Here is a 57671-nt window from a genome sequence, read left to right as displayed (position 1 = left end):
CGCTCATTGGCGCATCGGTTTCGGCAATGGCGGGGTTCCGCTGGGTATTTGCCGCGACGGCGGTCGTGGTGCTTCTGAATATTATACAGCTGGCCTTCGCCTTGCGCCGTCGCAGGCAAATCGCCGCGGCAAAATCAGCCCGGTAAGCGCGATAAAATATTATTAATTCTTATGAAGGCCGCATTTTTATATAACGAAATGCGGCCCTTTTTTTAAAGAAAAACGTTTCGCTGTCAGGGCTGAATATCATTTTTGGCAGCGACGTCACTTTTGCATAAGATAAAACTAATCCATGCTTTTCATTATTCAGGGAGAGTGCTAATTTCAGGGAAAATCACATAAGGAAATAGCGCCATGAAAAATCTCATTGCTGAGTTGTTGGTTAAGCTTGCCCAAAAGGAAGAAGAGTCGAAAGAGCTGGTCGCCCAGGTTGAGGCGCTTGAAATTGTCGTCACGGCGCTGCTGCGACAGATGGCGCAGCCGGAACAACAGGCGCTGATCGACAACGTTGAAGGCGCGCTGGACAAGGCTCGCCCCGATTCACAGGTGCCCACTGAAGATGCGGAGCTGCTTCAGCAATACGTAAAAAAGCTATTAAGGCATCCTCGCACCTAGCCTGCTGAAAGCGAATAGGGCATGTCATAGAATTGTCATGCAGGATGCCTGTAGTCGCTCTGTTTTTATTTCAGGTAGTAATATTAACTGAAGCAGAGCGCGCTTTTACACCGCGTTATGTCCTCTGTTAAATATCTCTCTTCTGGCGAGTCCCGGTAATGATAACCACGCCGCGTGCGGGCTGAAATAACCGAGAAACCCGACGAAAAACATGGTTGCAGGGTGGTTTTTTTCCCGCAACGAACCAGACTTAACGTGGAACTTCACATAAAGGATGGTGCAATGAAAACAACATTACTGGTTACCCTGTTATCCGGCCTGTGTCTGATCGCCTCAGCGCACGCGGAAGAGAAAACCCTGACCCCGCAGCAGCAGCGCATGACAACCTGTAATCAACAGGCAACGTCGCAAAGCCTGAAAGGTGACGCCCGCAAAACCTATATGAGCGACTGTCTTAAAAACGGCGCGACTAAACCGGGCGAAAAAAGCCTGACTCCGCAGCAGCAAAAAATGCGCGAATGTAACGCCCAGGCAACGCAGCAGATGCTGAAAGGGGACGATCGCAGCAAGTTTATGAGCGCGTGTCTTAAGAAACAGGCGTAGTGCTAACGGGTGAGCCGCGGCGCTGGCTCACCCGAAATTTCATACTTTCCCCGACATGCCCCTCTCTATAATTTGGGAAAATGTTTCAGAATATTCCCAAAAATGATGAATGATGAAATTTATAACCATGACCAGAGCATTCGGGAAGCGTGGCACCAGCAGCTTTCTCAGGATGACGCCTGCCGTTCCGGCCTGCAGTTTGCCCGGCGTATACGGCTGGCCCGCATCGCTGGCCTGGGAGCCCTGTTTTTCCCGCTTGCCAGCGTTCTGGTCAGCCAGTTTTTCTCCGGCGGCTGGTGGTTATTTCTGCTTGGCTGGGCCTTCGTCTGGCCACACCTCGCCTGGCAGCTTGCCTTTCGTGCGGCGGATCCTTTCAGCAGCGAGATCGTTAATCTGAAAATCGACGCCATTATTGCCGGCGTGTGGGTTGGGCTGACAGGGCTCAACGCGCTGCCGGCGGCGGCGCTGATCGTGACGATCGGGATGAACATGATGGGATCGGGCGGCTGCCGGTTATTTTTGACGGGACTCGTGCTGCTTGCCCTGTCTGCACTGCTTACCGTGCACGTAGCGGCCATTCCGGTGAGATTAAGCGCTGAGCCGCTGGTGCTGTGGCTGACGCTGCCCGTGCTGGTGGTCTACCCCGTGCTGTTTGCCTGGCTCAGCCACCGCACGGCGATCCGGCTTGCAGAGCATAAGCGCCGGCTTGAGCTGATGAGTACCCGCGACGGTATGACCGGCGTGTTCAATCGCCGCCACTGGGAAACGCTGTTGCGTAACGAGTTTGAGGCCTGCCGTCGCGGCCATCGACAGGCGACGATACTGCTCATCGATATCGATCACTTTAAAAATATCAACGACACCTGGGGTCATGACGTGGGGGATGAAGCGATAGTGGCGATCACGCGGCAGCTTCAGCTGGCGCTGCGCGCCGGTGATTTTATTGGCCGCTTCGGGGGAGATGAATTTGCGGTGATCATGTCCGGCACGCCTGCCGACAGCGCGATTGCTGCCATGTCGCGCGTGCACGAGCGGCTGGTTAACATGCCGCTGCACGGTGCGCCAGCGGCGAGGCTGTGCATCAGCGTTGGGGTTGCCCCGTGGGGCGCGCAGTTCACGCACTATCGTGAATGGCTGAAGGCGGCGGACGTGGCCCTCTATAAAGCCAAGAATGCCGGACGTGGCCGCACCGAAGTGGCCGCCTGACGCCCGGCGCTGCTCGTCAGGACTTGCTCAGCTTCTCTGATTTTTCCATGCATTTTTGCATCGCCTCGATCACGGCGGAGCGGAACCCGCGATCTTCCAGCACGCGCACGGCTTCAATAGTTGTGCCGCCCGGTGAGCACACCATATCCTTCAGTTCGCCCGGATGTTTGCCCGTCTCCAGCACCATTTTGGCCGAGCCCATCACCGCCTGCGCGGCAAATTTATAGGCCTGCGCGCGCGGCATACCGCCGAGCACGGCAGCATCGGCCATGGCTTCGATAAACATAAACACGTAGGCTGGTGCAGAGCCGCTTACGCCGACAACCGGGTGGATCATCGGTTCGGCAATCACTTCCGCTTCGCCGAAGCAGCGGAAAATGTTCAGTACATCCGCCACGTCTTCAGAAGTGACCAGCGCGTTCGGGGTGACGGAGGTCATGCCGGCATTCACCAGCGACGGCGTGTTCGGCATGGCGCGGACGATCTTCCGATCGTGGCCCAGCGCACGGGCGAGCTGGTCGAGGGTGACGCCTGCGGCAATCGACACCACCAGGGTCTCTTTATTCAGGCTGGAGGTAATTTCGCTCAGGACTTTTATCATGATGTTTGGCTTAACGGCGCCAAAGACAATATCCGCAACCTGGGCCACTTCCTGCGCGCTTTCAGCAGCGTTAACGCCGTACTCATCGCGCAGCGCCGCGACCTTATCCGGTGATGGGGTATAAACCCAAATCTGCCCCGGCAAAACCTGACCGCTGGCGATCAGCCCGCCGAGGATTGCTTTGCCCATGTTCCCGCAGCCGATAAACCCGATTTTCTTATCCATCACGTCTCTCCGTTATTATGCGTTGTTATCTCTGACTGATAGCTTAACAACGAAATGCAGGCGACAATAGTCGCCAGCAACATAATGGGGAGAGACTATGGCTATCTGGGTTGATGCGGACGCGTGTCCGAATGTGATTAAAGAGATTTTATTCCGCGCCGCCGAGCGGGTGCAGATACCGATGACGCTGGTGGCGAACCAGAATATCCGCGTGCCGCCCTCCAGGTTCATTCGTTCTCTGCGCGTGCCGGCCGGGTTCGACGTGGCGGATAACGAGATTGTGCGCCTGTGCAGCGCCGGAGATTTGGTGATCACGGCGGATATCCCGCTGGCTGCCGACGTGCTGGCGAAGGGGGCCGCGGCGCTTAACCCGCGCGGCGAGCGCTACTCTCCGGCAACGATTCGGGAAAAGCTCACCATGCGAGATTTTATGGATACCCTGCGTTCCAGTGGCGTCCAGACCGGCGGGCCGGACAGCCTGTCTCAGCGCGACCGCCAGCAGTTTGCCGCCGAGCTGGATAAATGGCTGCTGGAAGTGAAGCGCCGCCCGGCGTAATCCTCAGCCGGGCTGTTTTATGGTACAGTGTGGCCTCCACAGGCTTGTCATTCCGTACCGCTTTGCAGTAAAGTTAGCGCAACATCTTCTGCAATCATTTCTTTACAGCCTTCAGTTATCCGGCATCAAGGGGAACACCTGGTTATGAACCCACCCATCTTTTTAGTTGGCCCTCGCGGCTGTGGGAAAACCACCGTTGGTCTGGAGCTGGCGCGTCTGTGCCAGAGTCAGTTTGTCGATACTGACCACTGGCTGCAGGAGAAGGCTGGTCGCACCATCGCCGATATCGTGGAAAAAGAGGGCTGGGAGAGCTTTCGTGCGCGTGAAACGGCAACGCTTGAGGCCGTCACCGCGCCATCTACCGTGATTGCGACCGGCGGAGGCATTATTCTGGCGCCGTACAACCGCCAGTTTATGCGTGAAAATGGGGAGGTCATCTATCTCTGCGCGCCGGTCTCTACGCTGGTGGGGCGGCTGGAAGCGTTTCCGGAAGAGGGGCAGCGTCCGGCACTAACCGCGAAACCGCTGAGCGAAGAGGTCAGCGAGGTGCTTGCCGAACGCGATGCGCTATACCGCGAGGCCGCGCACCACGTGGTGGATGCGTCTGCGTCACCCGAGAAAGTTGCGATTCAGATTATTACCGCCCTGCGTTTGGCTTGCGCCAGCTAACAGCCGTCTATACTCATAGCTCAGACATAAAAAAAGGATGAGCTATGCCAACCAGACCTCCCTATCCACGTGAAGCCCGCATTGTTACCGTTGAAAAAGGTAATGGCGATCGGACTGTAACCTGGTATCAGCTGCGTGCCGATCACCCAAAACCCGATTCGCTCATCAGCGAACATGATACCGAACAGGAAGCGCTGGATGCGAAACGGCGGTACGAAGATCCTGATAAGACCTGACAGGGTTCCGAATTCGCTACAACCGTGCCTGAATCACATTTTTAACTTATCGCTAATGTTAAGTAGCAGTTAATATTTAGTTATTACAGGTAGATTCGTTAAGGCCAGCCGATCTTTACATTACGGTGTAGAGATCCGCTGCTACGCTTGGTGCTGTTTTGTTCAAAAAACGAACCGTGCAGCGTAGTGAGCCTGTACCTGTGTTGTAGTTATGGCAGTAACGAAAGGCGATCAAAATGAAGGCGACGTTGGCGATCCTCACGATTGGTGTGGTCCCTGTAAGCGAAGTATTACCGCTCTTAACGGAGCATATCTCTGAACAACAGATTACGCATCTTAGCCTGTTAGGGAAGTTGAGTCGGGAAGAGGTCATGGAAGACTACGCTGTCGAGGCGGGGGACGATCCCCTGGCGACGTTATTAAGCGACGGTAAACTGGCGCACGTGTCGCGTCAGAAAATTGAGCGCGCGCTTCAGGGCGTGATCGAAGTGCTCGATAATCAGGATTATGACGTTATTTTGCTGATGAGCACGGCCCCGGTTAAGGGACTCAGCGCGCGTAATGCGATTCTGCTGGAGCCGATGCGGATCATTCCACCGCTGGTGGCCTCCATTGTCGACGGTCATCAGGTTGGGGTCATTGTTCCCGTTGAGGAGCTGCTGGATAACCAGGCGGTGAAGTGGTCCGCGCTGGAGCACCCGCCGCTGTATGCGCTGGCAAATCCGTTCTGGGACAGCGAAGCGAAGCTGATTGCCGCGGGGCAAGAGCTGATCGACAGAGGGGCGGACGTGCTGATGCTGGACTGCCTGGGCTTCCACCAGCGGCATCGTGATTTACTGCAAAAAGCGCTGGACGTTCCGGTGCTGCTCTCTAACGTGCTGATGGCGCGTCTGGCGTCAGAATTACTGGTGTAATGATTTTGCGTGACAGGTCATGAGCATGGCCCCTATAGTGGATTTTTCTCTATAAATATAAGGGCCAGTTCATGCTTCAGAGTAACGAATACTTTTCCGGTAAAGTGAAATCCATCGGTTTTACCAGCAGCAGCACTGGCCGCGCCAGTGTTGGCGTGATGGCGGAAGGAGAATACACCTTTGGCACCGCAGAAGCGGAAGAGATGACGGTGGTCAGCGGCGCGCTGAACGTCCTGCTGCCGGGTGAAACAGAGTGGAAAGTATATAGCGCCGGGCAGGTATTCAACGTGCCGGGCCACAGCGAGTTCCATTTACAGGTGGCAGAGCCAACCTCTTACCTGTGCCGCTATCTGAAATAATCTTCTTTCTTCCCCCTCAGCCCTGACTGGCGAGGGGGAAGGACATTACCTCTGCGCTTCGCCGCCGAGGCCTTCCACCAGATTCTGGATCAACGCCGCCAGCTCTCCGGTCATCAGGATAAAGTCCGCATCAAAGCGCTGCGCGTAATCTTCGCGGTCGATATCTTCGTTCTGATCGCGCAGTTCATCGCAGAATTTAAGACGCTTCACGGAGCCGTCATCACACATGACAAACTGAATACGCTGCTGCCAGTCGAGCGCCAGCTTGGTTACGACTTTGCCCGCTTCAATGTGCACGGCTATTTCGTCGCTCACCAGATCCTGTTTTTTCGCGCGGATCACGCCGCCATCTTCCAGCAGCGCTTTCAGCTCTGCCTCATCGAGGATCTGGAAGCCCTGAGCGGCGGTGCCGCTGCGCACCCACTCCGTCAGGGTCAGCTCAATCGGCGTTTCCAGCGCCAGGGGAACGACCGGCAACGAGCCGAGGCTCTTACGCAGCAGCGCCAGCGTATCTTCCGCTTTTTTGGCGCTGGCGCAGTCCACCATGATCAGCCCGTTAACGGTGTCGATCCACATCATGGTCTGGCTAAAGCGGCTAAAGGCGCGAGGCAGCAGCGAGTGCAGCACTTCATCCTTCAGCGAATCTTTTTCGGTTTTTTTAAGCTTACGGCCCTGTTCTGCTTCCAGCTTGAAGATCTTCGCTTCGAGCGCCTGTTTAACCACCGGCGTTGGCAGGATCTTCTCTTCTTTACGGGCGCAAACGATGATTTGCCCCGTGCTGTTGGCGTGGGTCAGCGCATCGCTTTGAGAACCCATTGGCGGAACCCAGCCGGTTTTCGCCATGTCCTGGCTACCGCAAGGGGTAAAGGAGTAAGCGGCTAACTGTTTTTCCATCTCTTCTGCACGCAGCGAAATGTCGCGGCTGAGACGGTAAACCATCAAATTTTTGAACCACAGCATGATAATTTCCACGGCCTTGTCGTTAAATCAGCGGGCATGATAGCGAATTGTCGCATCGCTTGCATTGCTAATCGGGAAGCAGGCTTCTACTCTGTTGATAATCAAAATAATGAGGAGTGTCTTGTGCGTATTGGGATTGATTTGGGCGGCACCAAAACGGAAGTTATTGCGCTGAGCGAGCAGGGGCAGCAGCTGTTTCGCCACCGTCTGCCTACGCCGCGTGATGACTATCACCAGACCATCGAGACGATTGCCAGGCTGATCGATATGGCCGAGGAGGCCACGGGCGAGACGGGGACGGTGGGAATAGGTATCCCCGGCTCTATTTCGCCGTATACCGGCGTGGTGAAAAATGCTAACTCCACCTGGCTTAACGGCCAGCCGTTCGATAAAGACTTAAGCCAGCGCCTGAACCGGGAGGTGCGTCTGGCGAATGACGCTAACTGCCTGGCGGTGTCTGAGGCCGTCGATGGCGCAGCGGCAGGCGCGCAGACCGTGTTTGCGGTGATTATCGGTACCGGCTGCGGTGCCGGGTTGGCCTTCGGTGGACGTTCGCATATTGGCGGCAACGGCACCGCGGGCGAGTGGGGGCATAACCCGCTGCCGTGGATGGATGAAGATGAGCTTAAGTACCGCGTCGACGTGCCGTGCTACTGCGGCAAGCAGGGCTGTATCGAGACGTTTATCTCCGGCACCGGTTTTGCGACGGACTACCACCGCCTGAGCGGGCAACCGCTGAAGGGGAACGAGATTATGCGCCTGGTTGAGGAGCAGGATCCGGTGGCCGAACTGGCGCTCAGCCGCTACGAAATGCGGCTGGCAAAATCGCTGGCGCACGTGATCAATATCCTCGATCCCGACGTTATTGTGCTGGGTGGCGGCATGAGCAACGTCGACCGGCTGTACGCGACGGTGCCGACGCTGGTGAAGCAGTGGGTATTTGGCGGCGAGTGTGAAACCCCGATCCGCAAAGCCGTTCACGGGGATTCCAGCGGCGTGCGCGGTGCGGCATGGCTATGGCCGGAATAAAAAACGCACGCTACGGTTTTTAGCGTTTGTTCCCTCTCCCCGTGGGAGAGGGCCAGGGTGAGGCAAGGCGAAGGCAAAACGGCAACGAACGCTACGGTTTTTAGTGTTTGTTCCCTCTCCCCGTGGGAGAGGGCCAGGGTGAGGGCACCAGACCGCACCGACCCCACCATTTACCGCACCGCAAACTCTCGATCCAGCCTGCTATACCCCAGTCCGTTGATCTTCTTCACCTTAATCTGTACCGGAATGCGCTCTTTCATCGCCTCAACGTGGCTAATCACGCCGATGGTTTTCCCGGTGGCGTTCAGCGCGTCGAGCGCGTCCAGCGCGGTGTCCAGCGTTTCGCTATCAAGCGTGCCGAACCCTTCGTCCAGAAACAGCGAATCAATCCGCGTTTTGTGGCTGACCAGATCGGAAAGCGCCAGGGCCAGCGCCAGGCTGACGAGGAAACTCTCGCCGCCGGACAGGGTACGGGTATCGCGTACCGCGTCCGCCTGCCAGGTATCGACCACCTCCAGCTCCAGCGCGTCGCTCGCTTTACGCTGCAGCAGATAGCGGCCATGCAGGCGGTTGAGCTGCTGGTTGGCAAGCCACACCAGGTTATCCAGCGTCAGCCCCTGGGCGAACTTACGGAATTTGTCGCCGGTGCTGGAGCCTATCAGCGAGTTAAGGTAGCCCCAGTCGTCGGCCAGACGCGCCGCCTCTTCAATCTGCTGCATGAGCGCCTGCTGGTGCAGACGGTTATCTGCGTCCTGCTTGAGCTGCTGGCGGAGCTCCCCCTGATGGGTGGTATTGTCCCGAAGCTGCTGCCCCAGCTGCTGTAGCTGCGTCTGAAGGCTTGCGGCATCCGTGTCCAGCCCTTCCGGGCGCAGCGCCTGATGCGCCTGAAGCTGCTGACCTGCCTGCCCGGAAAGCGCCGTAGCCTGCTGGAGCTGATTTTCCAGCGTCTGCTTTTGCTGCTCAAGCCGGCGGATCGTCGCCTCATCCAGCAGGGCGGAGAGAAACGCCTCCCGATCGGCGAAGCAGCTCGCGGCCAGCGCGGCGCTGAACTGTTCCTGCGAATGCTGTAGCCGCTCGCGCTCGAGCGTCTCCTGCTGCTGTAAGGTGGCGAGCTGGCTTTGCAGCGACAGGCATTCGTCGTGGATCCCGCGCCAGTTCTCAGGAATGGCCGCCTCGGCTTCCGCGCCCTCGGAGACCGGCAGCGTATCCAGCAGCGGCGTCAGGGCGTTAATACGTTCCTGAATCGCGCCGTGCTGGGTCTGCTTTTCCTGCCACCGGGTATATTCGGCTTCGCGCGCGCTGAGCCAGGCGCTTTCCTCACCTTCATCGGGCATGCTGAGCGACAGCGGCCGTAGCGAGGACGCCAGCGCCTCACGCGTCGCCGCCAGCTGCTGCTGGTACTGGCGCGCCTGACCTTCCTGTTCATTGAGCTGGTTTTGCAGCGTCAGGCGCTGGCTGAGCTGATAAAGCTGGCGCTCGTACTGCTCCTGCTCGCTCATCCAGGGGGCGATATCATCCTGTATATTCAGCGCTACGTTCAGGGAAGTGCAAACCTCAAACCACTCTTTAGTGAGCGCTTGCTCTTCCTGAGAGAGCGTCGTGGCTTCCTCTGTTTCTCGCTGGATCTGTTGGGCCAGCGCATTCACCTGCCCAAGCACCAGCAATCCTTCGTCCTTAAGCGCGGCAACCTCTTTTTCCAGCGCGTCACGGCGGCGCTGATTGTCGGTCAGCTCAAGCGCCTGATACTCCACCACGGCCGGATGTTCGCTTGAACCGCAGAGTGGACAAGGCTTACCCGCTTCCAGCCGTTCCCGATAGTGCTCAAGATCTTTGATTGTCGCTTCACGCTCGCAGAGCGTTTTAAGGTCGGCGAAGTGCTGGTTTTTCTCTTTATACTGCTGGCGGCGCAGGGTCAGCGTTTCGTTGAGTTTACCCTGCTCAGCCAGCGCCTTTTGCACGCTTTCCCCATTCTGGCGCAGCCGCTTTTGCAGCGGCTGGTAGCGAGCGTGAAGCGCGGTCAGGCGCTGACGGAGCGCCCGGGATTGCGCCTGTTGCTCCATGGCCGTCGCGAGCGCCTCAGCCGTCAGCGTAAGCGCGCTTTCCGGCATGGCAGCCAGCTTCTGGCGGAGGTCTGCAATGCGCGCCGACTGGGACGCGAGCTGATTTTTATCGCGGCTCAGCTGCGTAAAATTCGCCCGCCAGCCGGCCATCTCCTGGCCCCACAGACGAAAGCGATCGTGTTCGGTCAGCCACTGCGCCAGCGACGCGTGCTCTGCCTGCAGGCGTTCGCGTATACCCAGCGCGCCGTTGCGGATACGCGAGCGCAGCGCAGCTCTGTCGAGTAAGCGAGTATTTACTTCGACAATCCGCTGCGTCGTTTGCGCCAGGCGGGTGGTCTGCTCCTGCTGGCGCTCCCACAGCGGCCGCAGCTGGGCGGCGGGCTGAGCCAGCTGGAGCTTCGCCAGTTCAGGCGCGGCATCGGCCAAAGCCCTTTGCGTCTGCTGCTGCGAAGCGGTCGCGCGCTGCTGTTCACGAACCAGCTCGTCGTTGCGCGTCAGCCACTGAAAATCTTTCTGTTGGCTCTGCTGTTGAGCCAGCAGGGTTTTCTCTTCGTCAGTAAGCGCCTGCAAACTTTGCTGCAACTGCTGCTGCTGTTCTTCGCTCAGAAGCACCACGCCAGCGGCCTGGGCTTCGCACCTCTCCAGCGCGCCGCGTGCCGCCTTGTGTCTTTCAAAGACCGTGGCGGAAATCTGGCCGTAAATTTCCGTGCCGGTCAGCTCTTCCAGCAGCTCGGCGCGATCCCCCGGCTTAGCGTTCAGGAAGGCGGCAAACTGTCCCTGAGAGAGCAGCATTGAGCGGGTAAAGCGGCCGTAGTCCAGCCCGGTCAGTGCGGCGGTTTGTTCCAGCTTATCCGTGACTTTATCCGCCAGGATTTTGCCGTCTTCGCAGCGGGCCAGCTCAACGCGCGGTGCCTGCAGGTTTCCGTCCGGCTGGTTGCGGGCGCGGTTCTGGCTCCAGAAAGCGCGGTAGGCGACGCCTTTAACCTCAAACTCCACCTCCGCCAGGCATTCGGCGGTATCGCGCGTCATCAGGTCGTTTTGCGCCTGGGAGACCTTATTCAGACGCGGCGTTTCGTGGTAAAGCGCCAGGCAGATGGCGTCCAGCAGCGTGGTTTTCCCCGCGCCCGTGGCACCGGTAATGGCAAACAGCCCGTTGCTGGCAAACGGCTCAGCGGTAAAGTCAATTTTCCACTCGCCCTTCAGCGAGTTCAGGTTTTTCAGACGCAGGCTCAGAATTTTCATGCGTTTTCTTCCTCGTCATGAAGGGTGTGCAGAGTCTGCGCAAACAGCTCGTTAAGCCTGGTGCGCCTGGCGTCGTCCATCTCTTCATGCGCCAGCCGCCGCTCGAAGACCTCCTCAACCCGAAGTTCGCTAAGCGTTTCGCGCCGGGCGCTTAGCAGCGTTTTCTCGCGCTGCTCGCGGCTTCGGCGCACCAGCAACACTTCTACGGGCAGCGCTTCCGTCAGCGCCTGGATTTTGCGCTGCATATCGTGCAGATACTCGTCGGTGGTAATCTCGATATCGAGCCAGACGGGCGGGTTATGTTCGGCGCCGCGAAACTGCTCAAGCTGAGCGGTAATGGCGGCAAGATCGCCCTTCAGCACCGCCAGCGGCTGGGTGACGGGAACCTCAAGGCTCTCCACGGCGCTGAGTTTGCCCTCGGTAAAGCTCACCAGATGCACGCATTTTGCTTTGCCCGTTTCGTCGAAGCTGAGCGAAATGGGCGACCCGCAGTAGCGAATGTGCTCGCAGCCGCCGATGACCTGCGCCCGGTGAATATGCCCGAGGGCTATATAGTCGGCGGGCGGGAAGTTCTGGGCCGGGAACGCGTCCAGCGTACCGATGTAGATCTCACGCACCGCGTCACTTTTGCTGGCACCGACGGTCGTGAGGTGCCCGGTGGCGATGACCGGAATGGCCTGTTCACCGCGCAGGGCGCAGGCCTCCGCGTGCTGGCGATGGTAATAGTCGGTGATGGCCTGCAATAGGTGCTGCTGCTTTTCGCTGCCGGAAAGACCAGCCTGGCTCTGCACGATATCGCGCGGGCGTAAAAAGGGGATCGGACACAGCACCGCGCCCGGCGTGCCGTCGCGTTTTTTCAGGATCTGCGGCGCATGCCCGGCGCTGGCTACCACGGTGGTATTGAGAAACGCCAGAATATCGCGGGATTCATTCAGCGTCGCCACGGAGTCATGGTTACCGGCGACGATCACAAGGTGGCAGCCGGTTTGCTGGAGGTTAACCACGAAACGGTTGTACAGCTCGCGCGCATAGCTCGGCGGCGACCCGGTATCAAAGATGTCGCCCGCCACAATAATCGCGTCCACCTCATGGCTCCGGGCCGTCTCCAGCAGCCAGTTCAGGAACGCTTCATGTTCAGCGGCGCGGCTTTTGCTGTAAAAATTTTGACCCAGGTGCCAGTCTGAGGTGTGAAGTATGCGCATAAGTGATCCGTGGCAAAAATAAGAAAGCAGGATTATAAACTTTCAGGGAACGGAAAATAACCGCTGTAATAAAACAACAGTTTGCTATTTACCATGGTAATGTTTTTCATAAATCTGTCATAAATCTGACGCATAATGACGCCGCATTACAGACTTGTAACTTAAATACGATAAGACAGGGCAAAGTATGGCGAGACGTATTCTGGTCGTAGAAGATGAAGCTCCGATCCGTGAAATGGTGTGCTTCGTGCTTGAACAAAATGGCTTCCAGCCGGTTGAAGCGGAAGATTATGACAGCGCGGTGAACCAGCTGAATGAACCCTGGCCCGATCTCATCCTGCTGGACTGGATGTTGCCTGGCGGTTCCGGGTTGCAGTTTATCAAGCATATCAAACGCGAAGCGCTGACCCGCGATATCCCGGTGGTTATGCTGACGGCGCGCGGTGAAGAAGAGGATCGCGTGCGCGGTCTGGAAACCGGTGCGGACGATTACATTACCAAACCGTTTTCCCCGAAGGAGCTGGTCGCTCGCATTAAGGCCGTGATGCGCCGTATTTCACCGATGGCGGTGGAAGAGGTGATTGAGATGCAGGGGCTAAGCCTGGATCCTACCTCGCACCGCGTGATGACCGGCGAAAATCCCCTCGATATGGGGCCAACCGAATTTAAACTCCTGCACTTCTTTATGACACACCCGGAACGCGTTTACAGCCGCGAACAGTTGCTGAATAACGTCTGGGGAACTAACGTCTATGTCGAAGACCGAACGGTTGACGTCCATATTCGCCGCCTGCGCAAAGCACTGGAGCTGAGCGGCCACGATCGCATGGTGCAGACGGTCCGCGGCACGGGTTATCGTTTCTCGACCCGTTTCTGAACAATGACAGGAGTGTGACGCGTGCTGGAACGTCTGTCATGGAAAAGGCTCGTCTTTGAACTGATCTTATGCTGTATTCCGGCCTTCATTCTGGGGGCTATTTTTGGCTATCTGCCGTGGTTTTTACTGGTGGCCGTGACGGGACTGCTCGTCTGGCATTTCTGGAATTTACTGCGCCTCTCCTGGTGGCTGTGGGTCGACAGAAGTATGACGCCGCCGCCGGGAAGCGGAAGCTGGGAGCCGCTGCTCTACGGCCTGCACCAGATGCAGATGCGTAATAAAAAGCGCCGACGGGAGCTGGGAAGCCTGATCAAACGCTTTCGCAGCGGCGCGGAGTCGCTGCCGGACGCGGTGATCCTGACGACGGAAGAAGGGACGATCTTCTGGTGTAATGGCCTCGCACAGCAGCTGCTTGGCCTGCGCTGGCCGGATGATAACGGCCAGAACATCCTCAACCTTCTGCGCTATCCCGAGTTCACGCTGTATCTGAAAGCGCGTGATTTTAGTCGTCCGCACAATCTGAAGCTCAATAACGGCCGCCATCTTGAAATTCGCGTGATGCCCTACAGCGATCGGCAGTGGCTGATGGTGGCGCGAGATGTAACCCAGATGCACCAGCTGGAAGGGGCGCGTCGCAACTTCTTTGCAAACGTCAGCCACGAGCTGCGCACGCCGCTGACGGTGTTACAGGGCTATCTGGAGATGATGCAGGAGCAAACGCTTGAAGGTGCGCCGCGTGAGAAAGCGCTGCACACCATGCGCGAGCAGACGTACCGCATGGAAGGGCTGGTCAAACAGCTGCTGACGCTCTCGAAGATTGAGGCCGCGCCGTCGCTGGCGCTCAACGAGGTCATCGACGTGCCGATGATGCTGCGCGTAGTGGAGCGCGAGGCGCAAACCTTGAGCCATAAAAAACACACGCTGGCGTTTGAGGTTGATAACGACCTGAAGGTGCTCGGCAGCGAAGATGAACTGCGCAGCGCCATCTCGAACCTGGTGTACAACGCCGTAAACCATACCCCGGAAGGGACGCACATCGTGGTGCGCTGGCTGCATACCCCGGCGGGCGCTGAGTTTAGCGTCGAAGACAACGGGCCGGGAATAGGGTCTGAGCACCTCCCGCGCCTCACCGAACGGTTCTACCGGGTGGACAAGGCGCGCTCGCGGCAGACCGGGGGCAGCGGTCTGGGGCTTGCAATCGTGAAGCATGCGGTGGGCCACCATGAAAGCCGTCTTGATATCGAAAGCACGCTGGGCAAGGGCACGCGCTTTAGCTTTGTTATCCCGGAACGATTAATTGCCAAAAAGAGCGCCTGACCGCGGGCGTGTCAGTCATGCTTTCCACGGGCCAGCCACTGCTGGCCCGTTTGCTTTGCAGTCAAGCGAAGCGCGGGTGAATATTATACGGTTGATGCTTTTTTGTTCGCATGATTAGCCATGGGTTTTTCTTATACATGGCATATTATGTTGGCCTGTATTTTCATGCTGGCATATTGTTCTGGTTTTACGATCCCTTCTTGCCTTTAAACGTTATAAGCGTTTAAATTGCCCCCCATATACTGTCAGACAGACTGTATTTGCGTGGTAAATCGAAAAACTATTCTTCTCCACGCCAGGACGGGAGCATTTCCCGCTGAAATTGAGCAAATTTTCCGCTGTATTGTCCCGTCAGGGATGGCGAAAAACTCAACGTTTTCAACACCACATCCACAGGCAGTAAGGTTTTATGACCCATCACTTGAAATCGCGTGACATTATCGCGCTGGGCTTTATGACATTTGCGCTGTTCGTTGGCGCAGGCAACATCATTTTCCCTCCAATGGTTGGCTTACAGGCGGGTGAACACGTCTGGACGGCCGCGTTTGGTTTTCTGCTTACTGCGGTGGGTCTGCCGGTATTGACCGTCATCGCGCTGGCGAAAGTCGGCGGCGGCGTGGACAGCCTCAGCACGCCGATTGGCAAGGTAGCTGGCGTTCTGCTGGCGACCGTGTGCTATCTGGCCGTTGGCCCGCTGTTTGCGACCCCGCGCACGGCGACGGTTTCCTTTGAGGTGGGTATCGCCCCGCTGACCGGTGACGGTGCGATGCCGCTGTTTATCTACAGCCTGATCTACTTCGCGATCGTTATTCTGGTGTCGCTCTATCCGGGCAAACTGCTGGATACCGTAGGTAACTTCCTGGCGCCGCTGAAGATTGTTGCGCTGATCGTGCTGGCGGTTGCGGCCATCGTCTGGCCTGCGGGTCCTATCAGCTCTGCGATGGACGCGTACGAGAACGCGGCGTTCTCGAACGGTTTTGTTAACGGCTATCTGACGATGGATACGCTGGGCGCTATGGTGTTTGGCATTGTTATCGTTAACGCCGCGCGTTCCCGCGGCGTAACCGAAGCGCGTCTGCTGACCCGCTACACCATCTGGGCTGGCCTGATGGCCGGTGTTGGCCTGACGCTGCTGTATCTGGCGCTGTTCCGCCTGGGTTCAGACAGCGCAACGCTGGTCGATCAGAGTGCAAACGGCGCGGCGATCCTGCATGCCTACGTGCAGCACACCTTTGGCGGTGCGGGCAGCATGCTGCTGGCGGCGCTGATTTTCCTGGCGTGCCTGGTCACGGCGGTAGGGCTGACCTGCGCCTGTGCGGAGTTCTTTGCCCAGTATCTGCCGCTCTCGTACCGCTCGCTGGTGTTTATCCTCGGCATCTTCTCCATGGCGGTGTCAAACCTCGGTCTGAGCCATCTGATTCAGGTGTCTATTCCGGTACTGACGGCAATCTATCCGCCTTGCATCGTGCTGGTGGTGCTGAGCTTCACCCGTCCGTGGTGGCATAACTCCACGCGAATTATTGCGCCAACCATGTTTATCAGCCTGATTTTTGGTATCCTTGACGGGATCAAAGCATCAGCGTTCGCCGACATCCTGCCAGCATGGACACAGCGTCTGCCGCTGTCCGAGCAGGGACTGGCCTGGCTGATGCCATCCGTTGTTGCGCTGGTGCTGGCTATTGTCTGGGACCGTGCGGCGGGGCGTCAGGTTACATCAAACGCCCATTAATCAACGGCAACAAATTGTTTAACCACGGGGCTTAAGGCCCCGTGGTTTTTTGTTTTTTTCGTGTTGAATGGCAAGATTTTAATGGAAAGCACTAACAAACTTAAACGTGGATTGAGCACCCGCCACATCCGCTTTATGGCGCTGGGCTCGGCTATCGGCACCGGTCTTTTTTATGGCTCGGCAGATGCCATCAAAATGGCCGGTCCAAGCGTACTGCTGGCCTACATCATTGGCGGCGCCGCGGCCTACATCATCATGCGTGCGCTGGGGGAGATGTCGGTTCACAACCCGTCAGCCAGCTCGTTCTCACGCTACGCGCAGGAAAACTTAGGCCCGCTGGCCGGGTTTATCACCGGCTGGACCTACTGCTTCGAAATCCTGATTGTGGCCATAGCCGACGTCACGGCGTTTGGCATCTATATGGGTGTCTGGTTCCCCGCCGTGCCGCACTGGATCTGGGTGCTGAGCGTGGTGCTGATCATCTGCGCCGTTAACCTGATGAGCGTGAAGGTGTTTGGCGAGCTGGAGTTCTGGTTCTCCTTCTTCAAGGTCGCGACCATCATCATCATGATCCTCGCCGGTTTTGGCATCATCATCTGGGGTATTGGCAACGGCGGACAGCCGACGGGCATTCAAAATTTATGGAGCAACGGCGGCTTCTTCAGCAACGGCTGGCTCGGAATGGTGATGTCGCTTCAGATGGTTATGTTCGCCTACGGCGGTATTGAGATTATCGGGATCACCGCCGGAGAAGCGAAAGATCCGGAGAAATCCATTCCGCGCGCCATCAACTCGGTGCCGATGCGTATTCTGGTGTTCTATGTAGGGACGCTGTTCGTGATTATGTCCATCTATCCGTGGAACCAGGTGGGCACTAACGGCAGCCCGTTTGTCCTGACCTTCCAGCACATGGGCATTGCGTTTGCTGCCAGCATTCTCAACTTTGTGGTGCTGACCGCATCGCTGTCGGCCATCAACAGCGACGTCTTCGGCGTTGGCCGTATGCTGCACGGCATGGCGGAGCAGGGCAGTGCGCCGAAGGTCTTCGCCAAAACGTCGCGCCGCGGCACGCCGTGGGTAACGGTGCTGGTGATGACCGTAGCGCTGCTGTTCTCGGTTTACCTGAACTACATCATGCCGGAGAACGTCTTCCTGGTGATCGCGTCGCTGGCGACCTTTGCGACCGTGTGGGTGTGGATCATGATCCTGCTGTCGCAGATTGCGTTCCGCCGCCGTCTGCCGCCGGAAGAGGTGAAGGCGCTGAAGTTTAAGGTTCCGGGCGGCATCGCAACGACCGTCGTCGGGCTGATCTTCCTGTTGTTTATCATCGGCCTGATTGGCTACCATCCGGACACCCGTATCTCGCTTTACGTGGGCTTTGCGTGGATCGTCCTGCTGCTGGTGGGCTGGATGTTTAAATGCCGCCGTGACCGTCAGCTGGCGCAAGCGCAGTAATATTTTAATCTCCCTCTCCCGCCGGGAGAGGCTCAGGATGAGGGCATCAGGCCGCACTGATGCCTCATCCCCCATCCTCCTCCCCCAATAAACGTCCTCACGATGAGCTAACCTTAACCACCCTGTGGCATGGTGACGTCAATTTCATCAAAGGGGATTCGTGATGTTAAACGCCTGGCACCTTCCGGTTGCCCCATTTGTTAAGCAAAACAAAGACAACCTTGTGATTACGCTCTGGCTGGCGGGGGAAAATCAGCCTGAACGTGTGACCTTACGCGCCGAAGTGGATAACGAAGAGACGTCGCTGAAAATGCACAAGGCGCGCAGCCAGCCTCAGCCGGGAATCACGGCGTGGCGGGCGAATATCGACCTTCGCAGCGGGCAGCCGCGTCGCCGCTACAGCTTTAAGCTGCTGTGGAATAACCGTCAGCTGTGGTTTACCCCGCAGGGGTTTAGCCGTTTCCCTCCGGCCAGGCTTGAGCAGTTTGCGGTTGATTATCCGGATAACGGCCCGCAGTGGGTTAACGATCGGGTCTTTTACCAGATATTCCCGGACCGCTTTGCGCGCAGTGAAAAACGCACCGCCGGGCAGGACAAGGTCTACTACCACCATGCGGCCGGTCACGACATCATTATCAAAAAATGGGGCGAGCCGCTGACCGCGCAGGCGGGCGGCTCGACCTTTTACGGCGGCGATCTCGACGGTATCAGCGAAAAGCTGCCGTACCTGAAAAAGCTCGGCGTGACCGCGCTGTACCTGAACCCGGTGTTTAAGGCGCCAAGCGTACATAAGTACGATACTCAGGATTACCGGCACGTTGACGAGCAGTTTGGCGGTGACGAGGCGCTGCTGCGGCTGCGCCATAACACGCAAAAGGAAGGTATGCGCCTGATTCTCGATGGCGTGTTCAACCACAGCGGTGATTCTCACGCGTGGTTTGACCGTCATAATCAGTCGATGGGCGGCGCATGCCATAATCCGGACTCACCGCAGCGTGACTGGTACAGTTTTGACGAAAACGGCCGCGCTCTGGACTGGCTTGGCTACCCGAGCCTGCCGAAGCTGGATTTTCAGTCGCCCTCTCTGGTGAATGAGATCTACGGTGGTGAAGACAGCATCGTGCGCCACTGGCTGAAGGCGCCGTGGAATATGGACGGCTGGCGGCTGGACGTCGTGCATATGCTCGGTGAGGCGGGCGGAGCGCGAAACAACCTTCACCACGTCCGGGAGATCTCTCGCTCGGCGAAAATCGCGCGTCCGGAGGCGTTTGTCTTTGGCGAACACTTTGGCGACGCGCGCCAGTGGTTGCAGGCAGATGCCGAAGACGCGGCGATGAACTATCGCGGCTTCACCTTCCCGCTGTGGGGATTCCTCGCCAATACCGACATTTCTTACGACCCGAACCATATTGATGCCGAAACCTGCATGGCGTGGATGGAGAACTACCGCGCCAGCCTGTCGCATCAGCAGCAGCTGCGGATGTTCAACCAGCTCGACAGCCACGATACCGCCCGCTTCAAATCTCTGCTTGGTAAGGATGTAGCGCGACTGCCGCTGGCGGTAACCTGGCTCTTTACCTGGCCCGGCGTACCCTGCATCTACTATGGCGATGAAGTGGGGCTGGACGGCAACAACGATCCGTTCTGCCGTAAAACGTTTCCGTGGGAGCCTGAGAATCAGGATCGGGAGCTGTTCAGCCTGTACCAGCGCATGGCGACGCTGCGCAAGCAGAGCCAGGCCCTGCGCTACGGGGGCTGTCAGGTGATGTACGCTCACGATAACGTGGTGGTGTTTGTCCGCGTCTATAACCAGCAGCGCGTGCTGGTGGCTCTCAACCGGGGCGAGGCGTGCGAGGTGGTGCTGGAAGATTCACCGCTGCTGGCCGGTAAAACGTGGAAGAGCAAAGCGGGTAAAGCGACGTTCCAGGAAAGCGTGCTTACGCTTCCGGCCATCTCAGCGGCGGTCTGGTTCGGCAGCTGACTGCGGGCGGAGCGGTTTTCACCTTTTAGATGGCGCAAATGCAACTATTTGTGTCAATCTTAACGGATCGTTTACGGTGAAGGTGGAAACATGGACGAGCTTTACATCCTTGGCTGTTTGCTCCTGGTTTTTGCGCTGCTGGTGGCGCCCGTGCTTGCGGTTATAGGCTTTAACCGAAGCACGGCGGCGCAGCAGGAGATCGTCCGCCTACGCCAGCGCATTGAGGCGCTTGAGCAGCGCGGCGCGGCTGATAACGCGCCGGAGCCGGTACAGCCCGCCGCGCCGGTGGCGGAGCCTGCTCCGGCGGCAGCGGTCGAGTCTTTGCACGTCGATCCCTGGCGCCCCGGGCCGCCTGTTACTGAGGCAAAACCAGCGCCGGCACCGGCGCCGAAACGGCCCTCCGCCTTTGGCGGCATCCTGTCTTCACTGACGCGCTGGTTTATGCAGGGCAATCCGCTGGCGAAGCTGGGGATTGTGCTGCTCTTCCTCGGCCTCTCTTTCCTGCTGCGCTATACCGTCGAACATTCACTGTTTCCGCTTGAGCTGCGCCTTGCAGCCACGGCGCTGTTTGCCATGGTCCTGCTGGCCGTCGGATGGCGGCTGCGGCACAGGCAGCGGATCTATGCCCTTATTCTTCAGGGCGGCGCAACCGGCGTGCTCTACCTGACCGTCTTTGGCGCGTTCCGGCTCTGGCAAATGTTGCCGATGACCCTGGCGTTTGCGCTGCTGGTGGTGATTTGCGCGGCGAGCGTCGGGCTGGCCGTGCTGCAAAGGGCGCTGAGCCTTGCCATGCTGGCGAGCCTCGGCGGGTACCTTGCACCGCTGCTGCTGTCGACGGGAGGGGGAAGCTTTGTGGCGCTGTTCTCCTTCTATCTCCTGCTCTCTATCGGCATTCTCGCCATCAGCATCTGGCAGCACTGGCGCGAGCTCAACCTGCTCGGGCTGCTCTTTACGTTTGGCGTGGGGGGATGGTGGGGGCTGAGCGACTATCAGCCTGATGACTACGTTATCTGCCAGCTGTTCCTGATTGCCAATACGCTTATTTTCGGCGTGTTTAGCGTAGCGCTGTCGCTGCGGGCGCAGGAAAAAGGTAAACAGATTATTGACGGCGTACTGCTGTTTGCGCCGCCGCTTGTTGGATTTGGGATGCAGTACGGCATGACGTCGCACTGGACATACGGCCCGGCGCTCGGCGCGCTGGGGTATGGGGCGTTTTACCTCTCGCTGGCGTTCCTCGCGCTGCGACGCTATCCGTCAGTCGGGCGGCCGCTGGTGATGGCGGCGCTGGCCATCGGCGGAGGATTCGCGACGCTCGCCATCCCGCTGGCGCTGTCGGCGCGCTGGACGGCAATGGCCTGGGCGCTGGAAGGGCTGGGCATCCTCTGGCTGGGGATCCAGCAGCAGCAAAGGCGCATGAGCTATAGCGGGACGGCGCTGCAGGTGCTGGCGCTCGGCAGCGCGCTGTGGGCGCAGATGAACGGCGTTACGTCGCTGAGCCTGCTGCTGATCTTCGCCATTCTCAGCCTTAGCTGGCTGGCCGCGGCCTGGCTGTGGCGGACTCTTTTCATGCCGGTCAGCTGGGCGCTGCTGGCCGGCGGGCTGCTGTTCTGGTTAGTCGCGCTGCTGGGCGCATCCCAGCTGTTGCTGAAGCAGGAGCTATCGATTCTGGCGGGCGTGCTGGCGCTGACGGCGGCGTCGGTCTGGGGCTGGCGGCAGGTGGCCGCTCGTCTGGCGTGGCGGGAGCTGGATGGAAGCAAATGGCTGCTGTGGCCGGTAATGCTGCTGATGTTGGGTTATCAACTCTCGCACCAGCAGGTCTTTGCCGCCGGCTGGGCAAATCTGGCCTGGTGTGTTGCGCTGCCTTCCGCGCTGCTGCTGTTGCGGCGTGACGGAGAAGGTCTCCTGCCGCGTCTCTCAATGGGGCTGCATCTTTCGCTGCTGTGGATGATTTTACTGGCGCTGGCCGCTGAGCTTTACTGGTTTGCCCGATCGTTGCCGTGGGGCATGCTGCCCTGGGGCTGTGGGCTGGCCATGGCCGCTGGCGGCGCGGTAATTATGGCGCTCTCTGCGGCGGTGCGGCGTCGCGGGTGGCCGTTCCGGGAGTGGCCTGCACTTTATGCGTGCGTGGCACCGATCCCCGTGGTCGTAGCGCTGCTGGTACTGCTGGTGGTGACCAATTTCCAGGACGGTGTGGTTTATGGTCAAGCCTGGCTGCCGCTGGTAAACCCGCTTGAGGAAGGGGCCGCGTTTGCGCTGCTGGGGCTGGTGGTGTTTTATCGGGCCGTGGATTGCTATTGCCCGGCATCGCTCGCGCAGTCTCGCCCGTGGCCCGCCGTCATGCTGATGGCGTTTGGCTTCTGGTGGCTTAACGGCGCGCTGCTGCGCGCGCTGGCGTGGTACGGCGAGGTGGCATGGAATATGGCGTCGCTGTGGGATTCGCGGCTTATCCAGACCACGTTTGCCCTGTTCTGGATGTTGTGCGCGCTGGTGGTCATGATCCGCGCTACCCGCCGGGCCGCCCGGCAGGAGTGGCTCTGCGGTGCGGCGCTGCTGGGCGTGGTCATGCTCAAGCTGATGCTCGTAGACAGCGCGGGCGGCGGCGGCCTGTCGCGCGCCGTCGCGTTTATCGGCGTGGCGATCCTGGTGCTGATTGTGGGCTATTTCTCGCCGCTACCGCCTAAAGCAGGAGAAGAAAAATGAAATGGATGAAAGCGGTAGCCTGTACCGCGCTGCTGGCGCTTGCAGGCCCGGCGTTCTGCGACGAGGTGCAGACGGAATCGTCGCGGGATTATGCCTTCGGTCTTTCGCTGGATACGTCTGTCCCTTCCCAGTGGTATCGGGTGATGCTGCCGCTCGCCGTGTATGCGCAGAGCACGTCGCCGGAACTGCAGGACGTTCGCGTCTTTAATCAGTCGGGCGAGCCGGTTCCCTTCAGCCTGGTCGCCGCGACGCGTCCGCAGCCGTCGGTGCAAACCACGGCGCTGCGCCTCTTTCCTCTGGATGCCTCGCCGCTGGCGCCTGCGCGAGGGGACGAGGACCGCGATAAAATCCTGCTCCGTTCCCGAAACGGCGTTGAGATTGTGCTGGAAGGGCAAAAAGCTGCCGCAGCCGGGCAGCATTATCTGCTGACCCTGCCGGAGCAGGCTACGGGTGAGGTTGCCCTGTCCCAGCTACAGCTGCTCTGGAATACCCCTCAAACGCCGTGGCAGGGAACGGCGTCGGTTTATTACAGTGAGGATCTTAAGCGCTGGTATACCCTGCGCGAAGATATGCCCCTGCTGGACGTCGCTAGCGGCGAGGATCGTCTTAAGCTCGATCGGATCGATATTGATACGGTTTTATCTCCCGACGCTAATCGCTATCTCATGGTGGTGCTGAACGCGCAGAGCCCCGGAATAACCCTGACCGGCGTAAATGCGATCGGCGCTCCCGCGCAGGCGGCGCCGGAAACGATCGATCTGGAGGGGAAAGGGGAGCAGCTATCGACAAGCGAAGCGCAGTGGCGCTGGGCGCGGCCGCAGCCGCTGCGTGCGGTCAGTATCTTACTGAATGGCGACGGCGTCCTTCCCGTAGAGATAGCGTGGCGGAGTACGGAGACGGACAAATGGCATCCTCTGAAAAAAGAGGTGCTTTACCGTTTGGAGGGCAAAACCTCTCCACCCGTTTCGCTTAGCGGAGGCCTGGTGCAGGCGGTGAAAATCACGACGCTGAATGCGCGACTGCCGGAATACCTGCCGGGCGTCATCGGGTATCGCGACCGCTATGACCTGGTGTTTAACGCGCAGGGAAAAGCGCCGTACCTCCTCGCATGGGGAAACGGGGCTGCAAAACCTGCCGGCGTGGAGCCTGATATGCTGATCCCTGCCGCGCTGCGTAAAACGTATGATATGGCGAACCTGCCGCAGGCCGATCTTAAGGACAATGTCGCCTTAGGCGGCGAGGCTCGTCTGACCGCCACCTCTGCGGCCGAACGGGCGAGCAGGATGAACACGCTGCTGGTGTGGGGCGTGCTGATTGCGGGCGTGATCCTGCTGGCGGGCATGGCCTGGCGCATCTGGCGAGAGACGCAGCGTAAAGCATAAAAAAAGGCCCGCATAAGCGGGCCTCTTCCGTAAACCGTGCCGATTACAGGCTGGATACGTTCTCAGACAGGTATTTAGCCACGCCGTCCGGGGAAGCAGCCATACCTTCTTTACCTTTTTCCCACTGAGCCGGGCACACTTCACCGTGCTCTTCGTGGAACTGGAGCGCGTCAACCATGCGCAGCATTTCGTCAACGTTACGACCCAGCGGCAGGTCGTTCACAACCTGGTGACGAACGATGCCGTTGGCGTCGATCAGGAAAGAACCACGCAGCGCAACGCCAGCATCCGGATGTTCGATACCGTAAGCCTGCTGAATTTCGCGCTTGATGTCCGCAACCATCGCGTATTTCACCGCACCGATGCCGCCTTTGTCGACAGGGGTGTTACGCCATGCGTTGTGTACAAATTCAGAGTCGAAGGAGACGCCAACCACTTCCACGCCACGCTTCTGGAATTCTTCGTAACGTTTGTCGAACGCGATCAGCTCAGACGGGCAAACGAAGGTGAAGTCCATTGGCCAGAAGAACAGAACGGTCGCTTTACCGTTGGTGTGCTGTTTGAAGTTGAAGTTTTCAACGATTTCACCGTTGCCCAGAACTGCTGCAGCCGTAAAATCCGGAGCCGGACGAGTTACCAGAACCATATGATTCTCCTGTAGATACTAAGGTTATTTGGAACGCAACGCGGCCCAGTATAGAGAGTGTTCGCTCATAAGACAAAGAGGTGGTGACAATCGTTCCGCCAGCTTTTACCTATCAATGAAAACGCACTCAGAGCTGCTTGTTTTTTGCCTGCGCCATCATGCGCGGGTAGAACTGCCAGAAGCGCGTTTCCAGCGCGTCATAATGTTCGTCCAGGTCGTGCCAGGAGTCGCGCAGCGCGTCAAGACGCGGGCGGCGGCTGGCCATGCCGTTAAGCACGTTCTGAATGAAATCCATCTCGCGGTAACGCTCCAGCCAGCGTTCCGACCACAGGTAATTATTGAGATTAACGAAGCGCGGCGGCGAGTCAGGCAGAATGATCGCCACCTGCTGACGGGCATAGCGCACAAATTCGGGTAATGGCATCTCCGGCGAAAGCCGTTCCCAGTGGCGCGAGAGGAAATGATCCCACATCACGTCAAGGGTAATCGGCGCAACGCGGCGCGTTTCGGGACGGAACCAGGCTTTGGCTTCGGTCACTTCCGGCAGGTTGTCGGTCAGCACGTCGATGCGGCGATGCATAAAAATCCCGTCGACAACCTCCGGGGAATACGCGTCAGCGGGGTTACCGCGCACGAAATCGGCCAGCAAATTGCCGGAAAGGGAGCTGTCCGCGAGGTGAGCGAGATGCAGGTGAGCGAGAAAATTCATGCGTTTTATTTGTCCGGTGGCGGCTAGTTGTTGCAGCAAATGGGTGTGAGCACTAGACTATGCCGCCTGTTTTTAAGTCACGAGTATACGTCATGCGCGTCGCCGATTTCTCCTTTGAACTACCTGAATCCCTGATTGCTCACTACCCCATGCCTGAGCGTAGCAGCTGTCGCTTGCTGTCACTTGACGGGCCAACGGGCGCGCTGACGCACGGTACTTTCACCGATCTGCTCGACAAGCTCAACCCTGGCGATCTGCTGGTCTTTAACAATACCCGCGTGATCCCGGCGCGTCTGTTTGGCCGTAAAGCCAGCGGCGGCAAGATTGAGGTGCTGGTCGAACGTATGCTCGATGATAAACGTATTCTGGCACATATTCGCGCCTCCAAAGCGCCGAAGCCGGGCGCTGAGCTGCTGCTGGGCGATGACGAGAGCATCAAAGCGACCATGACCGCGCGTCACGATGCGCTGTTCGAGGTGGAGTTCAACGACGAGCGCACGGTGCTTGATATCCTCAACACCATCGGCCACATGCCGCTACCGCCGTACATTGAGCGCCCGGACGAAGAGGCCGACCGCGAGCTGTACCAGACCGTCTACAGCCAGAAGCCTGGCGCGGTTGCGGCGCCAACCGCGGGCCTGCACTTTGATGAGCCGCTGCTGGAAAAATTGCGCGCTAAAGGCATCGAGATGGCGTTTGTCACGCTGCACGTCGGCGCGGGGACGTTCCAGCCGGTACGCGTGGACAGCATCGAAGACCACATCATGCACTCTGAGTACGCCGAAGTGCCGCAGGAGGTGGTGGATGCGGTGCTGGCGGCGAAAGCGCGCGGCAGCCGCGTCGTGGCCGTCGGTACGACGTCGGTACGTTCCCTTGAGAGCGCCGCGCAGGCCGCGAAAAGCGGTTTGATCGAGCCGTTCTTTGGCGATACGCAGATCTTTATCTACCCGGGCTATCAGTACAAAGTGATTGATGCGCTGGTGACCAACTTCCATCTGCCTGAATCTACGCTGATTATGCTGGTCTCCGCATTTGCGGGTTATCAGCATACGATGAATGCCTACAAGTCTGCGGTAGAACAAAAATATCGCTTTTTTAGCTACGGTGACGCGATGTTTATCACGTACAATCCGCAGGCTTTGAATGAGCGTGTCGGGGAATAAGTCCGCGGCACCGTGTTACAACGTTGGACTGTTTTTCTGACGTCGGAGAAAAAATGAAATTTGAACTCGATACCACCGATGGCCGCGCGCGTCGCGGTCGCCTGGTGTTTGATCGCGGCGTGGTTGAAACCCCCGCGTTTATGCCTGTGGGCACTTACGGCACCGTAAAAGGGATGACGCCGGAAGAGGTGGAAGCCACTGGCGCACAGATCATTCTCGGCAACACGTTCCACCTGTGGCTGCGTCCGGGTCAGGAGATCATGAAGCTCCACGGCGACCTGCACGACTTCATGCAGTGGAAAGGCCCGATCCTGACCGATTCCGGCGGTTTCCAGGTCTTCAGCCTGGGCGATATCCGCAAGATCACCGAGCAGGGCGTACACTTCCGTAACCCGATCAACGGCGATCCGATCTTCCTCGATCCGGAAAAATCAATGGAGATTCAGTACGATCTCGGCTCCGATATCGTGATGATCTTCGACGAATGCACGCCATACCCGGCGGACTGGGACTACGCGAAACGCTCAATGGAGATGTCCCTGCGCTGGGCGAAGCGTAGCCGCGACCGTTTTGACTCCCTGCAGAACAAAAATGCGCTGTTCGGCATTATTCAGGGCAGCGTTTACGAAGATTTACGCGATATCTCCGTTAAAGGTCTGGTAGAGATAGGCTTTGATGGCTACGCTGTCGGCGGTTTGGCTGTGGGTGAGCCGAAGGAAGATATGCACCGCATTCTGGAGCATGTCTGCCCGCAAATCCCGGCGGATAAACCACGATACCTGATGGGTGTGGGCAAACCGGAAGATCTGGTTGAAGGCGTACGTCGCGGCATTGATATGTTCGACTGCGTCATGCCAACACGAAATGCACGTAACGGTCATCTGTTCGTTACCGATGGCGTGGTGAAAATCCGTAACGCGAAGCATAAGAGTGACACCAGCCCGCTCGATTCCGAGTGCGATTGCTATACCTGTCGCAATTATTCTCGCGCGTATCTGCATCATCTCGATCGTTGCAACGAGATTTTGGGCGCGCGACTCAATACCATTCATAATCTTCGTTATTATCAGCGCTTAATGGCTGGTTTACGTAAGGCTATCGAAGAGGGTAAATTAGAGAGCTTCGTGACCGATTTCTACCAACGTCAGGGGCGGGATGTTCCACCGTTGAACGTTGATTAATTTTAATAATGAGGGAATTTGAATGAGCTTTTTTATTTCTGATGCGGTAGCAGCAACGGGTGCACCAGCGCAGGGCAGCCCGATGTCTCTGATTCTGATGCTGGTTGTGTTCGGTCTGATCTTCTACTTCATGATCCTGCGTCCACAGCAGAAGCGTACTAAAGAGCACAAAAACCTGATGAACTCCATCGCGAAAGGCGATGAAGTCCTGACCAATGGTGGCCTGGTAGGTCGCGTAACCAAAGTAGCGGAAAACGGCTACATTGCTATCGCCCTCAACGACACCACTGAAGTGGTTATCAAACGTGACTTCGTAGCTGCCGTTCTGCCGAAAGGCACCATGAAGGCGCTGTAATCCCAACTTTTCCCAAAGGGAACTGCCGTGTTAAACCGTTATCCTTTGTGGAAGTACATCATGCTGGTCGTCGTGATTATCGTCGGCCTGCTGTACGCGCTTCCCAACCTGTATGGTGAGGATCCGGCCGTTCAAATCACTGGCGCGCGCGGTGTCGCCGCCAGTGAGCAAACGCTGATCCAGGTCCAGAAAACGTTACAAGAAGAAAAAATTACCGCTAAGTCTGTGGCACTGGAAGAGGGCGCAATTCTTGCTCGCTTCGACACCACCGACACGCAGCTCCGCGCACGTGAAGCGCTGATGGGCGTGCTGGGTGATAAATACGTCGTGGCGCTTAACCTTGCTCCTGCAACCCCACGTTGGCTGGCTGCGCTGAACGCAGAGCCAATGAAACTCGGTCTTGACCTGCGTGGTGGCGTTCACTTCCTGATGGAAGTGGATATGGATACCGCCCTCGGCAAGCTGCAGGAACAAAATATCGACAGCCTGCGCAGCGACCTGCGCGATAAAGGCATTCCGTACACCACCGTCCGTAAAGAAGATAACTACGGCATGAGCATCACGTTCCGCGACAGCGCGGCGCGCGATCAGGCTGTAACTTATCTGACCCAGCGTCACCGCGATCTGGTCATCACCTCTCAGGGCAGCAACCAGCTGCGTGCGGTAATGACGGATGCGCGTCTGAGCGAAGCGCGTGAATACGCCGTTCAGCAGAACATCAACATTCTGCGTAACCGTGTAAACCAGCTGGGCGTGGCTGAGCCGCTGGTACAGCGTCAGGGTGCTGACCGTATCGTGGTTGAACTGCCGGGTATCCAGGATACCGCGCGGGCGAAAGAGATTCTGGGCGCGACGGCGACCCTGGAGTTCCGTCTGGTTAACTCCAACGTCGATCAGGCTGCTGCGGCCTCAGGCCGTGTGCCGGGCGATTCCGAAGTGAAACAGACCCGCGAAGGCCAGCCTGTTGTGCTGTACAAGCGCGTGATCCTGACCGGTGACCATATCACCGACTCCACTTCAAGCCAGGATGAGTACAACCAGCCGCAGGTTAACATCTCGCTGGATAGCGCGGGTGGTAACATCATGTCTAACTTCACCAAGGACAATATCGGCAAGCCGATGGCGACCCTGTTCGTGGAGTACAAAGACAGCGGTAAAAAAGACGCTAATGGTCGCGCGGTGCTGGTGAAAGAGGAAGAGGTGATTAACATCGCCAACATCCAGTCTCGTCTGGGTAACAGCTTCCGCATTACCGGTATCAGCAACCCGAACGAAGCGCGTCAGCTTTCTCTGCTGCTGCGTGCCGGTGCGCTGATTGCGCCAATTCAGATTGTTGAAGAACGTACGATTGGTCCAACCCTGGGTATGCAGAACATCAAACAGGGTCTGGAAGCGTGTCTGGCTGGTCTGGCGGTGTCCATCATCTTCATGATCTTCTTCTACAAGAAGTTCGGCCTGATCGCGACGTCCGCGCTGATTGCCAACCTGGTGCTGATCATCGGTATCATGTCCCTGCTGCCAGGGGCGACGCTAACCATGCCGGGTATAGCGGGTATCGTGCTAACCCTTGCGGTGGCGGTCGACGCCAACGTACTGATAAACGAGCGTATCAAAGAAGAGCTGAGCAACGGTCGCTCTGTACAGCAGGCGATTGAAGAAGGCTACAAAGGGGCGTTCAGCTCCATCTTTGATGCGAACGTAACAACACTGATTAAGGTTCTTATCCTGTATGCAGTGGGTACTGGCGCGATCAAAGGCTTTGCGATTACAACCGGTATCGGTGTCGCAACGTCGATGTTTACCGCTATTGTCGGCACCCGTGCCATCGTGAACCTGCTGTACGGCGGCAAGCGCGTCAAAAAGCTGTCTATCTGAGGAGTGCGTTGTGGCACAGGAATATACTGTTGAACAATTGAACCATGGCCGTAAAGTCTGGGACTTTATGCGCTGGGACTACTGGGCCTTCGGCATTTCAGGTTTTCTGCTGATTTTGTCCATCGTCATTATGGGCGTGAAGGGCTTTAACTGGGGGCTTGATTTCACCGGTGGTACGGTGATTGAAATTACCCTTGAAAAACCGGTCGATATGGACCAGATGCGCGAGTCGCTGCAAAAAGCGGGCTTTGAAGAGCCGCTGTTGCAGAACTTCGGCAGCAGCCGCGACATCATGGTGCGTATGCCGCCGGTACACGATGCTAACGGCAGCCAGGAGCTGGGCAGCAAGGTCGTGCAGGTTATTAACGAAACGACCAGCCAGGATGCAACGGTTAAGCGTATCGAGTTTGTTGGCCCGAGCGTCGGTGCAGACCTGGCGCAGACCGGCGCGATGGCGCTGCTGGTGGCGCTGATTTCGATCCTGATTTACGTCGGTTTCCGCTTTGAGTGGCGACTGGCGGCAGGCGTGGTTATCGCTCTGGCGCACGACGTGGTCATTACCATGGGCATACTGTCCCTGTTCCACATTGAGATTGACCTGACGATTGTGGCATCCCTGATGTCCGTTATCGGTTACTCACTGAACGACAGCATCGTGGTATCTGACCGTATTCGTGAAAACTTCCGTAAGATCCGTCGCGGTACGCCGTACGAAATCTTTAACGTGTCGTTGACTCAAACGCTGCACCGTACGTTGATCACCTCCGGCACCACGTTGATGGTGATCCTGATGCTGTTCCTGTTCGGTGGCCCGGTGCTGGAAGGCTTCTCGCTGACCATGCTGATCGGTGTTTCTATCGGTACGGCCTCATCTATCTACGTGGCGTCCGCGCTGGCGCTGAAGCTGGGCATGAAGCGCGAGCACCTGATCCAGCAGAAGGTCGAGAAAGAAGGGGCGGATCAGCCGTCAATTCTGCCGTAAGGCAACGTCTTATGCGGTATCGAAATCCCGGTCTGTTGGCCGGGATTTTTTTTACCTGAACCGGATAAATACTCCTGACAGTATGCTGTCAGGAGCCCTGGCGTAGACTCCCTCTGAACCCTAACAGCAGGCAGGAGGAAGTATGAAAAGTGTGATTAACTGGTTTGAAATTCCCGTCGTCGACATGGACCGCGCCATCAAATTCTACGGGCCGGTGATGCAGGTTGCGCTGCGTCGCGAGAAGATGGACGTGGCGGAACTGGCGATTTTCCCGCATGAGGATCCCGCCACCGGCGGCGCGCTGGCAAAATTTGACGGTATTACGCCGTCCTCTCAGGGCGCTATTATTTATCTGCACACTGACAGCCTGGCGGCCACGCTCGATCGTATCGCTTCCGCGGGCGGCGAGTGCGTGTTTGGCCCGCTGGAATTGCCAGACGGTATTGGCACTATCGCCCTGTTTACCGACAGCGAAGGCAATCGCGTCGGCCTTCATCAACCGGCCTGAGAGCAACAAACACGATGACCCGACGCGCTGACCGTTTATTTCAGATTGTGCAAATCCTGCGGGGCAGGCGTCTGACAACGGCGGCGCATCTGGCAGAAAGGCTCGGCGTATCTGAACGCACGATTTACCGCGATATCCGCGACCTGTCGCTGTCTGGCGTACCGGTAGAAGGCGAGGCGGGAAGCGGATATCGCCTGATGTCGGGCTTTGATTTGCCGCCGCTAATGCTGACCAACAAAGAGTCCGAGGCGCTAATGGTGGCGATCCGTCTGCTCAAGACCTGGGGCGGGGAGACACTGTCGCGAGAGCTTGAGTCGGCGCAGGAAAAAGTGCTGGCGATCCTGCCGGAGGAGTGTCGCCGCAGGGCCGAACAGACGCGGATTTATGCCCCGGAAATTGCGCTACAGCAGCACTCGCGCAGCGGCTTCGACCTGATTCACCAGGCCATCTCCGCTCAGCGCGTGCTGGCGCTGCACTATCGTGATGAGGCCGGGCAGTTAAGCCGGCGTGAGGTCCAGCCGCTGGGGCTGTTCTTTTGGGGCGAGCACTGGCTGCTGGCCGCGTGGTGCGAGCGGCGCAATGACTATCGCTGCTTCCGTCTCGACAGATGCCTTAATATTGCACAGACGGAAAGACGGTTTAGCGAAAGCGCGGACAGGTCGTTGGCGGATTTTTTGCGCAAGGTTAAGCAGTAAAAGCCGGGTGGCGAGGTAAAAGCAAAACGGCAACGATGTTGCCGTTTTTTGTGTTTGCGCCCTCTCTCGTGGAAGAGGCGAGGGCGCAATATTGCACGGGTTAGAAGTTGTAACCCACGACCAGGTAACCACCCCAGCCGGTAGAACGAACGCTGAAGTCGCCTTTGCCGAAGTTCAGGCTCGCATCGTCGTTCCACTGACCACCGTTGTGCCAGTAACGCGCAACAACAGAGTAGTGCCAGTGATCGTAGTTCAGCGCCAGGATGTGGCTGGAGGCGATGGAGTCGTTGGTACGCGCTTTCTTACCGTTCAGGTCACGGAAATCGTTGTCGCCCAGGTCTGAGCCCCAGTCAAAGTTGGTGAAGCCAATGTAGCTCAGGTTGCCGCCCCACAGCTGGGTGATTGGCACGAAGTATTTCACCTTGAAACGGTAGCCATCCCACTCGTTTTCGTTCGCTGCGCCGTAGTTCTGCCACTGGTATTTTGCATACACGTTCAGGGACAGGCTCATTGGCAGGCCGGTATCAACGTCGGTACCCAGACCCATATACCAGGTGCTCTGGCGACCGGACTTATTGCGGCCCATGTCGTAGATATAGTTGTTCGCGAAATACCACTCTTTGAACGGACCAAACGCCAGGCTGGTACCGGTTAGTTTGTCGATGGAGAAGCGCGGTTCGATCTCCATGAACAGCGGAGAACCGTGGTTCCAGATACCTTTCGCGTCGGTGTTACCACCGAAGAATACCGGTGCATCCATGTAGCCATAGAAATCAAACCAGTCTTTCTTGGCGAAGGCTTCGTACTCCAGGTAGGTATCGTTACGGATCTGCGGTCCGAAACGGGTGTGATAGCTGCCTACAACGTTAACGCTCTGATGCCACCAGTCGGATACGTATTCTGGCTTGTTATTCTCCGCTGCGTTAGCGGCGAAAGAGGAGGAGAGTGCCAGAACTGCACCGGCTGCGAGTAATGTTTTTTTCATAATCATGCCACTGATTGAAATTCCCTTCCGGGAGTGAAAAATGCGCGAATTGCGTTTCTAAATATTTCGTGTTTCTGCGGAGCCTATTATAGGAATCCCTGCTCACAAAAATATGTGTTGTTTCACATATCTCTCACATACGTAATCGATTGCGTTCACGTTTGCGTACTTTAGACGGGCGGGATTGTAGCGGCAATCATTTATGTTGCCAATCTTTGCGGAGTGTAAATGTTAGCGGAGTGACATTGCACTCCGCTGCGGATCTGAGGTTACTGCGCGGCGGGCTGAATATCGTGAATGCGGATAAAGCCTAACTGTTCCGGAGTGAGGCCGCTTAGCTGAACGGGGATATCGACGTCGCTAGGCGCCAGGGTGCTTGCCGGGGCGGTGAAGAGCTGGTTCTTTACGTTCACTTCCTGGTAATCTTCGGTGGTGCCCTGGATCTGCCCCCACTCGACGGTGCCGCTAAAGGCCGGAAGCGGATCGTTGGACTCCCCCTGGATACGCAGTGTTGCGCGCGTACCATCCGCGTTGGCTGCAACGTTCACCAGAGACATTTTAAGCATGCCAATCTGGCTGTTGAGTCGGGCCGGCGTATTTGCGCCTGGCAATAAATAAACGCCGTTGCTGGATTTCGCGTTGAGCGCGTTCTGCTGGGTTATCTTCACCGTTTCCTTGTTGAGCTTGTCCATGGCCACGTTCAGCGTATTCACGCTCTGTTTCATCTCGCGGACTTCACTTTGCTGTGCGCAGGCGCTAAGCGTGAAGAGGCTCCCCAGCAGCACTATTTTCAGGTAACGTCTTGTCATTGCGTTTAATTCCTTGAAATCACAGATTGTTGCAATGGTAGACAGGATAGTGCGCTCAGGCATAGATCCTTTGTCTCAAAAAGCTCTTCCTTTGTTGTCGGGCCAGTTCAGGGTAAAATAGAAATCAGTTAACCAGATAACAGGGACATCGTATGCATTGCCCATTTTGCTCCGCTGTGGATACCAAAGTCATCGACTCACGTCTTGTAGGCGAAGGGTCTTCCGTGCGCCGTCGTCGGCAGTGTCTGGTGTGCAACGAGCGTTTTACCACCTTTGAGGTGGCAGAGCTGGTGATGCCGCGCGTGGTAAAAAGTAACGATGTGCGCGAGCCGTTCAACGAAGAGAAATTGCGTAGCGGAATGCTCAAGGCGCTGGAGAAGCGGCCCGTCAGCTCCGATGACGTCGAAATGGCGCTAAACCATATTAAATCTTATCTGCGGGGGCTGGGCGAGCGCGAAGTGCCGAGCAAAATGATCGGTAATCTGGTGATGGAGCAGCTGAAAAAGCTCGATAAAGTCGCCTATATCCGCTTCGCCTCGGTTTACCGTAGCTTTGAAGATATCAAAGAGTTTGGCGAAGAGATCGCCCGCTTACAGGATTAAGACCATGCAGGACGAGATGTACATGGCGCGAGCCATGAAGCTGGCGCAGCGCGGTCGGTTTACCACTCACCCTAACCCGAATGTTGGGTGCGTTATTGTTAACAATGGCGAGATCGTAGGGGAAGGTTTTCACTACCGCGCGGGCGAGCCGCATGCCGAAGTTCATGCCCTGCGCATGGCGGGAGAAAAAGCGCGTGGCGCAACGGCCTACGTTACGCTTGAGCCGTGCAGCCATCACGGGCGCACGCCGCCGTGCTGCGAAGCGCTGATTGCGGCAGGCGTCTCGCGCGTGGTTGCCGCCATGCAGGATCCTAACCCGCAGGTGGCGGGGCGCGGCCTTTACCGCCTGCAGCAGGAAGGGATCGACGTCAGTCACGGCCTGATGATGCAGGATGCGGAAGCGATCAACAAAGGCTTCCTGAAGCGTATGCGCACCGGCTTCCCGTTTATCCAGCTGAAGCTTGGCGCGTCGCTGGACGGCCGTACGGCGATGGCGAACGGTGAAAGCCAGTGGATCACGTCACCACAGGCAAGGCGCGATGTGCAACGTCTGCGCGCGCAAAGCCATGCTATTCTCACCAGCAGTGAAACGGTGCTGGCTGACGATCCGGCCATGACCGTGCGCTGGGACGAGCTGAACTCCGATACTCAGGCGCTTTATCCGCAGGAAAACCTGCGCCAGCCGCTGCGCATTATCATCGATAGCCAGAACCGCGTGACGCCGGAGCACCGCATCGTGCAGCAGCCGGGGGAAACCTGGATTGCGCGCACTAAAGACGATACGCGCGCGTGGCCGGAAGGCGTGCGCAGCATAATGGTGCCGGAGCACAACGGGCATCTCGATTTGGTGGTGCTGATGATGCTGCTTGGCAAACAGCAGGTTAACAGCATCTGGGTCGAAGCGGGCCCGACGCTCGCCGGCGCGCTGCTCCAGGCGGGGCTGGTGGATGAGCTGATCGTCTACCTTGCACCTAAACTGTTAGGGAACGACGCGCGCGGCCTGTTTGTGCTGCCCGGCCTTGAAAAACTGGCCGACGCACCGCAACTCGCCTTCAGCGAGATACGTCCGGTGGGTCCGGATGTCTGCCTCCATTTAACGACAGCGTAATTGCTCCCGAAATAGGGAAGCAGCGCGCAAAGTATTATGATAAAATCCGCCCCCCTGCGGGGCCAAATGAACCCGTAAAGGAAGAGTATGAACATTATTGAAGCTGCTGTAGCTACCCCGGACGCTCGCGTCGCCATCACCATTGCGCGTTTCAACAACTTCATCAACGACAGCCTGCTGGAAGGTGCGGTTGACGCCCTGAAACGTATCGGCCAGGTTAAAGATGACAACATTACCGTTGTTTGGGTTCCAGGTGCATACGAACTGCCACTGGCAGCAGGCGCGCTGGCGAAAACCGGTAAATACGACGCCGTGATTGCGCTGGGTACCGTTATTCGTGGCGGCACTGCGCACTTCGAGTACGTTGCGGGCGGTGCAAGCAATGGTCTGGCACACGTTGCACAGGATGCTGAAATTCCTGTCGCGTTCGGCGTGCTGACTACCGAAAGTATTGAACAAGCCATCGAACGTGCTGGCACCAAAGCCGGTAACAAAGGTGCAGAAGCTGCACTGACCGCGCTTGAAATGATCAATGTATTGAAAGCCATTAAGGCCTGATTTTTTGTAAGGGGAATTCCGTGAAACCTGCTGCTCGTCGCCGCGCCCGTGAATGTGCCGTTCAGGCACTTTACTCCTGGCAGTTGTCCCAGAACGACATCGCTGATGTTGAATACCAGTTCCTGTCAGAACAGGACGTGAAAGACGTTGACGTTCTGTACTTCCGTGAACTGCTGTCGGGAGTGGCGACTAATAGCGCGTATCTCGATGGTCTGATGAAGCCATACCTGTCCCGCCTGCTGGAAGAGCTGGGTCAGGTGGAAAAGGCAGTGTTGCGTATCGCGCTGTTTGAGCTGTCAAAACGTGATGATGTGCCGTACAAGGTAGCCATCAACGAAGCGATCGAGCTGGCGAAAACCTTCGGCGCTGAAGACAGCCACAAATTTGTTAACGGCGTGCTGGATAAAGCCGCACCTGCGATCCGTCCCCACAAAAAGTGATCCGCAAACCGGAGTCCTGCATTGCCTGACGGGCAGTGCGGCTCCGGTTTTTTATTTTATTTGCTGAGGCATAACGTATGGCATGCGGCGAATTCTCCCTGATTGCCCGTTATTTCGACCGTGTCAGAACCTCTCGTCTTGATGTTGAAACCGGCATTGGCGATGACTGTGCACTTCTCAATGTTCCCGAAAAACAGACGCTGGCAATCAGCACCGACACCTTAGTGTGCGGACGTCATTTTTTACCTGATATCGCTCCTGCCGATCTGGCGTATAAAGCGCTGGCGGTTAACGTCAGCGATCTGGCGGCAATGGGCGCCGATCCCGCCTGGCTGACGCTGGCCCTGACGCTGCCAGAGGTGGATGAAGCCTGGCTTGAAGCCTTTAGCGATGCGCTGTTTGAGCAGCTGAACTATTACGATATGCAGCTGATTGGCGGTGATACCACGGCTGGTCCGCTGTCGATGACCCTGGCGATCCACGGCTACGTGCCGGTGGGACGTGCGCTGAAGCGCTCGGGTGCAAAACCGGGTGACTGGATCTACGTGACCGGTACGCCGGGGGACAGCGCGGCGGGGCTGGCGATCCTCCAGGACCGCCTGAAGGTTAACGACGCCGACGATGCAGCATACCTGGTGAAGCGCCACCTGCGGCCAACGCCGCGTATTCTGCACGGTCAGGCGCTGCGCGAGCGCGCCAGCTCGGCTATCGATCTGTCTGACGGGCTGATCTCCGATCTCGGCCACATCCTCAAGGCCAGCGGCGTGGGGGCGCGTATCGATCTGGACCTGTTCCCGCTGTCAGAGCAGCTGCTGCGCCATGCAGAGCCTGAACAGGCGCTGCGCTGGGGGCTATCCGGCGGAGAAGATTACGAGCTGTGCTTCACCGTGCCCGAACTGAACCGCGGAACGCTGGATGTGGCGTTAGCGCATCTGGGCGCGAAATTTACCTGCATCGGGCAGGTGATGCCGGAGAGTGAAGGTTTGCAGTTTGTCCGTGAGGGCGCGCCGGTTACGCTCGACTGGAAAGGGTACGACCACTTCGGCTGAATGTTTTGAGCGCCGGGTAAGCGCTGCGCTACCCGGCGTTTGCTTACTTAAACCCCACCACCGGATGCTGCTGGTACGGCGTCTCCAGCTCGGCAATCTGCTCCGGCGTCAGCGATAAATCCACCGCGCTCAGCAGCTCATCCAGCTGTTCTTCCCGCGATGTACCCACGATCGGCGCGGCGACGCCGCGCTTGCTCAGCAGCCACGCCAGCGCCACCTGGGCGCGGGTTGCTCCGGTATCGTCGGCGATCCCGGCCACGCGTTCGGCAATTAGCGCATCGCTGGCTTCGGTAGCGTCGTACAGATTTTTCCCCACTTCATCCGACACCAGGCGGGCCGTGGTCTCCCCCCACGGGCGGGTTAAACGCCCGCGCGCCAGCGGGCTCCACGGGATCACCGCCACGCCTTCCTGATAGCAGAGCGGCAGCATCTCGCGCTCTTCTTCGCGATAGAGTAGGTTGTAGTGATCCTGCATGGTGACAAAGCGTGCCCAGCCGTGCTGCGCCTGGAGATCGAGCGCCTGAGCGAACTGCGACGCGTGCATAGACGACGCGCCAATGTAGCGCGCTTTACCGGCCTTCACGACGTCGTTCAGCGCCTCAAGCGTCTCTTCAATCGGGGTGTTGTAGTCCCAGCGGTGGATTTGCAGCAGGTCAACGTAATCCATGTTCAGGCGTCTGAGGCTGTCATCAATGGAGCGCAGGATCTGCGCGCGCGAAAGGCCTTCGGCCAGGTCGCCCACCGGATAGTACACCTTGGTGGCGACCACTACCTCATCCCGACGGGCAAAATCCCGCAGGGCGCGGCCCACGATCTCTTCGCTGCTGCCGTCGGAGTAGCTGTTGGCGGTATCAAAGAAGTTAATGCCGCCGTCAATGGCGCGTTTGATGATGGGACGGCTGCTCTCTTCCGGCAGCGTCCAGGCGTGGTTTCCCCGATCAGGCTCGCCAAACGTCATGCAGCCCAGGCAAAGCCGGGACACCCTGAGGTCCGTTTTTCCTAATGTCGTGTATTGCATGGTTCCGCTCCTGCTGTTTAAACAATACGTTTAAGCATAGCAGGAGCAGAAAAGGGGAGGGATCAGGCCAGCCAGCTGCGGATTCTGGCTTCAATACCGGCGGCATCCAGACCAATGTCCGCGCGCGCCTCGTCCTGAGTGCCTTGCGGGATGAAGTGGTCCGGCAGGCCGAGGTTCAGCACCGGAACCAGCTTACGGTTCGCCATCAGCACCTCGTTAACGCCGCTGCCCGCGCCACCGATGATGGCGTTCTCTTCCAGCGTAACCAGCACGTCGTGGCTTTCCGCCATGCTCAGGATAAGCGATTCATCGAGCGGCTTCACAAAGCGCATATCGACCAGCGTCGCATTCATGGCTTCAGCGGCTTTTGCCGCTTCAGGCATCAGCGTGCCAAAATTCAAAATCGCCACTTTTTCGCCGCGGCGCTTCACCAGACCTTTACCGATGTCCAGCTTTTCCAGCGGCTTAAGCTCAACGCCCAGGGCATTGCCGCGCGGGTAACGCACCGCGCAGGGTCCGTCCTGATAGTGGTAGCCGGTAAAGAGCATCTGACGACACTCGTTCTCGTCGCTTGGCGTCATGATAATCATATCCGGGATGCAGCGCAGGAAGGAGAGGTCAAACGCCCCCTGGTGCGTCTGGCCGTCAGCCCCCACGATGCCCGCACGATCGATAGCAAACAGCACCGGCAGCTTCTGAATGGCAACGTCATGGATAACCTGATCGTAGGCGCGCTGCAGGAACGTGGAGTAAATCGCCACCACCGGTTTGTATCCGCCAATCGCCAGGCCCGCCGCGAAGGTGACCGCATGCTGCTCGGCAATCGCAACGTCGAAGTACTGATCCGGGTATTTTTTGGAAAACTCCACCATGCCGGAGCCTTCGCGCATGGCGGGTGTGACCGCCATCAGCTTGTTGTCTTTCGCCGCCGTTTCGCACAGCCAGTCGCCGAAGATTTTTGAATAGCTCGGCATGCCGCCGCTGCTTTTCGGCAGACAGCCGCTGGTATGGTCGAATTTTGGTACCGCGTGGAACGTGATCGGATCTTTTTCCGCCGGCTCGTAGCCACGCCCCTTTTTGGTCATGATGTGCAGGAACTGTGGGCCTTTCAGGTCGCGCATGTTCTTAAGCGTCGTCACCAGCCCCAGCACGTCGTGGCCGTCAACCGGGCCAATATAGTTAAAGCCCAGCTCTTCAAAAAGCGTACCCGGCACGACCATGCCTTTGATGTGTTCTTCGGTACGCTTGAGCAGCTCTTTAATCGGCGGCACGCCGGAGAAAACTTTTTTACCGCCTTCCCGCAGCGAGGAGTAAAGCTTGCCGGAAAGCAGCTGCGCCAGGTGGTTGTTCAGCGCGCCGACGTTCTCGGAGATAGACATTTCGTTATCGTTGAGGATAACCAGCATGTCCGGCTTGATATCGCCCGCGTGGTTCATGGCTTCAAAAGCCATCCCGGCGGTGATCGCTCCGTCGCCAATCACGCAGACCGTGCGGCGCTGCTTATTTTCTTTTTCGGCGGCAACGGCAATACCGATACCCGCCGAAATGGACGTAGAGGAGTGGCCGACGCTGAGCACGTCATATTCGCTCTCGCCGCGCCACGGGAACGGGTGCAGGCCACCTTTCTGGCGAATGGTGCCAATTTTATCGCGACGGCCGGTCAGAATTTTGTGCGGGTAGGCCTGGTGGCCCACATCCCAGATTAGCTGATCGAACGGCGTGTTATAGACGTAATGCAACGCCACGGTCAGCTCAACCGTGCCAAGTCCGGAGGCGAAGTGGCCGCTGGAGCGGCTGACGCTGTCGAGCAGGTAGCGACGCAGCTCGTCACACAGCTTCGGCAGACTCTCTTTCGGCAACAGACGTAACTCCTGAGTGGAGTCAACTAACGCCAGTGTCGGGTATTTGGCAATATCAAAACTCATCAAAGGCTCATCGAGATATATAGTTTATTTATCACGCTGGATTATGTAGTCCGCTAGCGCTTCCAGTGCCGAGGTATCCAGCGATTGCGCGGCCAGCTCGTTCAGCGAGCGGCGGGCATCGTCAATCAGATCCCGGGCTTTACGTTGGGCATGCTCAAGGCCCAGCAGGGCGGGGTAGGTACTTTTGCCAAGCTGCTGATCCGCACCCTGACGTTTTCCCAATGTTGCAGTATCGCCCACCACATCCAGAATGTCATCCTGAACCTGGAATGCCAGACCGATACTTTCTGCGTATCTGTCCAGAATCGGCAGGGCTTTCCGCCCGCGTTCACCCGCGCTCAGTGCGCCCAGGCGAACGGCTGCACGAATCAGTGCGCCCGTTTTATGACGGTGAATACGCTCCAGCTGTTCCAGATTAACCTGACGACCTTCAGCCTCTAAATCCAGCGCCTGACCGCCGCACATGCCGGCGACGCCGCTGGCCATGGCCAGTTCGGACACCATCGCCAGACGGTCACAGTCGCTTACCTCAACCATTGGCGCATCGCTCAGAATCGAGAAGGCCAGGGTTTGCAGGGCATCACCCGCCAGAATCGCATTCGCTTCGCCAAATTTGATATGGCAGGTCGGCTGACCGCGACGCAAATCGTCATCGTCCATGGCCGGCAAATCGTCATGGATCAGCGAGTAGGCATGGATGCACTCCACGGCGGCTGCCGGGGCGTCCAGCGTGTTATCGCTGATGCCGAACATATTGCCCGTGGCATAGACGAGGAACGGGCGCAGACGTTTACCACCCAAGAGTGCGCCATAGTGCATGGCTTCAACCAGTGGAGTGTTCTGAAAAGGCTGCGGCTCAATAAAACGGCGCAGGGCGTCGTTGGCGCGAGCGACGCGCGCCTGAAGCGCGTTGGCAAAATCCATTTACTCGGCGTCCGGTGTGAATGGCGTGGTTTTAGCGTCTTCGCTGTCGGAAAGCAGGATCTGCACGCGCTGCTCGGCCTGCTGGAGTTTTACCTGCCCCTGGCGCGCTAGCTGCACGCCGCGTTCAAATTCGTTTAGCGCCTCTTCCAGCGGTAAATCGCCGCTCTCAAGGCGGGTAACAATCTGCTCAAGCTCACTCAGCGCAGTTTCGAAACTGGCCGGTGCGTCGTTCTTCTTCGGCATAGTGAATTGACTCTTATCTTTTAGCCCCGCCATGGTAACGGACTCGGGGCAATTATCAAATAACGCGCAATGTGCACAGGAGCCGCGCGATGGTGGTATACTTGCGCGCCTGGAAGCAGTCTTCGGTTATAGGGGCTGCTGTACTTTTCCATTACAAGCCCAACCGCTTGCCTAAGAAACATTGCCGCCATGAAGTTTATCATTAAATTGTTCCCTGAAATCACCATCAAAAGCCAATCTGTGCGTTTGCGCTTTATTAAAATTCTCACCGGGAACATCCGTAACGTATTAAAACACTACGACGACACCCTCGCCGTGGTGCGCCACTGGGACCACGTTGAAGTCCGCGCGAAAGACGAAAACAAACGTCAGGATATCCGCGACGCGCTGACCCGTATCCCGGGCATTCACCATATCCTGGAAGTGGAAGATGTTCCGTTCACCGATATGCATGACATCTTCGAAAAAGCGCTGGTGCAGTACCGCGACCAAATCGAAGGCAAAACCTTCTGCGTGCGCGTGAAGCGTCGCGGTAAGCATGAGTTTAGCTCGATTGAAGTCGAGCGCTACGTCGGCGGCGGTCTGAACCAGCACGTTGAGACGGCGCGCGTGCGTCTGACGAATCCGGACGTGACCGTTCATCTTGAGATCGAAAACGATCGTCTGCTGCTGGTAAAAGGCCGCTACGAGGGTATTGGCGGTTTCCCAATCGGCACGCAGGAAGATGTGCTGTCGCTGATCTCCGGCGGGTTCGACTCCGGCGTCTCCAGCTATATGCTGATGCGTCGCGGCTGTCGCGTGCACTACTGCTTCTTCAACCTGGGCGGCGCGGCGCATGAAATCGGCGTTCGTCAGGTGGCGCATTACCTGTGGAACCGCTTCGGTAGCTCCCACCGCGTGCGTTTTGTGGCAATTAACTTTGAGCCGGTGGTGGGCGAAATCCTCGAAAAAGTGGATGACGGCCAGATGGGCGTCATCCTCAAGCGTATGATGGTGCGCGCGGCATCCAAAGTGGCCGAGCGCTACGGCGTGCAGGCGCTGGTCACCGGCGAAGCGCTGGGCCAGGTCTCCAGCCAGACGCTGACCAACCTGCGTCTTATCGACAACGTGTCCGATACCCTGATCCTGCGTCCGCTGATTTCTCACGATAAAGAGCACATCATCGATCTGGCCCGAGAAATCGGTACCGAAGATTTTGCCCGCACCATGCCGGAATACTGCGGCGTGATCTCAAAAAGCCCGACCGTGAAAGCGGTGAAGGCGAAGATCGAAGCGGAAGAAGAGAACTTCGATTTCAGCATCCTGGACAACGTGGTGGCGGAAGCGACCAACATCGACATCCGCGAGATTGCCCAGCAGACCGAGCAGGACGTGGTTGAGGTGGAAACCGTCAGCGGCTTCGGCGCTAACGATGCGATTCTGGATATTCGCTCTGTTGATGAGCAGGATGACAAACCGCTGCAGGTGGATGGCGTGGAGGTGGTTTCTCTGCCGTTCTACAAGCTGAGCACCAAATTTGGCGACCTCGACCAGAGCAAAACGTATCTGCTGTGGTGCGAGCGCGGTGTGATGAGCCGCTTACAGGCGCTGTATCTGCGCGAGCAGGGCTTTGCGAATGTGAAGGTGTATCGCCCGTAGTTCATTGTCGGGGAGTGCGGCCTGATGCCCTCACCCCGACCCTCTCCCACGGGAAGAGGGCGCAAACATTAAAAACGGCAACCTGTGCGGTTGCCGTTTTGCTTCATTCGTAATAATTATAAATACCCGCCGCCATCACTAACGATGACGCCACCTCGTACGCTTTCTCGCGCCCGACCAGCAGGTCAATAATCTTTAAGCCAAAATCAATGGCGGTGCCTGGTCCCTGGCTGGTGAGCAGGTTAACGCGCGGATCCCAGACCACACGCTTATCTACCCACTGGTCTTCCGGGATCGTGTCCTTTAGCCCAGGGAAACCGGTCATATTGCCGATGGGGAAAATGTCGTGCGGAACCAGCACCGTACCTGCGGCAGCGCAAATGGCCGCGACGATGCGGCCGGAAAGGTGAAACTGGCGAACGGTTTCAACCAGCAGCGGGCTGTCGCGAAAACACTCTGCACCCTTCAGGCCACCCGGCAGAACGATAATGTCGTAATCACCGTCCGCTACCTGTACAAGCGGTGCATCCGCCAGGATCTTCACCCCGCGCGAGCAGGTAATCGCCAGACTTCCGTCGCTGGCGACGCTGGCGGTAGTCACCTTAATGCCGCCACGTACCATCAGATCGATGGCAGTAACCGCTTCCGTCTCTTCGCTACCAGGGGCGAGGCATACCAGTGCCGATGCGCTCATACTCACTCTCCTTTCGTTTTACTAACTCAAACAGACGGCTGTTTTCCGCAACGGTAATACCGTGTGCCCGGGCACGCTTTAACAGATAACCGGTGATGTAATCAATTTCGGTATGCCGCAAAGCCCGAATATCCTGCAACATCGAGGAGATATTTTCTGCCGTACTCTCAATGACCTGGTCGATATAATAGCGTAAATCGTCCTCGGAGGTGTGGTGGCCTTCGCGTTCAATCACGGCGGCGACCTCCCGGCAAATCAGTGCAACCTCATCGGGATGATGGCGCAGCTCGCCGTTGGGGCAATCCCACAGTGCGGTAAGCGGGTTAATCACGCAGTTTACCGCCAGCTTGCGCCAAAGTTCGGCGCGGATAGCATTGTGCCAGGCGACGTCTGGCAACGTGCCTTGCAGGGTATCCGCAAGGTAGCTGTAATCGCCGTGCTGTTCACGCGCCGGGCCGATATGGGTGACGCCGCTGGCAACATGAATGATGACGTTACCGTCACGACGCGCCGCGTGGGTAGTGGTGCCTGTCAGCAGCGGCTGACGGACGGCTTTCAGCTCTTCAATGGTACCCATTCCGTTGTGGATCAGCAGGATGGGCGTGCTCTCACGCAGCTGAGCGGCAAGGCTTTTCACCGCATCGGAAACCTGCCAGGCCTTCAGCGTAACCAGCAGCAGGTCGCTGCTGGCGAGAAATTCCGGATCGTTTGCCGTCAAAGACTCGTTAAAAATGGAACCGTCGGTTCCAATCACGTTCACGCTGCAATAGGGCTGGGGAATACGCAGCCAGCCCTGAACGCTATGTCCCTGTTTGCATAGCGCGCTAAGCCAGAGTTGACCAAGTGCGCCGCATCCAAGCACTGTTACTTTCATTGTTCCTCCTCACCCGGAACTGCGCCAGGTGCTATGACGCTAAGTATAGCGGCATCAGCTAAGCTTCTCGTTATGCCTCGTTGCAGGTATTATGCAACGCAACAAAAATGAAGGGAGAAGAAAAGATGCCATCTTTCGATATTGTTTCTGAAGTTGATTTGCAGGAAGCGCGTAACGGCGTAGATAATGCTATCCGTGAGGTTGAATCACGTTTCGATTTTCGTGGCGTAGAGGCGACCATTGAGCTGAACGACGCGAACAAGACCATCAAGGTGCTGAGCGAGTCTGATTTCCAGGTTAACCAGCTGCTGGATATCCTGCGCGCCAAGCTGCTGAAGCGCGGCATTGAAGGCACGTCGCTCGATGTGCCTGAAGATTTCGTCCACAGCGGCAAAACCTGGTTTGTGGAAGCGAAGCTGAAGCAGGGCATTGAGAGCGCGGTGCAGAAGAAAATCGTTAAGCTCATCAAAGACAGCAAGCTGAAGGTGCAGGCGCAGATTCAGGGGGAAGAGATCCGCGTGACGGGGAAATCCCGCGACGATCTCCAGTCGGTCATGGCGCTGGTGCGCGGCGGCGATCTGGGTCAGCCTTTCCAGTTCAAAAACTTCCGCGATTAAAACTAAAAAGCCCGGTTTTACCGGGCTTTTTCAGGCCTTCAGCGCCTGCTCCACTTCAAAGCGGTTAGTCACCTTGCTGTCAATTTTAACGTAAACGCTGCGCTCTTCCGGAACAACCAGCACCTCGCTCACCCCCGCCGTCGTTTCCAGACGCTGTTTTAAGGCGTCGCTAACCTCTACGTCATCCGGAATTTCTACCCGCAGGCTACTCACGTAGCGTGGCTCTTTCATGGTGCTGGCCACAAACAGCCAGACCATCGCCAGCAGCGCACCCGTCAGGAATACGGTTTGCGAATCAAACAGGCCGTCTACCCAGCCTCCCAGAGCGCCGCCTATCGCCACGCCGAGAAACTGGCTGGTGGAATAAATGCCCATCGCGGTGCCTTTGTATCCTGCCGGAGACTCTTTGCTGATAAGCGACGGCAGCAGGGCTTCCATCAGGTTAAACGCCAGGAAGAATAGCTGTACGCCTGCGATCAGCTCCCAGAAGTGCGGGCCGGAGCCCCACAAAACAATCTCGGCAATCAGCAGTAACGCGACGCAGCCCACGAAGACGCGCTTCATCCTGCGCTTCACTTCGGCGTAAATGATGAACGGCACGACGGAAACAAACGAGATGAGCATGGTCACCAGATAAATTTTCCAGTGCTCAGCCGCCGGAAATCCCGCAGCGGCAAGCTGGCCGGGCAGGGCGACAAAGGTCGACATCAGCAGAATGTGCAGGCACATGATGCCGAAGTTGAGCTTAAGCAGGCGCGGCTCGGCGATGACTTTGCTGAAGCAGCCTTTGACCATCCCGGACTCGCGGTTGAGGACGTGGTTTTTACTGTCCGGCACGACCCACAGCGTAAGCGCGATCCCGACGGTCGCCAGGACGGCAATCATCCAGAACAGGGCGTGCAGGCCGAGCGCATGGGTAATAATCGGACCAAGCACCATGGCGATGGCGAAGGTGACACCGAAGCTGACGCCAATAAACGCCATCGCTTTGGTGCGGTTTTGCTCGCGGGTCAGGTCTGACAAAAGCGCCATCACGGCGGCAGCAATGGCCCCGGAACCCTGCAGGGCGCGGCCAAGAATAATGCCCCAGATGGAGTGGGAGAGGGCGGCTATGACGCTGCCGAGCACAAATACCAGCAGCCCGCCGACGATCAGCGGCTTACGGCCCACGCGGTCGGAGAGCAGACCAAAGGGGATCTGGAAAATGGCCTGCGCCAGGCCGTAGATACCGATCGCCAGGCCAATCAGCGCTTCGCTGGCACCCTGCAACGCCATACCGTACGTGGTCAGAACAGGCAGGACCATAAACATGCCAAGCATCCGCAGCGAGAAAACAGTCCCTAAACCCCATGTCGCGCGCAGCTCGACTGGCGTCATTTTATAATCGTTCATTACCACCTCAGTTCAAAAGCAGGCCATAGTGTAGTGCGGGGAAGGGGCGGGGTAAATAAAGGGTTATTTAACAAATATTACATGCGTAACTAATAGATTTCATGAATAAAAAAGGGTGCCGAAGCACCCCTTTATGTCCTTGCTATGGCTTACCAGACGTAAGTCAGCAGGTTTTGTGAATCCGGCACCATAAAGTCTACGGACATCATCACGGACAGCGAAGTGATGGCGACAATCGAGAACACAAACAGCTTACGTGCCCAGACTTTGTCATCCTCCACTTTGTAGCCGCGCAGGGCCATGCCGAGCCACCAGACGCTCACCGCAGCCGCTACTACCAGATATTTATATCCGGCGTAACCGCCCAGAGAGAGCATCAGCGTTGCCACGGCAAAGGCGATGATGTACAGCGTGATGTGGTTCTTGGCAACCGAGATACCTTTCACGACCGGCAGAACCGGAATGTTCGCCGCCTGATAATCCTTGAAGCGGAAAATCGCAATGGCGTAGGAGTGCGGCATCTGCCACAGGCTAAAGATAGCCAGCAGGATGAGCGCACCGCTGTCGAACTCGTTCGTGACGGCGCAGTAGCCAATCACCGGCGGCGCAGCGCCGGAGAGAGAACCAATCAGCGTGCCGTAGACGGAGTGTCGTTTCATATACAGGCTGTAGACGCCTACATACACCACGAACCCCATCACCCCCAGCCAGCAGGCCAGCGGATTAGCACCAAACCACAGCAGCATAAAGCCAGCAATACCCAGCAAGGTGGCGTACACCAGCGAGACGGAAGGGGCAATCAGGCCTTTAACCAGCACCCGATTTTTAGTCCTTTCCATCTTCTTGTCGATATCCATGTCGATGTAGTTGTTAAATACACAACCGGACGCAACCACCAGTGACACACCGACCAGCGTGTAAATAAAGAGGGTGTAATCAATGCTGCCTTTAGAGGCCAGCAGGAACCCTCCGATTACGGAGATCAGGTTGCCAAAGATGATGCCTGGTTTCGTGACTTGCAGGTATTGCTTAAACATACTCGCCGCTCTTAGTGAACCATCATGTTGTAGTTGAGGTTCCACATAATCCAGATGGAACCGACTACCAGGATAGCGATGATAATCACGGTAAAGATAAAGGCCGTCATGTTCCAGCCTTCATCGGACTTGGTGTTCATGTGCAGGAAGCAAACCAGATGCACCAGAATCTGAATCACCGCGGTTACCAGGATTACGCCCAGGATAACCGGCTTGGATGCAGAACCGCTCATCACCATCCAGAACGGGATCACCGTCAGGATGATCGACAGGATGAAACCTGTCATGTAGGTTTTTACGCTGCCGTGGGAAGCGCCATGATCGTTAGAATGACTCATTACATCGCCCCCATCAGATAGACAACAGAGAACACACAGATCCATACCACGTCAAGGAAGTGCCAGAACAGGCTCAGGCACATGATACGGGTACGGTTAGTACTGGTCAGGCCACGACGGGAGATCTGGAACATCAGCACTGCCATCCAGATCAGACCCGAGGTAACGTGCAGACCGTGGGTACCAACCAGCGCGAAGAACGCTGACAGGAAGCCGCTGCGATCCGGACCGAAACCTTCCGCGATCAGGTGATGGAATTCATAGATTTCCATCCCGATAAATCCAGCACCAAACAGCCAGGTCAACGCCAGCCAGGAGACAACCTGGCTCTTGTTGTTTTTGTACATGGCGATAGCCGCCATGCCGTAGGTGATGGAGCTGAATAACAGCAGTGCGGTTTCAACCAGAACGAACGGCAGCTCAAAAATGTCCTTACCGGTCGGGCCGCCCGCTGTGCCGTTCACCAGAACGGCATAGGTCGCGAACAGACAGCAGAACAGGATGCAGTCGCTCATCAGGTAGATCCAGAAACCGAAGACTTTGTTCGGTCCTGCATCGTGGTGCGCATGTTCATGCGCGTGGGCAGTTGAGTGCGCCAGAGTATCAGTTGCCATTTTTCAGCCCCGCTTTAGAAATCTCGTCGAAATGCTGATTTTCCAGCTTTTCAACTTCACGGACTGGTACGTAGTAGTCCACGTCCTCGTCAAAGCTTTTCACAATCCAGCTGATTACGACGCCAGCGAAGCCAACAATCGCCATCCACCAGATGTGCCAGATCATTGCGAAACCAAATACCGTTGCGAAAGCGGCAATGACGATGCCCGCCGCGCTGTTTTTCGGCATGTGGATCTCTTCGTAATGCTCAGGTTGCTTGTACGCTTCACCTTTTTCTTTCATTTCCCAGAATGCGTCGCGTTCATGGATCTGCGGCACAACGGCGAAGTTATAGAAAGGAGGTGGAGAAGAGGTCGCCCACTCCAGCGTACGGCCACCCCATGGGTCACCGGTCAGGTCACGGTTCTGATCGCGGTCGCGAATAGAAACGTAGAACTGAATCAGCTGAGACGCGATACCGCACGCAATCAGAACCGCACCGCCCGCTGCAACCATCAGCATTGGGTGGAACTGCGGGTCAATTTGCTGGCTCAGACGACGGGTCATACCCATGAAGCCCAGCACGTACAGCGGCATAAACGCCACGAAGAAGCCGATAATCCAGAACCAGAAGGCGCGTTTACCCCAGGTTTCGTTCAGCGTGAAGCCAAACGCCTTAGGCCACCAGTAGGTCACACCCGCGAAGCAGCCGAAAACGACGCCGCCGATGATAACGTTATGGAAGTGCGCAATCAGGAACAGACTGTTGTGCAGTACAAAGTCAGCGCCCGGTACCGCCAGCAGTACGCCGGTCATCCCACCTACGGAGAAGGTAACGATGAAGCCGATAGTCCACAGCATTGCTGAGTGGAACTGAATACGGCCCTGGTACATGGTGAACAGCCAGTTGAAGATCTTCACCCCAGTTGGGATGGCGATGATCATGGTGGTGATACCGAAGAAGGCGTTTACGTTCGCGCCCGCACCCATGGTGAAGAAGTGGTGCAGCCAGACGATGAACGACAGAACGGTAATACACACGGTTGCCCACACCAGTGAGGTGTAACCAAACAGGCGTTTACGCGAGAAGGTTGCCGCGATTTCGGAGAATACACCGAAGACTGGCAGAACCAGGATGTACACTTCCGGGTGACCCCAGGCCCAAATCAGGTTGATGTACATCATCATGTTGCCGCCCATATCATTCGTGAAGAAATGGGTGCCCAGATAACGATCCAGGGTCAGCAGCGCGATGGTGACGGTCAGAATTGGGAACGACGCGATAATCAGTACGTTGGCGCACAGAGATGCCCAGGTAAATACCGGCATCTTGAACATCGTCATACCAGGAGCACGCATCTTCAGGATGGTCACGAAGAAGTTGATACCGGTCAGGGTGGTACCAACACCGGAGAGCTGAAGCGCCCAAATCCAGTAATCGACCCCTACGCCCGGACTGTACTCAATTCCCGAGAGCGGTGGATAAGCCAGCCAGCCGGTCTGAGCAAATTCGCCCACGCCCAGCGACAGGTTAACCAGGATAACGCCAACAACGGTGAACCAGAAGCTCAGGTTGTTCAGGAACGGGAAGGCAACGTCGCGTGCGCCAATTTGCAGCGGAACGACAACGTTCATCAGACCGATAACCAGCGGCATTGCTACGAAGAAGATCATGATAACGCCGTGGGCGGTAAAGATCTGATCGTAGTGGTGCGGCGGCAGGAAACCTGCTTCACCCGCAGAAGCGAGCGCCTGCTGGCTACGCATCATGATCGCATCCGCAAAGCCACGAATTAACATGACGATACCGACGATGCAGTACATGATGCCGAGTTTTTTGTGGTCAACCGAAGTCAGCCACTCATTCCACAGGTAGCTCCACTTACCGAAGTAAGTAATCAGGCCCAGTAGGGCTGCGCCACCAATGATAATTGCAGCAATCGTAACCATGATAATGGGTTCATGGTACGGCACCGCATCCAATGTCAATTTTCCGAACATTTTCTTCCTCGGCCCCTTAGTGAGCGGTTTCCGCGTGGCTCATGTCCATGCCTTCCATACCCTGGTGCGTGTTGTGCTCGCCTTCAGGCTGGGTCATGTCCATGCTCATACCGTGGTCCATAAATTTGCCAATAACGTCTTTAAACAAATTCGGTTTCACGTTAGAGAAGTACTCCACCTTGTTGTATTCGCTAGGTGCAGCCACTTTTTCGAACGCCGCCATGTCAGACATGGTGTTGGTAGACTGCTTCGCTTTTGCAACCCACTGGTCGAAAGTCGCGCGGTCTGGCGTAGCGATAGCTTTAAACTTCATACCCGAGAAGCCCGGGCCACTATAGCTGGCGGAGATACCGTCGTAGGTGCCTGCTTCATTCGCGATCAGGTGCAGGTTAGTCTGCATACCGGCCATCGCGTAAATCTGGCTGCCCAGACGTGGGATGAAGAAGGAGTTCATTACGGAGTTGGAGGTCACTTTGAACTGAACCGGAGTGTTCGCCGGGAAGGCGATTTCATTCACGGTAGCAATGCCCTGCTCTGGGTAGATGAAGAACCATTTCCAGTCCATGGAGACCACTTCAATGGTAATCGGTTTTTCATCGTGAACCAGCGGTTTGCTCGGCTCAAGTGCGTGAGTGGTTTTCCAGGTCAGTACGGCAAGGAACAGGATGATCAGAATAGGTACCGTCCAGACCACAGCTTCCACTTTATTGGAGTGTGACCAGTTAGGGCTATACTTCGCATCTTTATTGCTCGCACGATACTTCCAGGCGAAACCAACAGCCATCAAGATGGCAGGAATAACCACAATCAACATCAGGCCAAAAGCCGTCAGTATCAATGAACGTTGTTCCAGTCCAATCTGTCCTTTGGGGTCTAGTAGTGCAGAATCGCAGCCACTGAGTAATACAGTGCCTGCGAATAATGACAACCATCCCAAACTTTTATTGTATTTCCTGAGTCTCATTTAACGACCTCAATTCCACGGGAGTCTGGTGGCGTTTAAAGTGTGGGGGCATTTTACGGGAAGGTTACATTACTGTAAACATCATTAGCCCTGTGTCAGGAAGGTGTTACTGGGTTCTGCCGCACATGTCACATGTGTTGCAAATTATGTCGCATTTTTGGAGGAAAGCCGCACAGCGTGGGCGTTATAACGAAAGGCCGCTTTAGCCTACCCCAAATGGGGCAATTGGTATAACCATTGCTAAAAATATACAAATAATTAACAATTAATTATCAATAAAAAGACAAATAAAAAACGAAAATACAATCTTTCGAAAGCTGAATCGTTTAACGAAAAATAGCGTAGCGAATTAAGCTCCAATAATTTCCGAATGCTATCCCGCACAAAACAACAAATATTTTTTTATCCGATGGCGGTTATTTCACCGTTATAATTTCGCACGGTTATTACAACGGGAAATAACCTTTCGCTTTTTGCTTCAGGTCATCTGCGTTTTCCGCAAGGACATGAAATCCAGCGTTCCGCCTGTCAGGATACCTGCAACGGCGAGAAGCACGCCTGCATCAAGCAGCACGGTTTCATAAGGCAGCGATAGCGCGGTGGTGGCGTTAATAATGAGCACCACGAGCCACAGAACCAGCGCAACGCAGCCCACCATCAGCAGGCGAAGGGCAAACCGATAGGCGGCATGGTATTCCGTGCGCGGCATGAAGTGTTCCGTGCGCTGGGTATATTCCAGCGTCTGGCGACAGACCAGCAGCAATAAAATCCCCGGTACGGCGGCCACCACCGAGAAGAGATAAAATGTCGGCCAGCCGTGGGCTTCAACAAACCAGCCCGCGACGGGACCTACGTACACGCGCCCGACGGCGGAGAGGGCAGAGAGCAGGGCAAACTGGGTGGCGGAAAATGACTTATTGCACAGCGTCATCAGCAGCGCAACAAATGCCGCCGTGCCCATACCCCCGCACAGGTTCTCAAAGAATACGGCCGTCGCCATGCTGATCATGTTCTTGTCGGTAATCGACAGCAGCCAGTAACCGGCATTCGATGCGCCCTGAAGAATGCCGAAGATCAGCAGCGCACGAAACAGCGTCAGGCGCTGCATCAGTACGCCGCCGTACAGAGCGCCGACGATCGTGGCAAACAGCCCCAGCGTTTTGTTGACCACGCCGACTTCCCCCGCATCAAACCCGACACCGCGGATCAGGAAGGTTGTCGTCAGGCTCATGGCAAAGGCATCGCCGAGCTTATAAAGGACAATAAGCAGCAGGATCAGCCAGGCATTATTACGGCCAAAGAAATCGCGCAGCGGTTCTGCCACGGCCTGCTCCAGCGAGCGCGGAACCGGAATGACCTCGCTCGGTTCTGGTGCGAAGAGGGTGGTAATAATGCAGGGGATCAGCAGGGCCGCCATTAGCCAGTACATACCCTGCCAGCCGAGATAGCGGTCGGCGAGCCACAGCGCCAGCCCGCCGGAGACAAGCATACCGAGACGATAGCCGAGCACGCTGATCGCCGCGCCAGCACCGCGTTCTTCCGCAGGCAGGACGTCCGTTTTCCAGGCGTCAAAAACAATGTCCTGGGAGGCGGAACAAAAGGCGATGACTACCGCAAGCGCGGCCATCCAGCGGAGCTGCGTTGACGGCTCAAGGAAGCCCATGGCGGCAATCGCCAGCAGCAGCAGGACCTGCGTCATCACTAACCAGCCGCGACGCCGCCCGATGAACGGCGGGGTATAGCGGTCCATGACCGGCGACCAGAGGAATTTAAAGACGTAGGCCTGGCCCACGAGCGAGAAGAAGCCGATGGTTTTCAGGTCGATGTTCTCGACCGTCATCCACGCCTGCAGCGTGCCGGAGGTGAGCGCAAGCGGTAAACCGGAGGCGAAACCAAGGATCAGCAGAATAGCTGATTTCGGTTGCTGGAAAATGCGTAAGTAGTGACTGGACATGTTCTTATGAACTGACCCGGTGAAGCACCGGGTCAGTCAGCAGGATTAACGGGCGTTCTGCTTGATGAATTCGTGAATGCTGGTGTCCTGTGCCATATCGGCAATGGTGTCAGTCAGCACGCTGTTAACCGCGTCAGCGATATTTTTGTTGGAGGCCTGGAACGCGCCCTCAACGGAATAGCTCGCACGGTAGTTTTTGTTCATCTTATTGCCGTTCTTCGCGGTCGCGATGATGGCGATATCGGCTTTGGTTGCGATGTTGTAGCGAACGTTGCCCTGGGACACGTCAGCGTACAGATTGTTCACGATGATTTGCAGGTCAACCGCGCCGCTTGGGCCAATCATGTAGCCGCGGGAGGTCATCTGCTTCTCCAGCACTTCCTGTAACAGGAAACGCAGGTCGCGGGATGCGGTCAGGGTGACCTGCTGGTTGTCGCGAGTGACTTTCGCCAGCGCCTGGTCCTGACGCTGATCGGCGCCGTTAATGCTGACCGTTACGCCCATCAGGCTTGGATCCTGCTGAGGCAGGGTAATTTTTGGGGAAACATCGATGGTCGTCGGCGGGGTTGCACAGCCGGCGAGCATAAAGAGCGCTACCAACGGAAAGAAGAGTTTTTTTAACATTTTCGGGTTCTCAACGAATCGTAAGCAAATAGAGAAAAATTGCCGCCATCATAACATCGCCAACGGCCAGGGGAAGTGGTCAACGCATGTAAATTCATCGCCTTGTCTGAAAACTGACCACCTTTCCGCTTTTCTCCACGCATGAGTGACAAAACGTATGAGTCTCATAGTGAACTTCATTCGTTTGAATGAGAAAATCAGACGAAAGCTAAATATTTGTTGTCTTGTTGTAATGGAACCGGTAAAAGCGGCTAATATTTAAAGGGATGGGTGACATCTTAGCGTTGTCGGAGGAGTGATTTCATGATGATACGTGAGCAGATAGAAGAAAAATTAAGGGCAGCGTTCAACCCTGTGTTTCTCGAAGTTGTCGACGAAAGCTATCGTCATAACGTGCCGGCAGGTTCTGAAAGCCACTTCAAAGTGGTTCTGGTCAGCGATCGCTTCATGGGAGAACGTTTCCTGAACCGACACCGCCTGATCTACAGCACCTTGACGGAAGAACTCTCCACAACCGTACATGCGCTTGCTCTGCATACCTACACCATTAAGGAATGGGAAGGGCTGCAGGATACGGTATTCGCATCACCGCCTTGTCGTGGTGCAGGCACCATCGCCTGATAAATCGGATTTGCAACCGCCGGAGTTTTTCCAGTATGTTGCTTACAGATTTCCTCAAAACGGCCTTCGGGCCGTTTTGTTTTGTCTGAGTTTTGAGCGGATGGCGCGATTTTAAGGCTAAAAATAGCCTTAAAGTGTGAAAAAAGCCGCAGCAACATGCTCCAACCGTTCTCGACTCACCTAAGTGATGCCGCTATAATGCCGCGTCTTAATGAATGTCTTCGGGATGATTCTGGCGACAGGGAATGTGAATCTGCACATAAGAGAGCATCCCGGTATAACAGACAGATTCAGAGTTGACCGAGCACTGTGATTTTTTTGAGGTAACAAGATGCAAGTTTCAGTTGAAACCACTCAAGGCCTTGGCCGCCGTGTAACGATTACTATCGCTGCTGACAGCATCGAAACTGCTGTGAAAAGCGAGCTGGTCAACGTAGCAAAGAAAGTACGTATTGACGGCTTCCGTAAGGGCAAAGTACCAATGAATGTTGTTGCTCAGCGTTATGGCGCTTCCGTGCGTCAGGATGTGCTGGGTGAACTGATGAGCCGCAACTTTATCGACGCGATCATCAAAGAAAAAATCAATCCAGCTGGCGCGCCAAACTACGTGCCGGGCGAATACAAAATGGGCGAAGACTTCACCTACTCCGTAGAGTTCGAAGTGTACCCGGAAGTTGAGCTGAAAGGTCTGGAATCTATCGAAGTTGAAAAACCGATCGTTTCCGTAACTGACGAAGACGTTGACGGCATGCTGGATACCCTGCGCAAGCAGCAGGCGAACTGGAAAGAGAAAGAAGGTGCAGTTGACGCAGAAGACCGCGTAACTATCGACTTTACCGGTTCCGTAGACGGCGAAGAGTTCGAAGGCGGTAAAGCGTCTGACTTCGTACTGGCGATGGGCCAGGGTCGTATGATCCCAGGCTTCGAAGACGGTATCAAAGGCCACAAAGCGGGTGAAGAGTTCACTATCGACGTGACCTTCCCAGAAGAATACCACGCTGAAAACCTGAAGGGTAAAGCAGCGAAGTTCGTGATTAACCTGAAGAAAGTGGAAGAGCGCGAACTGCCAGAACTGACGGAAGAATTCATCAAGCGTTTCGGCGTTGAGGATGGTTCTATCGCTGGCCTGCGTACCGAAGTGCGTAAAAACATGGAGCGCGAGCTGAACGGTGCTGTACGTAACCGTGTGAAGTCTCAGGCGATTGACGGTCTGGTGAAAGCGAACGACATCGACGTTCCAGCAGCCCTGATCGACAGCGAAATCGACGTTCTGCGCCGTCAGGCTGCACAGCGTTTCGGTGGCAACCAGCAGCAAGCGATGGAACTGCCACGCGAGCTGTTTGAAGAGCAAGCGAAACGCCGCGTTGTTGTTGGCCTGCTGCTGGGCGAAGTGATTCGCACCCACGAGCTGAAAGCTGACGAAGAGCGTGTGAAGGGCCTGATCGAAGAGATGGCGTCTGCATACGAAGATCCATCAGAAGTGATCGAGTTCTACGGTAAGAACAAAGAGCTGATGGACAACATGCGCAACGTCGCACTGGAAGAGCAGGCTGTTGAAGCGGTACTGGCGAAAGCGAAAGTGACCGAAAAAGCGACCTCTTTCAACGAGCTGATGAACCAGCAGGCGTAATTTCGCCCCAACGGTTTAAAGTTTGAACAAAAAACCCGTTGCCCTCCGGCGACGGGTTTTTTTTATCACAGCTTGAGTCCTGGAAGGGTGCTAAAACGCCTTTTCAGTGTTAGCGTTACAACAAAAGATTGTTATGCTTGAAATAGGGCGTGGCGAACCCCATAAGTATGTAATCGAGATGATTGAGACTGGCTGATAATCCGTCCATAAGGTTACAATCAGTACAGCAGGTGTTTTCAATTTTGAACCAGGAGACGGAAATGTCATACAGTGGCGAACGAGATAACTTTGCACCCCATATGGCGCTGGTGCCGATGGTTATTGAACAGACCTCACGTGGTGAGCGCTCTTTCGATATCTACTCCCGTCTGCTCAAGGAACGCGTTATCTTTCTGACCGGCCAGGTGGAAGACCATATGGCTAACCTGATCGTGGCGCAGATGCTGTTCCTGGAAGCGGAAAACCCGGAAAAAGACATTTACCTGTACATCAACTCGCCAGGCGGTGTTATTACGGCGGGTATGTCTATTTATGACACCATGCAATTCATCAAGCCGGATGTCAGCACCATCTGTATGGGACAGGCGGCATCCATGGGCGCCTTCCTGTTAACCGCAGGGGCGAAAGGCAAGCGCTTCTGCCTGCCAAACTCCCGCGTGATGATTCACCAGCCGCTGGGTGGTTACCAGGGCCAGGCGACGGATATCGAAATCCACGCCCGAGAAATTCTGAAAGTAAAAGCGCGCATGAATGAACTTATGGCGCAGCATACGGGTCAACCTCTTGAGCAGATCGAGCGCGATACCGAGCGCGATCGCTTCCTCTCTGCACCAGAGGCAGTTGAGTACGGCTTAGTCGACTCCATTTTGACCCATCGTAATTGATGCCCGCGACGCGAGTGTGCCGCTATACTAAGGTAGGGCGGCACGTTGCCAGTAAGCAGCTTGCGTCTGAAAATGGCATTTGCGTCGTCATGTGCGGCACATAGAACTTAAAAAGA

Annotated in this window: 56 protein-coding genes (1 of these 56 cut by a window edge); 34 read left to right on the top strand and 22 right to left on the bottom strand. The window is 56.7% G+C overall.

Features of this window, described 5'->3' with window-relative positions; all coding sequences use genetic code 11:
* The 4 genes from IM304_RS17175 to adrA all read left to right on the top strand — a co-directional run.
* A protein-coding gene (locus IM304_RS17175) for a multidrug efflux MFS transporter (RefSeq protein WP_193355692.1) crosses the window boundary here: on the top strand, positions 1-146 show its final stretch. It extends 1069 nt beyond the left edge of the window; only the last 146 of its 1215 coding nucleotides appear in the window; its start codon lies off the left edge, out of view; it ends in the stop codon at positions 144-146.
* Positions 147-354: 208 nt separating this feature from the next.
* A complete protein-coding gene (gene iraP / locus IM304_RS17170) occupies positions 355-615 on the top strand; it encodes an anti-adapter protein IraP (protein ID WP_193355691.1) in 261 nt (86 codons plus the stop codon).
* 282 nt (positions 616-897) lie between these two features.
* Positions 898-1218: a phosphate starvation-inducible protein PsiF gene (psiF, locus tag IM304_RS17165; protein WP_148420241.1), complete on the top strand. Its 321-nt coding sequence runs from the start codon at positions 898-900 to the stop codon at positions 1216-1218.
* 102 nt (positions 1219-1320) lie between these two features.
* Complete coding sequence (gene adrA / locus IM304_RS17160; RefSeq protein ID WP_148420242.1) at positions 1321-2424, top strand: diguanylate cyclase AdrA; 1104 nt, start codon at positions 1321-1323, stop codon at positions 2422-2424.
* A gap of 16 nt (positions 2425-2440) precedes the next feature.
* Here adrA and proC read toward each other — a convergent pair whose 3' ends face one another.
* Positions 2441-3250, bottom strand: coding sequence for a pyrroline-5-carboxylate reductase (gene proC, locus IM304_RS17155; RefSeq protein WP_045334495.1), 810 nt, complete (start codon positions 3248-3250; stop codon positions 2441-2443).
* Between the two features lie 97 nt (positions 3251-3347).
* Here proC and IM304_RS17150 point away from each other — a divergent pair, with 97 nt between their 5' ends.
* The 5 genes from IM304_RS17150 (at position 3348) to ppnP (ending at position 5984) form a co-directional block, all read left to right on the top strand.
* On the top strand, positions 3348-3806 hold the full coding sequence (locus IM304_RS17150) for a YaiI/YqxD family protein (protein WP_193355690.1): 459 nt from the start codon (positions 3348-3350) through the stop codon (positions 3804-3806).
* A 144-nt stretch (positions 3807-3950) separates the two neighbouring features.
* Complete coding sequence (aroL, locus tag IM304_RS17145) at positions 3951-4475, top strand: shikimate kinase AroL (RefSeq protein ID WP_176611071.1); 525 nt, start codon at positions 3951-3953, stop codon at positions 4473-4475.
* A gap of 44 nt (positions 4476-4519) precedes the next feature.
* Entirely contained in the window at positions 4520-4711 is a 192-nt protein-coding gene (gene yaiA, locus IM304_RS17140; RefSeq protein WP_148420245.1) for a protein YaiA, read from the top strand.
* A gap of 236 nt (positions 4712-4947) precedes the next feature.
* Entirely contained in the window at positions 4948-5625 is a 678-nt protein-coding gene (locus tag IM304_RS17135) for an AroM family protein (protein WP_193355689.1), read from the top strand.
* A 71-nt stretch (positions 5626-5696) separates the two neighbouring features.
* The gene (ppnP, locus tag IM304_RS17130) at positions 5697-5984 is read left to right on the top strand and encodes a pyrimidine/purine nucleoside phosphorylase (RefSeq protein ID WP_003859131.1); all 288 of its coding nucleotides are present in this window, start codon (positions 5697-5699) and stop codon (positions 5982-5984) included.
* 45 nt (positions 5985-6029) lie between these two features.
* Here ppnP and rdgC read toward each other — a convergent pair whose 3' ends face one another.
* Positions 6030-6944, bottom strand: coding sequence for a recombination-associated protein RdgC (gene rdgC, locus IM304_RS17125; RefSeq protein WP_193355688.1), 915 nt, complete (start codon positions 6942-6944; stop codon positions 6030-6032).
* 123 nt (positions 6945-7067) lie between these two features.
* Between rdgC and mak the strand changes: the two genes are divergently transcribed.
* A complete protein-coding gene (mak, locus tag IM304_RS17120; RefSeq protein ID WP_193355687.1) occupies positions 7068-7973 on the top strand; it encodes a fructokinase in 906 nt (301 codons plus the stop codon).
* Positions 7974-8143: 170 nt separating this feature from the next.
* On the opposite strand, the gene sbcC is transcribed toward mak, so the two are convergent.
* Together sbcC and sbcD are read right to left on the bottom strand one after the other, a co-directional pair.
* On the bottom strand, positions 8144-11275 hold the full coding sequence (gene sbcC / locus IM304_RS17115) for an exonuclease subunit SbcC (protein WP_193355686.1): 3132 nt from the start codon (positions 11273-11275) through the stop codon (positions 8144-8146).
* Positions 11272-12477 carry an exonuclease subunit SbcD gene (sbcD, locus tag IM304_RS17110; RefSeq protein WP_193355685.1) on the bottom strand — a complete coding sequence of 402 codons (1206 nt, stop codon included), beginning with the start codon at positions 12475-12477 and terminating at the stop codon, positions 11272-11274. The genes sbcC and sbcD overlap by 4 nt, the downstream gene beginning before the upstream one ends.
* A 187-nt stretch (positions 12478-12664) precedes the next feature.
* On the opposite strand from sbcD, the gene phoB reads away from it, so the two are divergent.
* The 7 genes from phoB to IM304_RS17075 all read left to right on the top strand — a co-directional run bounded on the left by phoB (position 12665) and on the right by IM304_RS17075 (position 23918).
* Complete coding sequence (phoB, locus tag IM304_RS17105; RefSeq protein ID WP_148420251.1) at positions 12665-13354, top strand: phosphate response regulator transcription factor PhoB; 690 nt, start codon at positions 12665-12667, stop codon at positions 13352-13354.
* A 21-nt stretch (positions 13355-13375) separates the two neighbouring features.
* Positions 13376-14671, top strand: coding sequence for a phosphate regulon sensor histidine kinase PhoR (phoR, locus tag IM304_RS17100; RefSeq protein WP_193355684.1), 1296 nt, complete (start codon positions 13376-13378; stop codon positions 14669-14671).
* Between the two features lie 409 nt (positions 14672-15080).
* On the top strand, positions 15081-16400 hold the full coding sequence (brnQ, locus tag IM304_RS17095; RefSeq protein WP_148420253.1) for a branched-chain amino acid transporter carrier protein BrnQ: 1320 nt from the start codon (positions 15081-15083) through the stop codon (positions 16398-16400).
* An 81-nt stretch (positions 16401-16481) separates the two neighbouring features.
* Positions 16482-17855, top strand: coding sequence for a proline-specific permease ProY (gene proY, locus IM304_RS17090; protein WP_193355683.1), 1374 nt, complete (start codon positions 16482-16484; stop codon positions 17853-17855).
* 163 nt (positions 17856-18018) lie between these two features.
* The gene (malZ, locus tag IM304_RS17085; protein ID WP_176611064.1) at positions 18019-19836 is read left to right on the top strand and encodes a maltodextrin glucosidase; all 1818 of its coding nucleotides are present in this window, start codon (positions 18019-18021) and stop codon (positions 19834-19836) included.
* A gap of 90 nt (positions 19837-19926) precedes the next feature.
* Positions 19927-22536, top strand: a complete 2610-nt coding sequence (locus IM304_RS17080) for a DUF2339 domain-containing protein (protein WP_193355682.1) — start codon at positions 19927-19929, stop codon at positions 22534-22536.
* Positions 22533-23918 carry a DUF3999 family protein gene (locus tag IM304_RS17075; RefSeq protein ID WP_193355681.1) on the top strand — a complete coding sequence of 462 codons (1386 nt, stop codon included), beginning with the start codon at positions 22533-22535 and terminating at the stop codon, positions 23916-23918. Before IM304_RS17080 ends, IM304_RS17075 begins: the two co-directional genes overlap by 4 nt.
* 43 nt (positions 23919-23961) lie before the next feature.
* Here IM304_RS17075 and IM304_RS17070 read toward each other — a convergent pair whose 3' ends face one another.
* Together IM304_RS17070 and acpH are read right to left on the bottom strand one after the other, a co-directional pair.
* Positions 23962-24564, bottom strand: a complete 603-nt coding sequence (locus IM304_RS17070) for a peroxiredoxin C (RefSeq protein ID WP_148420258.1) — start codon at positions 24562-24564, stop codon at positions 23962-23964.
* 127 nt (positions 24565-24691) lie between these two features.
* Positions 24692-25273, bottom strand: coding sequence for an ACP phosphodiesterase (gene acpH / locus IM304_RS17065; RefSeq protein ID WP_193355680.1), 582 nt, complete (start codon positions 25271-25273; stop codon positions 24692-24694).
* Between the two features lie 92 nt (positions 25274-25365).
* Here acpH and queA point away from each other — a divergent pair, with 92 nt between their 5' ends.
* The 7 genes from queA (at position 25366) to IM304_RS17030 (ending at position 32032) form a co-directional block, all read left to right on the top strand.
* The gene (gene queA / locus IM304_RS17060; RefSeq protein WP_148420260.1) at positions 25366-26436 is read left to right on the top strand and encodes a tRNA preQ1(34) S-adenosylmethionine ribosyltransferase-isomerase QueA; all 1071 of its coding nucleotides are present in this window, start codon (positions 25366-25368) and stop codon (positions 26434-26436) included.
* A gap of 53 nt (positions 26437-26489) precedes the next feature.
* On the top strand, positions 26490-27617 hold the full coding sequence (gene tgt, locus IM304_RS17055) for a tRNA guanosine(34) transglycosylase Tgt (protein WP_003859110.1): 1128 nt from the start codon (positions 26490-26492) through the stop codon (positions 27615-27617).
* 22 nt (positions 27618-27639) lie between these two features.
* The gene (gene yajC / locus IM304_RS17050; RefSeq protein WP_003859109.1) at positions 27640-27972 is read left to right on the top strand and encodes a preprotein translocase subunit YajC; all 333 of its coding nucleotides are present in this window, start codon (positions 27640-27642) and stop codon (positions 27970-27972) included.
* A gap of 27 nt (positions 27973-27999) precedes the next feature.
* Complete coding sequence (secD, locus tag IM304_RS17045) at positions 28000-29847, top strand: protein translocase subunit SecD (RefSeq protein WP_148420262.1); 1848 nt, start codon at positions 28000-28002, stop codon at positions 29845-29847.
* 10 nt (positions 29848-29857) lie between these two features.
* Positions 29858-30829 carry a protein translocase subunit SecF gene (secF, locus tag IM304_RS17040; RefSeq protein WP_003859105.1) on the top strand — a complete coding sequence of 324 codons (972 nt, stop codon included), beginning with the start codon at positions 29858-29860 and terminating at the stop codon, positions 30827-30829.
* Between the two features lie 142 nt (positions 30830-30971).
* Positions 30972-31337: a VOC family protein gene (locus IM304_RS17035; protein ID WP_176611060.1), complete on the top strand. Its 366-nt coding sequence runs from the start codon at positions 30972-30974 to the stop codon at positions 31335-31337.
* Positions 31338-31351: 14 nt separating this feature from the next.
* Complete coding sequence (locus IM304_RS17030) at positions 31352-32032, top strand: YafY family protein (RefSeq protein WP_193355679.1); 681 nt, start codon at positions 31352-31354, stop codon at positions 32030-32032.
* A 100-nt stretch (positions 32033-32132) separates the two neighbouring features.
* Here IM304_RS17030 and IM304_RS17025 read toward each other — a convergent pair whose 3' ends face one another.
* Positions 32133-33017, bottom strand: coding sequence for a nucleoside-specific channel-forming protein Tsx (locus tag IM304_RS17025; protein ID WP_193355678.1), 885 nt, complete (start codon positions 33015-33017; stop codon positions 32133-32135).
* Between the two features lie 269 nt (positions 33018-33286).
* Positions 33287-33826, bottom strand: coding sequence for a DUF3251 domain-containing protein (locus IM304_RS17020; RefSeq protein ID WP_176611059.1), 540 nt, complete (start codon positions 33824-33826; stop codon positions 33287-33289).
* A gap of 152 nt (positions 33827-33978) precedes the next feature.
* Here IM304_RS17020 and nrdR point away from each other — a divergent pair, with 152 nt between their 5' ends.
* The 5 genes from nrdR to thiL all read left to right on the top strand — a co-directional run bounded on the left by nrdR (position 33979) and on the right by thiL (position 37583).
* A complete protein-coding gene (gene nrdR, locus IM304_RS17015) occupies positions 33979-34428 on the top strand; it encodes a transcriptional regulator NrdR (protein WP_003859099.1) in 450 nt (149 codons plus the stop codon).
* Between the two features lie 4 nt (positions 34429-34432).
* Positions 34433-35536, top strand: coding sequence for a bifunctional diaminohydroxyphosphoribosylaminopyrimidine deaminase/5-amino-6-(5-phosphoribosylamino)uracil reductase RibD (ribD, locus tag IM304_RS17010; RefSeq protein ID WP_148420268.1), 1104 nt, complete (start codon positions 34433-34435; stop codon positions 35534-35536).
* An 87-nt stretch (positions 35537-35623) separates the two neighbouring features.
* Positions 35624-36094, top strand: a complete 471-nt coding sequence (ribE, locus tag IM304_RS17005) for a 6,7-dimethyl-8-ribityllumazine synthase (protein WP_003859098.1) — start codon at positions 35624-35626, stop codon at positions 36092-36094.
* A 20-nt stretch (positions 36095-36114) separates the two neighbouring features.
* Positions 36115-36534 (top strand): transcription antitermination factor NusB, encoded by a 420-nt coding sequence (nusB, locus tag IM304_RS17000; protein WP_006809908.1) that lies wholly within the window; start codon positions 36115-36117, stop codon positions 36532-36534.
* A gap of 77 nt (positions 36535-36611) precedes the next feature.
* On the top strand, positions 36612-37583 hold the full coding sequence (gene thiL, locus IM304_RS16995; RefSeq protein ID WP_193355677.1) for a thiamine-phosphate kinase: 972 nt from the start codon (positions 36612-36614) through the stop codon (positions 37581-37583).
* Positions 37584-37626: 43 nt separating this feature from the next.
* Here the strand turns inward: thiL and IM304_RS16990 are convergent, their stop codons facing one another.
* From IM304_RS16990 to xseB, 4 genes are all read right to left on the bottom strand, one after another.
* Positions 37627-38601 (bottom strand): aldo/keto reductase, encoded by a 975-nt coding sequence (locus IM304_RS16990; RefSeq protein WP_148420270.1) that lies wholly within the window; start codon positions 38599-38601, stop codon positions 37627-37629.
* A 62-nt stretch (positions 38602-38663) separates the two neighbouring features.
* On the bottom strand, positions 38664-40526 hold the full coding sequence (gene dxs / locus IM304_RS16985) for a 1-deoxy-D-xylulose-5-phosphate synthase (protein ID WP_193355676.1): 1863 nt from the start codon (positions 40524-40526) through the stop codon (positions 38664-38666).
* A gap of 24 nt (positions 40527-40550) precedes the next feature.
* The gene (gene ispA / locus IM304_RS16980; RefSeq protein ID WP_193355675.1) at positions 40551-41450 is read right to left on the bottom strand and encodes a (2E,6E)-farnesyl diphosphate synthase; all 900 of its coding nucleotides are present in this window, start codon (positions 41448-41450) and stop codon (positions 40551-40553) included.
* Positions 41451-41693, bottom strand: coding sequence for an exodeoxyribonuclease VII small subunit (gene xseB / locus IM304_RS16975; RefSeq protein WP_008503331.1), 243 nt, complete (start codon positions 41691-41693; stop codon positions 41451-41453). It abuts the gene before it with no gap.
* Between the two features lie 189 nt (positions 41694-41882).
* On the opposite strand from xseB, the gene thiI reads away from it, so the two are divergent.
* Complete coding sequence (gene thiI, locus IM304_RS16970) at positions 41883-43331, top strand: tRNA uracil 4-sulfurtransferase ThiI (protein WP_193355674.1); 1449 nt, start codon at positions 41883-41885, stop codon at positions 43329-43331.
* A 103-nt stretch (positions 43332-43434) separates the two neighbouring features.
* Here thiI and yajL read toward each other — a convergent pair whose 3' ends face one another.
* On the bottom strand, positions 43435-44025 hold the full coding sequence (gene yajL / locus IM304_RS16965) for a protein deglycase YajL (RefSeq protein ID WP_176611053.1): 591 nt from the start codon (positions 44023-44025) through the stop codon (positions 43435-43437).
* On the bottom strand, positions 43988-44899 hold the full coding sequence (gene panE, locus IM304_RS16960; RefSeq protein WP_193355673.1) for a 2-dehydropantoate 2-reductase: 912 nt from the start codon (positions 44897-44899) through the stop codon (positions 43988-43990). Before panE ends, yajL begins: the two co-directional genes overlap by 38 nt.
* Before the next feature lie 125 nt (positions 44900-45024).
* Between panE and IM304_RS16955 the strand changes: the two genes are divergently transcribed.
* Complete coding sequence (locus IM304_RS16955; protein WP_022647233.1) at positions 45025-45516, top strand: YajQ family cyclic di-GMP-binding protein; 492 nt, start codon at positions 45025-45027, stop codon at positions 45514-45516.
* 30 nt (positions 45517-45546) lie between these two features.
* On the opposite strand, the gene IM304_RS16950 is transcribed toward IM304_RS16955, so the two are convergent.
* The 8 genes from IM304_RS16950 to IM304_RS16915 form a co-directional block, all read right to left on the bottom strand.
* Positions 45547-46908 (bottom strand): MFS transporter, encoded by a 1362-nt coding sequence (locus tag IM304_RS16950; RefSeq protein ID WP_193355672.1) that lies wholly within the window; start codon positions 46906-46908, stop codon positions 45547-45549.
* Positions 46909-47057: 149 nt separating this feature from the next.
* Positions 47058-47945, bottom strand: coding sequence for a heme o synthase (gene cyoE / locus IM304_RS16945; RefSeq protein WP_003859062.1), 888 nt, complete (start codon positions 47943-47945; stop codon positions 47058-47060).
* Between the two features lie 11 nt (positions 47946-47956).
* The gene (locus IM304_RS16940) at positions 47957-48283 is read right to left on the bottom strand and encodes a cytochrome o ubiquinol oxidase subunit IV (RefSeq protein ID WP_176611050.1); all 327 of its coding nucleotides are present in this window, start codon (positions 48281-48283) and stop codon (positions 47957-47959) included.
* On the bottom strand, positions 48283-48897 hold the full coding sequence (locus IM304_RS16935) for a cytochrome o ubiquinol oxidase subunit III (protein ID WP_063451697.1): 615 nt from the start codon (positions 48895-48897) through the stop codon (positions 48283-48285). The genes IM304_RS16940 and IM304_RS16935 overlap by 1 nt, the downstream gene beginning before the upstream one ends.
* Positions 48887-50878: a cytochrome o ubiquinol oxidase subunit I gene (gene cyoB, locus IM304_RS16930; protein ID WP_148420280.1), complete on the bottom strand. Its 1992-nt coding sequence runs from the start codon at positions 50876-50878 to the stop codon at positions 48887-48889. The genes IM304_RS16935 and cyoB overlap by 11 nt, the downstream gene beginning before the upstream one ends.
* Before the next feature lie 16 nt (positions 50879-50894).
* A complete protein-coding gene (gene cyoA, locus IM304_RS16925) occupies positions 50895-51842 on the bottom strand; it encodes a cytochrome o ubiquinol oxidase subunit II (protein WP_003859054.1) in 948 nt (315 codons plus the stop codon).
* 478 nt (positions 51843-52320) lie between these two features.
* Positions 52321-53796 (bottom strand): muropeptide MFS transporter AmpG, encoded by a 1476-nt coding sequence (gene ampG, locus IM304_RS16920; RefSeq protein WP_193355671.1) that lies wholly within the window; start codon positions 53794-53796, stop codon positions 52321-52323.
* A gap of 45 nt (positions 53797-53841) precedes the next feature.
* Positions 53842-54420, bottom strand: a complete 579-nt coding sequence (locus IM304_RS16915; protein ID WP_176611046.1) for a lipoprotein — start codon at positions 54418-54420, stop codon at positions 53842-53844.
* A gap of 303 nt (positions 54421-54723) precedes the next feature.
* On the opposite strand from IM304_RS16915, the gene bolA reads away from it, so the two are divergent.
* The 3 genes from bolA (at position 54724) to clpP (ending at position 57555) form a co-directional block, all read left to right on the top strand.
* Entirely contained in the window at positions 54724-55041 is a 318-nt protein-coding gene (gene bolA, locus IM304_RS16910; RefSeq protein WP_148420283.1) for a transcriptional regulator BolA, read from the top strand.
* 331 nt (positions 55042-55372) lie between these two features.
* Entirely contained in the window at positions 55373-56671 is a 1299-nt protein-coding gene (gene tig / locus IM304_RS16905; RefSeq protein WP_148420285.1) for a trigger factor, read from the top strand.
* Positions 56672-56931: 260 nt separating this feature from the next.
* Complete coding sequence (clpP, locus tag IM304_RS16900; RefSeq protein ID WP_006809880.1) at positions 56932-57555, top strand: ATP-dependent Clp endopeptidase proteolytic subunit ClpP; 624 nt, start codon at positions 56932-56934, stop codon at positions 57553-57555.
* The last annotated feature ends 116 nt before the right edge of the window (positions 57556-57671 follow it).

The organism is Enterobacter cloacae complex sp. P40C2, from assembly GCF_014930695.1.
Lineage (GTDB): Bacteria > Pseudomonadota > Gammaproteobacteria > Enterobacterales > Enterobacteriaceae > Enterobacter > Enterobacter pasteurii.
The sequence above is the reverse complement of the archived record's forward strand: the minus strand, read 5'-3'. Positions and strand labels throughout refer to the sequence as shown.

Coding starts and splice junctions, on each gene's coding strand:
- iraP (WP_193355691.1), top strand. CDS start 355: ATGAAAAATCTCATTGCTGAGTTGTTGGTTAAGCTTGCCCAAAAGGAA.
- psiF (WP_148420241.1), top strand. CDS start 898: ATGAAAACAACATTACTGGTTACCCTGTTATCCGGCCTGTGTCTGATC.
- adrA (WP_148420242.1), top strand. CDS start 1,321: ATGATGAATGATGAAATTTATAACCATGACCAGAGCATTCGGGAAGCG.
- proC (WP_045334495.1), bottom strand. CDS start 3,250: ATGGATAAGAAAATCGGGTTTATCGGCTGCGGGAACATGGGCAAAGCA.
- IM304_RS17150 (WP_193355690.1), top strand. CDS start 3,348: ATGGCTATCTGGGTTGATGCGGACGCGTGTCCGAATGTGATTAAAGAG.
- aroL (WP_176611071.1), top strand. CDS start 3,951: ATGAACCCACCCATCTTTTTAGTTGGCCCTCGCGGCTGTGGGAAAACC.
- yaiA (WP_148420245.1), top strand. CDS start 4,520: ATGCCAACCAGACCTCCCTATCCACGTGAAGCCCGCATTGTTACCGTT.
- IM304_RS17135 (WP_193355689.1), top strand. CDS start 4,948: ATGAAGGCGACGTTGGCGATCCTCACGATTGGTGTGGTCCCTGTAAGC.
- ppnP (WP_003859131.1), top strand. CDS start 5,697: ATGCTTCAGAGTAACGAATACTTTTCCGGTAAAGTGAAATCCATCGGT.
- rdgC (WP_193355688.1), bottom strand. CDS start 6,944: ATGCTGTGGTTCAAAAATTTGATGGTTTACCGTCTCAGCCGCGACATT.
- sbcC (WP_193355686.1), bottom strand. CDS start 11,275: ATGAAAATTCTGAGCCTGCGTCTGAAAAACCTGAACTCGCTGAAGGGC.
- sbcD (WP_193355685.1), bottom strand. CDS start 12,477: ATGCGCATACTTCACACCTCAGACTGGCACCTGGGTCAAAATTTTTAC.
- phoB (WP_148420251.1), top strand. CDS start 12,665: ATGGCGAGACGTATTCTGGTCGTAGAAGATGAAGCTCCGATCCGTGAA.
- brnQ (WP_148420253.1), top strand. CDS start 15,081: ATGACCCATCACTTGAAATCGCGTGACATTATCGCGCTGGGCTTTATG.
- proY (WP_193355683.1), top strand. CDS start 16,482: ATGGAAAGCACTAACAAACTTAAACGTGGATTGAGCACCCGCCACATC.
- malZ (WP_176611064.1), top strand. CDS start 18,019: ATGTTAAACGCCTGGCACCTTCCGGTTGCCCCATTTGTTAAGCAAAAC.
- IM304_RS17080 (WP_193355682.1), top strand. CDS start 19,927: ATGGACGAGCTTTACATCCTTGGCTGTTTGCTCCTGGTTTTTGCGCTG.
- IM304_RS17075 (WP_193355681.1), top strand. CDS start 22,533: ATGAAATGGATGAAAGCGGTAGCCTGTACCGCGCTGCTGGCGCTTGCA.
- IM304_RS17070 (WP_148420258.1), bottom strand. CDS start 24,564: ATGGTTCTGGTAACTCGTCCGGCTCCGGATTTTACGGCTGCAGCAGTT.
- acpH (WP_193355680.1), bottom strand. CDS start 25,273: ATGAATTTTCTCGCTCACCTGCATCTCGCTCACCTCGCGGACAGCTCC.
- queA (WP_148420260.1), top strand. CDS start 25,366: ATGCGCGTCGCCGATTTCTCCTTTGAACTACCTGAATCCCTGATTGCT.
- tgt (WP_003859110.1), top strand. CDS start 26,490: ATGAAATTTGAACTCGATACCACCGATGGCCGCGCGCGTCGCGGTCGC.
- yajC (WP_003859109.1), top strand. CDS start 27,640: ATGAGCTTTTTTATTTCTGATGCGGTAGCAGCAACGGGTGCACCAGCG.
- IM304_RS17035 (WP_176611060.1), top strand. CDS start 30,972: ATGAAAAGTGTGATTAACTGGTTTGAAATTCCCGTCGTCGACATGGAC.
- IM304_RS17030 (WP_193355679.1), top strand. CDS start 31,352: ATGACCCGACGCGCTGACCGTTTATTTCAGATTGTGCAAATCCTGCGG.
- IM304_RS17025 (WP_193355678.1), bottom strand. CDS start 33,017: ATGAAAAAAACATTACTCGCAGCCGGTGCAGTTCTGGCACTCTCCTCC.
- IM304_RS17020 (WP_176611059.1), bottom strand. CDS start 33,826: ATGACAAGACGTTACCTGAAAATAGTGCTGCTGGGGAGCCTCTTCACG.
- nrdR (WP_003859099.1), top strand. CDS start 33,979: ATGCATTGCCCATTTTGCTCCGCTGTGGATACCAAAGTCATCGACTCA.
- ribD (WP_148420268.1), top strand. CDS start 34,433: ATGCAGGACGAGATGTACATGGCGCGAGCCATGAAGCTGGCGCAGCGC.
- ribE (WP_003859098.1), top strand. CDS start 35,624: ATGAACATTATTGAAGCTGCTGTAGCTACCCCGGACGCTCGCGTCGCC.
- thiL (WP_193355677.1), top strand. CDS start 36,612: ATGGCATGCGGCGAATTCTCCCTGATTGCCCGTTATTTCGACCGTGTC.
- IM304_RS16990 (WP_148420270.1), bottom strand. CDS start 38,601: ATGCAATACACGACATTAGGAAAAACGGACCTCAGGGTGTCCCGGCTT.
- dxs (WP_193355676.1), bottom strand. CDS start 40,526: ATGAGTTTTGATATTGCCAAATACCCGACACTGGCGTTAGTTGACTCC.
- ispA (WP_193355675.1), bottom strand. CDS start 41,450: ATGGATTTTGCCAACGCGCTTCAGGCGCGCGTCGCTCGCGCCAACGAC.
- xseB (WP_008503331.1), bottom strand. CDS start 41,693: ATGCCGAAGAAGAACGACGCACCGGCCAGTTTCGAAACTGCGCTGAGT.
- thiI (WP_193355674.1), top strand. CDS start 41,883: ATGAAGTTTATCATTAAATTGTTCCCTGAAATCACCATCAAAAGCCAA.
- yajL (WP_176611053.1), bottom strand. CDS start 44,025: ATGAGCGCATCGGCACTGGTATGCCTCGCCCCTGGTAGCGAAGAGACG.
- panE (WP_193355673.1), bottom strand. CDS start 44,899: ATGAAAGTAACAGTGCTTGGATGCGGCGCACTTGGTCAACTCTGGCTT.
- IM304_RS16955 (WP_022647233.1), top strand. CDS start 45,025: ATGCCATCTTTCGATATTGTTTCTGAAGTTGATTTGCAGGAAGCGCGT.
- IM304_RS16950 (WP_193355672.1), bottom strand. CDS start 46,908: ATGAACGATTATAAAATGACGCCAGTCGAGCTGCGCGCGACATGGGGT.
- cyoE (WP_003859062.1), bottom strand. CDS start 47,945: ATGTTTAAGCAATACCTGCAAGTCACGAAACCAGGCATCATCTTTGGC.
- IM304_RS16940 (WP_176611050.1), bottom strand. CDS start 48,283: ATGAGTCATTCTAACGATCATGGCGCTTCCCACGGCAGCGTAAAAACC.
- IM304_RS16935 (WP_063451697.1), bottom strand. CDS start 48,897: ATGGCAACTGATACTCTGGCGCACTCAACTGCCCACGCGCATGAACAT.
- cyoB (WP_148420280.1), bottom strand. CDS start 50,878: ATGTTCGGAAAATTGACATTGGATGCGGTGCCGTACCATGAACCCATT.
- cyoA (WP_003859054.1), bottom strand. CDS start 51,842: ATGAGACTCAGGAAATACAATAAAAGTTTGGGATGGTTGTCATTATTC.
- ampG (WP_193355671.1), bottom strand. CDS start 53,796: ATGTCCAGTCACTACTTACGCATTTTCCAGCAACCGAAATCAGCTATT.
- IM304_RS16915 (WP_176611046.1), bottom strand. CDS start 54,420: ATGTTAAAAAAACTCTTCTTTCCGTTGGTAGCGCTCTTTATGCTCGCC.
- bolA (WP_148420283.1), top strand. CDS start 54,724: ATGATGATACGTGAGCAGATAGAAGAAAAATTAAGGGCAGCGTTCAAC.
- tig (WP_148420285.1), top strand. CDS start 55,373: ATGCAAGTTTCAGTTGAAACCACTCAAGGCCTTGGCCGCCGTGTAACG.
- clpP (WP_006809880.1), top strand. CDS start 56,932: ATGTCATACAGTGGCGAACGAGATAACTTTGCACCCCATATGGCGCTG.